This is a genomic window from Sphingobacterium corticibacter (assembly GCF_003076635.1).
Taxonomy (GTDB): Bacteria; Bacteroidota; Bacteroidia; order Sphingobacteriales; family Sphingobacteriaceae; genus Sphingobacterium; species Sphingobacterium corticibacter.
This window is the reverse complement of the sequence record NZ_QDKG01000007.1, coordinates 115,343-167,318: the sequence shown is the minus strand read 5'-3', so window position 1 is coordinate 167,318 and position 51,976 is coordinate 115,343. Positions and strand designations below refer to the sequence as shown.

The 51,976-nt window shown below is 42.3% G+C and carries 48 protein-coding genes (1 of these 48 only partly in view); 28 read left to right on the top strand and 20 right to left on the bottom strand.

Annotated features, from left to right (window positions below):
- Positions 1–210: 210 nt before the first annotated feature.
- Positions 211–1,020, bottom strand: a complete 810-nt coding sequence (locus DC487_RS15960; RefSeq protein ID WP_116776969.1) for an AraC family transcriptional regulator — start codon at positions 1,018–1,020, stop codon at positions 211–213.
- Positions 1,021–1,622: 602 nt separating this feature from the next.
- Between DC487_RS15960 and DC487_RS15955 the strand changes: the two genes are divergently transcribed.
- On the top strand, positions 1,623–4,046 hold the full coding sequence (locus tag DC487_RS15955) for a TonB-dependent receptor (RefSeq protein WP_116776968.1): 2,424 nt from the start codon (positions 1,623–1,625) through the stop codon (positions 4,044–4,046).
- 30 nt (positions 4,047–4,076) lie between these two features.
- Entirely contained in the window at positions 4,077–5,483 is a 1,407-nt protein-coding gene (locus DC487_RS15950; protein WP_116776967.1) for a hypothetical protein, read from the top strand.
- A gap of 106 nt (positions 5,484–5,589) precedes the next feature.
- On the opposite strand, the gene DC487_RS15945 is transcribed toward DC487_RS15950, so the two are convergent.
- On the bottom strand, positions 5,590–5,940 hold the full coding sequence (locus tag DC487_RS15945) for a phage holin family protein (RefSeq protein WP_116776966.1): 351 nt from the start codon (positions 5,938–5,940) through the stop codon (positions 5,590–5,592).
- A gap of 194 nt (positions 5,941–6,134) precedes the next feature.
- Between DC487_RS15945 and DC487_RS15940 the strand changes: the two genes are divergently transcribed.
- Positions 6,135–6,545 carry a DUF2147 domain-containing protein gene (locus DC487_RS15940; RefSeq protein ID WP_116776965.1) on the top strand — a complete coding sequence of 137 codons (411 nt, stop codon included), beginning with the start codon at positions 6,135–6,137 and terminating at the stop codon, positions 6,543–6,545.
- Positions 6,546–6,690: 145 nt separating this feature from the next.
- Positions 6,691–7,881 carry a glycine C-acetyltransferase gene (gene kbl / locus DC487_RS15935; protein ID WP_116776964.1) on the top strand — a complete coding sequence of 397 codons (1,191 nt, stop codon included), beginning with the start codon at positions 6,691–6,693 and terminating at the stop codon, positions 7,879–7,881.
- A 96-nt stretch (positions 7,882–7,977) separates the two neighbouring features.
- On the opposite strand, the gene DC487_RS15930 is transcribed toward kbl, so the two are convergent.
- Positions 7,978–8,637 (bottom strand): SGNH/GDSL hydrolase family protein, encoded by a 660-nt coding sequence (locus tag DC487_RS15930; RefSeq protein ID WP_116776963.1) that lies wholly within the window; start codon positions 8,635–8,637, stop codon positions 7,978–7,980.
- 113 nt (positions 8,638–8,750) lie between these two features.
- Between DC487_RS15930 and typA the strand changes: the two genes are divergently transcribed.
- A complete protein-coding gene (gene typA, locus DC487_RS15925) occupies positions 8,751–10,556 on the top strand; it encodes a translational GTPase TypA (RefSeq protein WP_116776962.1) in 1,806 nt (601 codons plus the stop codon).
- Between the two features lie 233 nt (positions 10,557–10,789).
- On the opposite strand, the gene DC487_RS15920 is transcribed toward typA, so the two are convergent.
- From DC487_RS15920 to DC487_RS15890, 7 genes are all read right to left on the bottom strand, one after another.
- Positions 10,790–11,482: an OmpA family protein gene (locus DC487_RS15920; RefSeq protein WP_116776961.1), complete on the bottom strand. Its 693-nt coding sequence runs from the start codon at positions 11,480–11,482 to the stop codon at positions 10,790–10,792.
- A gap of 104 nt (positions 11,483–11,586) precedes the next feature.
- A complete protein-coding gene (locus tag DC487_RS15915) occupies positions 11,587–12,357 on the bottom strand; it encodes a hypothetical protein (RefSeq protein ID WP_116776960.1) in 771 nt (256 codons plus the stop codon).
- A gap of 58 nt (positions 12,358–12,415) precedes the next feature.
- Positions 12,416–12,814 (bottom strand): hypothetical protein, encoded by a 399-nt coding sequence (locus DC487_RS15910; RefSeq protein ID WP_116776959.1) that lies wholly within the window; start codon positions 12,812–12,814, stop codon positions 12,416–12,418.
- Between the two features lie 4 nt (positions 12,815–12,818).
- Positions 12,819–14,225 (bottom strand): 23S rRNA (uracil(1939)-C(5))-methyltransferase RlmD, encoded by a 1,407-nt coding sequence (rlmD, locus tag DC487_RS15905; RefSeq protein ID WP_116776958.1) that lies wholly within the window; start codon positions 14,223–14,225, stop codon positions 12,819–12,821.
- Between the two features lie 69 nt (positions 14,226–14,294).
- The gene (locus DC487_RS15900) at positions 14,295–14,777 is read right to left on the bottom strand and encodes a thioredoxin family protein (RefSeq protein WP_116776957.1); all 483 of its coding nucleotides are present in this window, start codon (positions 14,775–14,777) and stop codon (positions 14,295–14,297) included.
- Between the two features lie 13 nt (positions 14,778–14,790).
- Positions 14,791–17,151 carry a TonB-dependent receptor gene (locus DC487_RS15895; protein ID WP_116776956.1) on the bottom strand — a complete coding sequence of 787 codons (2,361 nt, stop codon included), beginning with the start codon at positions 17,149–17,151 and terminating at the stop codon, positions 14,791–14,793.
- 155 nt (positions 17,152–17,306) lie between these two features.
- Positions 17,307–17,666: a hypothetical protein gene (locus DC487_RS15890; protein WP_116776955.1), complete on the bottom strand. Its 360-nt coding sequence runs from the start codon at positions 17,664–17,666 to the stop codon at positions 17,307–17,309.
- Between the two features lie 164 nt (positions 17,667–17,830).
- On the opposite strand from DC487_RS15890, the gene DC487_RS15885 reads away from it, so the two are divergent.
- Both DC487_RS15885 and DC487_RS15880 read left to right on the top strand, forming a co-directional pair.
- Positions 17,831–18,367, top strand: a complete 537-nt coding sequence (locus tag DC487_RS15885) for an exonuclease domain-containing protein (protein ID WP_116776954.1) — start codon at positions 17,831–17,833, stop codon at positions 18,365–18,367.
- Between the two features lie 61 nt (positions 18,368–18,428).
- Entirely contained in the window at positions 18,429–19,259 is an 831-nt protein-coding gene (locus DC487_RS15880) for a UDP-2,3-diacylglucosamine diphosphatase (RefSeq protein ID WP_116776953.1), read from the top strand.
- On the opposite strand, the gene DC487_RS15875 is transcribed toward DC487_RS15880, so the two are convergent.
- Positions 19,254–19,775 (bottom strand): NADPH-dependent FMN reductase, encoded by a 522-nt coding sequence (locus tag DC487_RS15875; protein WP_116776952.1) that lies wholly within the window; start codon positions 19,773–19,775, stop codon positions 19,254–19,256. The genes DC487_RS15880 and DC487_RS15875 overlap by 6 nt on opposite strands.
- 220 nt (positions 19,776–19,995) lie before the next feature.
- Between DC487_RS15875 and DC487_RS15870 the strand changes: the two genes are divergently transcribed.
- The 5 genes from DC487_RS15870 to lepB are packed head-to-tail and all read left to right on the top strand — an operon-like array spanning position 19,996 to position 24,722.
- Positions 19,996–20,796, top strand: a complete 801-nt coding sequence (locus DC487_RS15870) for a ParA family protein (protein WP_116776951.1) — start codon at positions 19,996–19,998, stop codon at positions 20,794–20,796.
- 7 nt (positions 20,797–20,803) lie between these two features.
- Positions 20,804–21,745 carry a ParB/RepB/Spo0J family partition protein gene (locus DC487_RS15865; protein ID WP_116776950.1) on the top strand — a complete coding sequence of 314 codons (942 nt, stop codon included), beginning with the start codon at positions 20,804–20,806 and terminating at the stop codon, positions 21,743–21,745.
- 4 nt (positions 21,746–21,749) lie between these two features.
- Positions 21,750–22,499: a DUF5683 domain-containing protein gene (locus tag DC487_RS15860; protein ID WP_116776949.1), complete on the top strand. Its 750-nt coding sequence runs from the start codon at positions 21,750–21,752 to the stop codon at positions 22,497–22,499.
- A gap of 25 nt (positions 22,500–22,524) precedes the next feature.
- Positions 22,525–23,268 carry a 4-hydroxy-tetrahydrodipicolinate reductase gene (gene dapB, locus DC487_RS15855; RefSeq protein WP_116776948.1) on the top strand — a complete coding sequence of 248 codons (744 nt, stop codon included), beginning with the start codon at positions 22,525–22,527 and terminating at the stop codon, positions 23,266–23,268.
- Positions 23,269–23,273: 5 nt separating this feature from the next.
- Positions 23,274–24,722, top strand: coding sequence for a signal peptidase I (gene lepB / locus DC487_RS15850; RefSeq protein WP_165799114.1), 1,449 nt, complete (start codon positions 23,274–23,276; stop codon positions 24,720–24,722).
- A gap of 70 nt (positions 24,723–24,792) precedes the next feature.
- Here lepB and DC487_RS15845 read toward each other — a convergent pair whose 3' ends face one another.
- Positions 24,793–25,512, bottom strand: a complete 720-nt coding sequence (locus DC487_RS15845; protein WP_116776947.1) for a pyridoxine 5'-phosphate synthase — start codon at positions 25,510–25,512, stop codon at positions 24,793–24,795.
- 113 nt (positions 25,513–25,625) lie between these two features.
- Here DC487_RS15845 and cdaA point away from each other — a divergent pair, with 113 nt between their 5' ends.
- Positions 25,626–26,420: a diadenylate cyclase CdaA gene (cdaA, locus tag DC487_RS15840; protein WP_165799113.1), complete on the top strand. Its 795-nt coding sequence runs from the start codon at positions 25,626–25,628 to the stop codon at positions 26,418–26,420.
- A 79-nt stretch (positions 26,421–26,499) separates the two neighbouring features.
- Here the strand turns inward: cdaA and DC487_RS15835 are convergent, their stop codons facing one another.
- Entirely contained in the window at positions 26,500–27,342 is an 843-nt protein-coding gene (locus tag DC487_RS15835) for a DUF2911 domain-containing protein (protein WP_116776946.1), read from the bottom strand.
- 120 nt (positions 27,343–27,462) lie between these two features.
- Between DC487_RS15835 and miaB the strand changes: the two genes are divergently transcribed.
- Genes miaB through secG form a run of 5 tightly spaced genes read left to right on the top strand, consistent with a single transcriptional unit; the run spans position 27,463 to position 32,172 of the window.
- Positions 27,463–28,896, top strand: coding sequence for a tRNA (N6-isopentenyl adenosine(37)-C2)-methylthiotransferase MiaB (gene miaB, locus DC487_RS15830; RefSeq protein ID WP_116776945.1), 1,434 nt, complete (start codon positions 27,463–27,465; stop codon positions 28,894–28,896).
- A 31-nt stretch (positions 28,897–28,927) separates the two neighbouring features.
- Positions 28,928–30,208 (top strand): sigma-54 interaction domain-containing protein, encoded by a 1,281-nt coding sequence (locus tag DC487_RS15825; protein WP_116776976.1) that lies wholly within the window; start codon positions 28,928–28,930, stop codon positions 30,206–30,208.
- Between the two features lie 10 nt (positions 30,209–30,218).
- Entirely contained in the window at positions 30,219–30,746 is a 528-nt protein-coding gene (locus DC487_RS15820) for an LptE family protein (protein ID WP_116776944.1), read from the top strand.
- A gap of 13 nt (positions 30,747–30,759) precedes the next feature.
- Complete coding sequence (locus DC487_RS15815) at positions 30,760–31,800, top strand: hypothetical protein (protein WP_116776943.1); 1,041 nt, start codon at positions 30,760–30,762, stop codon at positions 31,798–31,800.
- A gap of 12 nt (positions 31,801–31,812) precedes the next feature.
- Positions 31,813–32,172, top strand: coding sequence for a preprotein translocase subunit SecG (gene secG / locus DC487_RS15810; protein ID WP_116776942.1), 360 nt, complete (start codon positions 31,813–31,815; stop codon positions 32,170–32,172).
- A gap of 81 nt (positions 32,173–32,253) precedes the next feature.
- Here the strand turns inward: secG and xylA are convergent, their stop codons facing one another.
- Both xylA and DC487_RS15800 read right to left on the bottom strand, forming a co-directional pair.
- Entirely contained in the window at positions 32,254–33,582 is a 1,329-nt protein-coding gene (gene xylA, locus DC487_RS15805) for a xylose isomerase (RefSeq protein ID WP_116776941.1), read from the bottom strand.
- Positions 33,579–35,075, bottom strand: a complete 1,497-nt coding sequence (locus DC487_RS15800) for a xylulokinase (protein WP_116776940.1) — start codon at positions 35,073–35,075, stop codon at positions 33,579–33,581. The genes xylA and DC487_RS15800 overlap by 4 nt, the downstream gene beginning before the upstream one ends.
- A gap of 87 nt (positions 35,076–35,162) precedes the next feature.
- Between DC487_RS15800 and DC487_RS15795 the strand changes: the two genes are divergently transcribed.
- On the top strand, positions 35,163–36,182 hold the full coding sequence (locus DC487_RS15795; RefSeq protein ID WP_116776939.1) for a LacI family DNA-binding transcriptional regulator: 1,020 nt from the start codon (positions 35,163–35,165) through the stop codon (positions 36,180–36,182).
- Here the strand turns inward: DC487_RS15795 and DC487_RS15790 are convergent.
- Both DC487_RS15790 and DC487_RS15785 read right to left on the bottom strand, forming a co-directional pair.
- Positions 36,179–36,688, bottom strand: coding sequence for a TlpA family protein disulfide reductase (locus DC487_RS15790; RefSeq protein ID WP_116776938.1), 510 nt, complete (start codon positions 36,686–36,688; stop codon positions 36,179–36,181). The two genes, DC487_RS15795 and DC487_RS15790, sit on opposite strands and share 4 nt — an antisense overlap.
- 5 nt (positions 36,689–36,693) lie before the next feature.
- Positions 36,694–37,905: an alanine dehydrogenase gene (locus tag DC487_RS15785; RefSeq protein ID WP_116776937.1), complete on the bottom strand. Its 1,212-nt coding sequence runs from the start codon at positions 37,903–37,905 to the stop codon at positions 36,694–36,696.
- Between the two features lie 81 nt (positions 37,906–37,986).
- Between DC487_RS15785 and DC487_RS15780 the strand changes: the two genes are divergently transcribed.
- The 8 genes from DC487_RS15780 (at position 37,987) to DC487_RS15745 (ending at position 47,138) form a co-directional block, all read left to right on the top strand.
- Positions 37,987–39,915, top strand: a complete 1,929-nt coding sequence (locus DC487_RS15780) for a polysaccharide biosynthesis protein (RefSeq protein ID WP_116776936.1) — start codon at positions 37,987–37,989, stop codon at positions 39,913–39,915.
- A gap of 80 nt (positions 39,916–39,995) precedes the next feature.
- A complete protein-coding gene (locus tag DC487_RS15775) occupies positions 39,996–40,667 on the top strand; it encodes a tetratricopeptide repeat protein (RefSeq protein ID WP_116776935.1) in 672 nt (223 codons plus the stop codon).
- A 68-nt stretch (positions 40,668–40,735) separates the two neighbouring features.
- A complete protein-coding gene (gene ribH / locus DC487_RS15770) occupies positions 40,736–41,224 on the top strand; it encodes a 6,7-dimethyl-8-ribityllumazine synthase (protein WP_116776934.1) in 489 nt (162 codons plus the stop codon).
- 358 nt (positions 41,225–41,582) lie between these two features.
- Positions 41,583–43,856, top strand: a complete 2,274-nt coding sequence (locus DC487_RS15765; protein ID WP_239016406.1) for a GH92 family glycosyl hydrolase — start codon at positions 41,583–41,585, stop codon at positions 43,854–43,856.
- Between the two features lie 10 nt (positions 43,857–43,866).
- Positions 43,867–44,817, top strand: coding sequence for an endonuclease/exonuclease/phosphatase family protein (locus DC487_RS15760; protein WP_116776974.1), 951 nt, complete (start codon positions 43,867–43,869; stop codon positions 44,815–44,817).
- A gap of 403 nt (positions 44,818–45,220) precedes the next feature.
- On the top strand, positions 45,221–45,778 hold the full coding sequence (locus DC487_RS15755; protein WP_116776933.1) for a biliverdin-producing heme oxygenase: 558 nt from the start codon (positions 45,221–45,223) through the stop codon (positions 45,776–45,778).
- A gap of 68 nt (positions 45,779–45,846) precedes the next feature.
- Positions 45,847–46,080, top strand: a complete 234-nt coding sequence (locus DC487_RS15750; protein WP_116776932.1) for a 4a-hydroxytetrahydrobiopterin dehydratase — start codon at positions 45,847–45,849, stop codon at positions 46,078–46,080.
- The gene (locus tag DC487_RS15745; protein WP_116776931.1) at positions 46,077–47,138 is read left to right on the top strand and encodes an AI-2E family transporter; all 1,062 of its coding nucleotides are present in this window, start codon (positions 46,077–46,079) and stop codon (positions 47,136–47,138) included. The genes DC487_RS15750 and DC487_RS15745 overlap by 4 nt, the downstream gene beginning before the upstream one ends.
- A 36-nt stretch (positions 47,139–47,174) precedes the next feature.
- Here the strand turns inward: DC487_RS15745 and DC487_RS15740 are convergent, their stop codons facing one another.
- From DC487_RS15740 to dnaK, 3 genes are all read right to left on the bottom strand, one after another.
- Positions 47,175–48,317, bottom strand: coding sequence for a BamA/TamA family outer membrane protein (locus DC487_RS15740; protein ID WP_116776930.1), 1,143 nt, complete (start codon positions 48,315–48,317; stop codon positions 47,175–47,177).
- Between the two features lie 310 nt (positions 48,318–48,627).
- Positions 48,628–49,335 (bottom strand): hypothetical protein, encoded by a 708-nt coding sequence (locus tag DC487_RS15735; RefSeq protein ID WP_116776929.1) that lies wholly within the window; start codon positions 49,333–49,335, stop codon positions 48,628–48,630.
- 171 nt (positions 49,336–49,506) lie between these two features.
- Positions 49,507–51,411 carry a molecular chaperone DnaK gene (gene dnaK, locus DC487_RS15730; protein WP_116776928.1) on the bottom strand — a complete coding sequence of 635 codons (1,905 nt, stop codon included), beginning with the start codon at positions 51,409–51,411 and terminating at the stop codon, positions 49,507–49,509.
- 237 nt (positions 51,412–51,648) lie between these two features.
- Between dnaK and DC487_RS15725 the strand changes: the two genes are divergently transcribed.
- Positions 51,649–51,976, top strand: partial view of a thioredoxin family protein gene (locus DC487_RS15725; protein WP_116776927.1) — the 5' portion only. It continues 224 nt past the right edge of the window; 328 of the gene's 552 nt are visible here — the first part of the coding sequence; its start codon is at positions 51,649–51,651; the stop codon falls past the right edge of the window.

Here is a 51,976-nt window from a genome sequence, read left to right as displayed (position 1 = left end):
TCCGAACAGAGTAGTTAAGCCCGCCAGAGCCGATGGTATTGCCGTAACAGGTGGGAGAGTAGGTCGGTGCCTAATTTTATACTAAAGCCCTTGCAAAAAACTTTGCAAGGGCTTTTTTGTGTTTATAGATTTTGTGATTGGGAACTATTTTGTAATTATCTACAAATACAGAGGATAGTTTTCCCAGTATAAAATGAATGTCAAGTGGAATTATTTAAGCTGAATAGGCTTAAACCCGTAGTATTTCTTAAAAGTAGTTGTAAAATGCGTAGAGTGCTTATAGCCTGTCATTCTAGAAACATCTACAATAAGGTGCTTACCAGAAGATAAAAGTATTCGTGCATGCTCCATCTTAACTTCGGTCGTGTAGCTTGCAATTGTTTTTCCATAATATACCTTAAAGTATTTTTTGAGATACTGTTCGTTAGTTCCTACGATTTTAGCCAACTCTGGGATGGTGATTTTCTTGCTGAGGTCTTCATGGATGATAGACTTCGCCAACTTTACTTTGTCGTAGTGGATAGATAATTGGTGAGTTTCTTCTTGCAAGTTATCAGTTAATTGGTGGTACAGTATTTCGAAAATCTGGGCGTTATATAGCAGTCGGCTTTGTGGCAATCTTGACTGGCTTGCGGCGACTATTTTTTTGATCAGGTAGCTAGTGTGGACCGTGGTCTTTCCAATTTGTTTATCAGTAAGGCATAATGGCATCAAATTATTAAGATCTAAATCTGTTGCGGCATCCATACAAAGGAGCAATAGGATCGCCACGGCGTTATTGGGTGTCGTTATATCTAGTTGGCTATTGCTTTCAAGATAGACTGATTCTGTTTGCCCCGGTGAAACGTTATGCACTACATCATCTGTACGGTAGGTAAACACATCCTTACTGTCGGCACAACAAGCAATTAGAAGTGTAGGTTTTTTCAATCGTACGGATCTACATTCGAGCTGTTCCCATGATTGCCCAAAATTCTGAAAAATGAATGGTACATTTCCTAGTTTTGTATAATCTCCCATAATTACTTTATCTGCCTGATGTAAGATGGCTTATTCAATTTAACCCAATATTAATTTAGACTTTTTCTAAAGGAAGTAAATATAGTAAAGAATTTTGGCTATATGATTGCGTTGAAGCTGGTACGTATTCTTATAGCTTAACTTCATTCATCTAGTCATCTAGCCTTTAAGTTAGAATCAACTAGCTAGTGCCTCATGTAACGAGTACTATAGATTCTTGCTTAGTATAAGTATTTTTAGATTTTTGTACTATGAATGCCATTATTATCACCTATTGTAAAGGATGTTTAGGATAAGGCGATTTATAATAATGTATCTTTTTTTGGTTCTCATTAAGTAGACCATTTGAGAAAAGGCTGAGGCTTGATGTTCAACTGAAATATTAATACATATATCTCTTGTGTGTGAATATTTTTTTACTAAAGGTGAAATAATTGTTCTTATTTTTTTAAATATCAGATTGTGAGCTAGTTGTACATCAATCTAAATTTCTGATAGCGTCATCTAAATTTCGTTTAGCGTCGAAATTAAGTATTTCTAAGATGTATTTTTGTCACGCCAAGTTTATTTAGACTTTGTCTAAATATGAAGTTATTTTTAATATGCTTAAGTACTTTTTTACAATTATTTCGATTTGGGCGCTTTGTGGCGTCAAAGCTCAAGAATTCAGCTCTCTAACAGGGCGACTGACACAGAAGAATGGTAGCGCGGCTAGCCACATCACTATCAGTGTTGAAGGAACAAATCTTGGAGCTGTGACTGATCATAAAGGTAGGTACGAGATAAAAAACGTTCCTTATGGACGTATTTATCTAGTCATTACAGCGATAGACATCAACACACATCGCCAAGAAGTAAATGTAGACAGTCCAACTAAGTCTGTAAACATTGTAGTCACTGGCAAGTCAGAAACAAATATCGAAGAGGTAGCGGTAGAACGCAAAACCGTAAAAAAGGATATGGAGACCAGTGGTTTTGCGGTCGCAGTGATTGAGACCAAAGAAGCTTCGCTTAGAAATTTAACGACGAATGAATTGTTGGATCGTGCTGTAGGTGTGCGTGTACGTCAAAACGGTGGTATCGGCTCCCAAATCGAATATAACCTGAATGGTATGTCAGGTAGTGCGGTGGGTATCTTTTTGGATGGTACACCTATTTCGACCTTTGGTCAATCGTTCAACCTAAATAATATACCTCCAGCCATGATTGAACGCATCGAAGTGTATAAAGGCGTATTGCCATCCCATCTTACGGGTGACTATGTAGGTGGCGCGATTAATGTCATTATGCGTAAAGATGCATCTGCTAATAACATTGCGGCAGCGGTATCATATGGCTCATTTAATACGTTCCAATCTGACGTGGCTGCTCTTTACCGGAATCAAAAATCGGGCTTTACCACGCGTCTCTCCGGCGCTTATATCTATACAGACAACAGCTACGAGATGTGGGGCAAATTTGCCATGATGACTGATGCACAGCAACGTCTCACACGTTACAACAGATTCAAAAGGTTTAATAATACCTACAAATCGATTTCTGGACGTTTTGAATTTGGTTTCACCGATGTGAAATGGGCAGATCAATTCTTCGTAGGATACAACATTTCGGATACCTATCAAGATATTCCGCATGGAATTACCATGGCGCAGCCTTACGTAGGGAGATTCAACGAATACCAGGCACATGTCTTTAGCTTAAATTATATCAAGAATAATTTCTTACTAGCTGGTTTGGCCCTAAATGTAAATGCGGTATATAGCAAACGAAGCACCTATCTACAAGATACGGCCAGAACAATGTATAACTGGGATGGTAATCCGATGACAATTATACGTAATGGCGTGGTCGTTCCTTTGGTACGTCCTGTTGGCCGAGGCCAACAGGGAGCTGCTGTCATTACCAATATTGATCGTGATATTATCAATTCACGCACCAATCTTTCGTATATGGTTGCGCAAGGTCATCGTCTCTCCGTAAATCATAATCTAAACTCTACACGGCGTCAAGATGAGGATTTACTGAATCCGTCCGCTCCAATGAATTCGCAAAATCAGCGAAATACGACGACCAATATTTTTGGATTCAACTACGAAGCACAAACGTTGAATAATAAATTGAAAACAAATGTATTGGCGAAATACACCATCAACCAAAATCATTACGATAATGCTGGTACCACGACCACGCTAACTAACAGAAACCCCGGATATGGTTTTACAGCATCGTATAATGTGATCCCGAAATTATACGTGATTGCTTCTATGGAGAACAGCTTTATCTCACCTCGCGACGAACAAATCTTTGGAAGTCCGGAAACGAATATTGTCGAGAATTTGGAGTTAAAACCGGAGCGTAATGTCAACTACAATGCAGGATTCCGTTATGAAGCCTTATCGGATGATAAGAACAGACTGTCTTTATATGCGAGTGCGTTCTGGCGCAATGGTTATGATAAGATTGCGGCCGAAGCGGTAGATTCTGTAATCGTAGGTCGAGAAAGTGATGCCAACCTACAAACTACGAGATTCATCAATATTGGCCGCACACAATCACGTGGATTCGAGGCGGAGGTGACTTACGTGTATGCCAACAGACTCAACCTATTGGTAAACTTGTCGCGATTCAACACTTTGATGAAAACGGAGTTTGACGAAAATGGAAACCCACACCGCTTCTTCAACCGTCAGTTACCTAATGAGCCTTACTTTATGGTGAATGGGAGTGTACAATATCGCCTCGACAACTTGATCCAAAAAAAGTCGACCGTCAATTTGTTCTACAATACGGGTTACGTGGCACCATTTACCACCGTATGGTTTGATTCAGAAGATTGGTTTAGGACGCCAACGCAATTTTATCACGACGTGGGCGCGAGTTATCGCACTCCGAATGGAAAGCTTATCGTCAGCCTAGATGTCAAGAATATCACGAATGGCGAGGTCTACGACAACTTTGGCGTGCAGAAACCTGGGCGCGGCTACTATCTGAAGCTCAACTATATGCTAAACAACTTTACTAAATAAAATTAAACATTTAACTCATCTATATAAATCATGAACAAAACACTCTTTAAAACGACCTTATTCGGTGCGGTAATCGCATTGAGTACAATGGCATCATGTACTAAAAATGATGGACCTGGTGGTGAAAACCCTAATGCAGGATCTGGCCCAGATACAGAGGCAAGACAATTTATAACGTTGACAGCTGCTTTTCCAGATGCCGAGACAAATAGAGCAGGTGATGGTGGTACATTGGCGCACGCGCTTACATTAGCGGAAGCGAGCGATGCTTCCAAAGAGCTTAATATTTTTGCTAATGGAGTTGGATATGCACTACGTTCCGAAAGAACAGCTCGTGTACAAGGTTCTGTAAATGGAAATTTCCTGTACAACATCCAATATACTGGCGCTAACGGGGGGGTATTTAACAAATACCGGGTAACAGGCACAAACAAGTTTGAAGATACGAATGAAGAACTAAATGTAGCTAGTATCTTGAGTTCTTCACCACGATGGGTGAAAGCTGCTGAAGGTGTAGGTGTTGGGGTTAAGATTGAAGGGGCTTCAGCACCAATCGATGGAGCAAAAGCGACTGCTGGTACACAAACATATGATTATGTGCGCGGTACAGTTGATGTAGCAATCATCGACTTAAATAATCCAAGTGTGCCGAACACGACTGAATTTGTTTTCCCATTTACCGATGCAGAAAAAGCAGAAGGTTATACTGTAGGGCGTGTGGATGTACCAGTGATTAACGGTAATAAACTATATATCGGATGTAATATCAGCAAAGTAGATCCATCTAAAGGGCCGCAGAGATCAGTGAATTCTGAAACGCAGGCAGTAAGCTGGTCGTGGGCTAATGACGCAGCAAACATCAAAGGTACGGTAACACTGGTGTTAGACTACCCTTCGCTGGCTAATCCAAAATTGATCTGGTCAACACAAAGTAAAGCTGCTAACCACAGCTACCGTACAATGACTCAATACGTAGGAAATGATGGCAATGTGTACCAAGCAACAGCGACTTCAGGTTCTCAGATTTTGCGTATTAGCAAATCAACCAGTGATTATGACAATAGCTACAACTTTGATCTTAAAACAGCTTTGAACAAATCAAATAACCTAGCTATCAGAGCTTGGAGATATTTCGGCGAAGGCAAAGGATTGGTCTTGTTTACTGAAACTGGTGTTGCGGGTGGATATTTGGCTTTGATAGATCTGAATGCAAGAACTGCGACGCAATTATCTACAGAAGTTTCCTCTGATGCAGGTCTGTCTACTACTTTCGGACAATTCCAAAACATTGGTGTAGATGGTGACTTGGCTTACGTGCCACTAACACCTAGCGGTAAGGATGGTAACCTGTATATCATTAACTGGAAAACGAACAGTGTTACCAAAGGTATTAGATTGAAAGGTCAAGCAGGAAGTTTCTTTATCGGAGCTTACTAGTCGCGTTTTACATTTATACAAAAAAATAAGACCTTCGCAAGGTCTCAATAAGAGAACAGCAGCAAGGTTACTTGCTGCTGTTCTTGTTTATATGACTAAATAAGTCTTAACGACTTTTCGGTGCTACTAACGCACCTAAGATCATTTCCATCACGGCTACGGCAATCGCAAAAAAGAAAGCCGACCAAAATCCATCTACCTGAAATTTGGTGCCCATAATGCTGCTGCTGAGCATAATCATCAACACCGTAATGATAAAAGAAACTAAGCCAAAGGTCAACCAGTTCAATGGAAAAGTGAATAATCGCAAGATTCCGCCAACAATCCCGTTCACTAAGCCAATGACTAAGCCAGCTACAATAGCCCAACCAAAACCGTCGACCGTTACGCCTGGAATAATATAAGATGCTCCCGCAATGATAAGCCCGGTAAGAAGAAGTGAAAGTATAAAATGCATAATGTATATAGTTAAATAGTGATTTAATAAATCCTAGACAAAACAAATGCCAATTTATACCTTTCAAAAGAACCTTAAGAGTTATCATCTGTTCTAGTATTAGCGGTACTACAGCATACAACTCAAGATTGTATTATGCTTGCATAGTAAAAAAGTTGTATATTTAAGCATAACAATTGTAAACAATAAAAGCTATGAAGAGAATAATTTTAGTTTTAAGCGCGGTAATGATCGCATTTTCATTATTTGCGCAGTCTTCTGACCCGATTGTAGGTAAGTGGGAAAATTCCAGTAAAGAAGGTAGAGTAGAGATTTTTAAACGGGGTGATAAGTATTTCGGAAAATTATATTGGATAAAAGATTCTTCGAAAAAGGATGAGAAAAATCCAGATAAAAGTCTTCGCGATCGTAAAATAGAAGGTCTGGAAATTTTGAAAAACTTCACCAAAAAAGGAAATACCTACGAAGGTGGTGAAATCTATGATCCGAAATCTGGAAAAACCTACAGCTGCAAGATGACTCCAAAAGGAGATAAGTTGGAAGTGCGCGGTTTCGTCGGCGTCAGTTTGTTGGGCCGTACGGAAGTATTCACCCGCATTAAATAAAATAGAACACAGCATTCCTCATACGAAGGACAGCAACAGCTGTCCTTTTTTATAGTACCCGAAAAGCTTCATCACAAAGACCAAACGAGCCGCAAAAATATTGTATCTTTGGATATACACGCAACAATAAAAGGATTTTCGATATATGTACCACAACTTGCAAGCCGCACTACAAAAAGAGTTAGCGGAAATTCAGGAAGCCGGACTTTACAAAAAAGAACGCATCATCACCACGCCTCAAGGAGCAGATATAAAAATAAATACAGGACAAGAAGTGATCAATTTCTGTGCGAATAATTACTTGGGATTATCCTCACATCCCGATGTGATTGCCGCTGCCAAGGCAGCGATTGACTCACATGGATATGGTATGTCATCCGTGCGTTTTATCTGCGGTACGCAAGATACGCACAAGCAATTGGAAGATAAACTGTCACAATTTTTAGGCACAGAAGATACTATCTTGTATGCGGCCGCTTTTGATGCTAATGGAGGCGTTTTCGAACCCTTATTTGGCGCTGAGGACGCGATTATCTCCGACGAACTGAATCATGCTTCGATTATCGATGGCGTTCGCTTGTGTAAAGCACAGCGTTTCCGCTACAAGAATTGCGATATGCAAGATTTGGAAGCGCAATTGCAAGCGGCATCAGGGGCGCGTCATCGTATCATCGTGACCGATGGTGCTTTCTCAATGGATGGATCGGTAGCGCCTTTAGACAAAATCTGTGATCTGGCTGATAAGTATGATGCGCTAGTCATGATCGATGAATCGCACTGTTCGGGTTTTATTGGCAAAACAGGGCGTGGTACGCACGAATTATGTGATGTGATGGGGCGAATTGATATCATTACCGGTACGCTTGGCAAAGCGTTGGGTGGTGCTTCTGGTGGTTTTACCTCTGGTCGCAAAGAGATTATCGATATGTTGCGTCAGCGCTCTAGACCGTATCTTTTTTCTAATACCTTGGCGCCAGCGATTGTTGGTGCTTCCATTGCCGTCTTAGATATGCTGAGCGAAACCACCACATTGCGCGATAAATTGGAAGAAAACACGACTTATTTTAGAGCGCAAATGACTGCTGCTGGATTCGATATCAAACCAGGAGTGCATCCTATTGTACCAGTAATGTTGTATGATGCGAAGTTAGCGCAAGAGTTCGCTGCCAAAATGCTGGAAGAAGGTATCTATGTCATCGGATTCTACTATCCAGTTGTGCCTAAAGATAAAGCGCGTATTCGCGTGCAGATATCAGCTGGCCATGATCGCACGCATCTAGACAAAGCCATTGCGGCATTTACCAAAGTAGGTAAAGAGCTGAACGTAATATCGTAATCGTCAGATCGGTTGTCCGTATAAAAGCAGAACACCCGAACCAATTTGGTTCGGGTGTTCTGCTTTTATAAGCTTGGATTAAATCCTACTTATACATTATTTCAGCTGCTTCTGTAATGTGGCTTCCATGATTTCATAAGCTGCCGCTGTTGGGTGTACACCATCTTTTGCATGCGCTACCGACAATCCGTTTCGCTCATCTTTGAGTGCCGAATGATAATCTACATACGGAATACCCTTGCTTTCGGCATACGAGCGAATAAGTGTGTTCAATTGCACAATCTGATTGGCCACATCTTGGATCTCCTTCCGCCAGCCAAATTCGTAAGCAGGTAGCACCGAACACAAATACACGTTGATATGGTGAAGTTCCGCTAGCTCTACCATCGATTGGATGTTGCCCAAGATATTTTCTTGCGAAATGTAGCCTTGATTCTGCGCAATATCATTGGTGCCAGCCAAAATTACGACCGCTTTCGGCTTTAGATCGATTACATCTTTCCGAAACCGAACCAGCATTTGCGCACTTGTCTGCCCACCAATTCCTCTACCGATGTAGCCATTTTTACTAAAGAATTCAGGACGTTGATTTTTCCAACCTTCGGTAATGGAGTTTCCCATAAATACCACCCGTCCACTTTTTTCCTGCGCGTTGGCCGCTTCATATTTGCCAAAATTCGCCCAGTCGGTCTTATTTTGTGCCGACATGTGATGCGCCATAAATAGGGTTGTTACTACTGTTAAAAGCCATTTCATATTAAGAAATCTTTATTATTCATGTATTCCAAATATATCATTTAAAATTTAGTGATTAGTTGTTTTTATTTTTATACTTTTGCACCTTAGAATTTTACACGACAAGCTGTAGCATGCAGAACATCAGAAACATAGCGATTATCGCTCACGTTGACCACGGTAAAACGACCTTGGTTGACAAGATTCTTTATTTCACGAATCAATTCAGAGAAAATGAAAACGCAGGAGAACTTATCCTAGATAACAACGATTTGGAGCGTGAACGTGGTATCACTATCGTTTCCAAAAACGTATCTGTTACCTATAAGGATGTAAAAATTAATATCATTGATACCCCTGGTCACGCCGATTTTGGTGGTGAGGTAGAGCGCGTATTGAAAATGGCCGATGGGGTTGTTCTTTTGGTAGATGCCTTCGAAGGCCCAATGCCTCAAACGCGTTTCGTAACGGGTAAAGCGTTAGCTTTAGGTATCAAACCTATTGTTGTAGTCAACAAAGTCGACAAAGAAAACTGTCGTCCAGACGAAGTATACGAAAGTGTATTCGACTTGTTCTTCAACTTAGGCGCTACGGAAGATCAATTAGACTTCCCTGTGCTTTATGGTTCTTCTAAACAAGGTTGGATGTCTACCGATTGGAAACAACCAACAACGGACTTTACCGATTTATTAGAAGCCATCTTGGATCATATCCCTGCTCCAAAAGTATCAGAAGGTACATTGCAGATGCAAGTAACTTCTTTAGATTACTCTACATTCGTAGGTCGTATCGCGATCGGTCGTATAGCTCGTGGCACCATCAAAGAGAACCAACCGGTTTCTTTAGTGAAACGTGATGGCAAGATTGTGAAATCCCGCGTGAAAGAGCTTCAAGTTTTTGAAGGCCTTGGTCGTATCAAAGTACCAGAAGTACATGCTGGTGATATCTGTGCCGTAGTAGGTATTGAAGGATTTGATATTGGTGATACGATCGCCGATTTCGAAAATCCAGAGCAATTAGAAGTAATGAGCATTGATGAGCCAACGATGAACATGTTGTTCACCATCAACAACTCACCATTCTTCGGTAAAGAAGGTAAATTAGTAACCTCACGTAATATCTACGATCGTTTGCAAAAAGAATTGGAGAAAAACTTGGCACTACGCGTAGTACCAACCGAATCTCCAGATGCTTGGTTAGTATATGGTCGCGGTATCCTCCATTTATCCGTATTGATCGAGACTATGCGTCGTGAAGGATACGAATTGCAAGTAGGACAGCCACAAGTTATCGTAAAAGAAATTGATGGCGTAAAATGTGAGCCAATTGAAGAATTGGTAGTAGACGTACCTGCTGAAGTTTCTGGTAAAGTAATCGAGCTAGTTACACAACGTAAAGGTGAGCTATTGATTATGGAAGCTAAAGGTGATATGCAGCATTTGGAATTCTCTATTCCTTCTCGCGGAATCATCGGTTTGCGTAACAACGTATTGACCGCTACGGCTGGTGAAGCCGTAATGGCGCACCGTTTGAAAGGTTACGAGCCTTGGAAAGGTACTATTCCTAAGCGTATGGCTGGTGTATTGATCTCTTTGGATACAGGTTCTACAACTGCATATTCTATCGATAAATTGCAAGATCGTGGCCGTTTCTTCGTAGATCCAGGAGTGGATATTTACGAAGGTCAAATCTTAGGTGAGCACATCCGTGATAATGATTTAACGATCAATGTAACCAAAGGTAAACAGTTGACCAACATGCGTGCATCTGGATCAGACGACAATACACGTATTGCGCCAGCCATCAAATTCTCATTGGAAGAATGTATGGAATACATCCAAGCAGATGAATACATCGAAGTAACGCCTCAGAGCATGCGCCTACGTAAGATTTATTTGACGGAGAACGAACGTAAGGTTAACGCCAAAAAGTTCCAGTAAACATAATCTGCTTTACAGCAGATAAAGCTCCTAACGTCAATGTTAGGAGCTTTTTTATTGTTCGCTATGCTGATCTGTTGGAGAGCTGTATTCACCAACGCTAAGATTTTGGCTGGGACGGCTCATTTGCTCTTTTTGCAATTGTATACTTTACCTTGGCATAAATAAATGCCTAAACAAAAAAGCTCCGAGAGATCATCTCCCGGAGCTTTTTCATTACCTATATACTACTTTTAGTTAGTTCCAGCTTCGCGTTTTGCGTCCTGTTGCATTTTCTCACTCGCTACGATTACGATCTCTACACGGCGATTTTCAGCACGTCCAGCATCGGTATCATTGGTAGCGATAGGCTCTGAGAAGTTTTTACCTTCTGTTTTGATTCTGCCACCTAGTAACCCTTGCGATACGGCGTAATCACGCACCGATTTTGCACGACCTTCAGACACTTTCTGATTCGCACTTACAGAACCAACATTGTCTGTATGTCCTATAACCAAGATTTCCGTATCAGGCTCTTTGTTCAACGTCTCTACCAATTTGGCAATATTTGTTTTTGCGTCACCTTTTAGCTGTGTGCTGTTGAAGTCGAAAAGAATACCGCTATCAAATTTCACGATAATACCTTCCTCCGCTTTGATCACTTCTGCACCCGCTACCGCGTTTTCAATTTCTTTCGCTTGGTTATCCATCTTACGACCGATCAATCCACCAGCAGCTCCACCAATCACTGCACCAGCGATTGCACCCACTGCAGTATTACCTGCTTTTCCTCCGATCACTGCGCCTAATACACCACCAGCGGTTGTGCCAATAGCAGCACCTTTAGTAGTGTTACTTGCGTTTTGTATGGTCGAACAGCTAGCGAACAGCATAGCAGATGTCGCTAGCGACAAACCATAAATGGATATTTTTTTGTTAATTGTCATAAGTTAAAAGATAAATGAATGCTTCTTTACGATATATAATCAAAGCGAATGCCAAAATAAAGCTATGGTGTGGAAAATAAATTTTGTTGTAGCCAATTAGTGGTCTACTTCTCTTGTGGCGGTATTTCCAGCTTAGGCAATTTTTGAGATTTCGGGCGACCATTGGCATCCCATGCATCAAAAGATTTATTAATATATACCATCAAATCGTATCTGCCCCATTTCTCTGCGGTAGATAACGATGGGCGATACCAATCCATAAAGGATTGCAAGTCTTCACCCTCCAAGCCAGTTAACTCTGTCACGATCGTTTTGTTGAAAATACGATCGATCTTCGTCTCCTCTAGCTCTTGATCCATAAACTCCTGAAAGCGCCTTGCATTTTTGGGCTCTTTACCAAAAAGATTGTACAATGCCGTTGCGGGACTAGCTAAATAGGTGCCTACAGAATTTTGCCCACCACGATAAACGCCTTTGCGTTCATAATCTTTCATGATGCCGCGCATCTCGGCTTCGCGTGTACCACGCGAAACAACTACCGTTTCGATCTGTAAACCAGATTGCATCTCCAAAATGATATCCTCAATGCGGTTAATCTGTGTTTTTATCGTGCCATAGCCAACTTTCTCTATCGATAGACTATCACCTAGAGCTACAGGCATCGTGAAGATACCCTGCATGGATGTCCGAACTTTCTGTTGCGAGTTTAGGTTGGTTACATTTGCATCCGCAATGCGCGTATTATTGGTGCCCCGCTCTAATACCATACCCGATATATTCTTACGTTCTTCACCAACAGTTTGGGCAGACGTGCGCAAACTCACCGCGAAAAGCGGGCAAGAGGCGAAAAGGATATATAGTAGTAATCGGTTCATGTAATAATCTAAATTAACCAAAGATCGCTATTCAGGATGTTAAATAACGCTAAACCTTTTATTTGAAAGGATAAAATACAAAATTAGCACCTTCTGGAACGACTACGAATAGACACATGTACTGATCGGCAGGTTTAAACTGCTTGACAAAATAGTCTTTTCGATCTTCTTTAATAATGCCGTTCTCCACGAATTCCTCCAAGGTACTTACGTTGATCGTCCATGACGTGTTCAACTCGCCTTTATCCAAGATCACCTCTCCAATCTTCACACTATGTTGGTGCGCTACGAAAATAGGATGCGCAGAATATTCTGCGGCGATCAGGTCGGTAGATACCTCTTTGATCGCATCGCTATAGAAATCTAGATCGATTTTAAGACTTTCCAGCGGGCTGTTGCCCTTTCCTTTTTCAGCGCCATTGCCCGAAGGCTCTGCTAATAATTCTTCTATATTCATCTTCCTACTTTCTGGTCAAAAGAACTACGTTCTCCACGTGTTGCGTATGTGGAAACATATCCACCGGTTTGATGCGATCTACCTGATATTTTCCAGATAGTAGCTCAATATCCCGAGCCTGTGTTGCTGCATTACAGCTTACATACACAATTTTTGGTGCTTCCACGTCCAATAAACATTTAATCACATCGGCGTGCATCCCTGCTCTTGGCGGATCGGTGATGATGATATCGGGCTTACCATGTGCAGTGACAAATGGAATGGTCAATACGTCTTTCATATCACCGGCATAGAACTTCGTGTTGCTGATGTCGTTGAGCTCGGAGTTGATCTTCGCATCCTCAATAGCAGAAGGTACATATTCTATGCCAATCACCTGTTTGGCGTTGCGCGCCACAAAGTTGGCAATCGTGCCAGCGCCCGTGTACAAATCATACACTGTCTCTTCGCCAGTAAGCCCAGCAAAATCACGCGTAATCTTATATAGTTCGTAGGCTTGAGCAGAATTCGTTTGGTAGAATGATTTTGGGCCGACTTTAAATTTCAAGCCTTCCATCTCTTCGTAAATGAAATCACGGCCACGATATACCATGATCTCTTGGTCAAAGATCGTGTCGTTGCCTTTTTGGTTCACGATGTACAATAGCGATGCTAAAGTGGGGAACTTAACCGATATGAACTCCATTAACTGATCGATCTGCTCTTGCGTAGGATATGCAAATACCACAATCACCATTACTTCACCTGTAGAAGCGGTGCGGATAATGACATTGCGGAGCGCACCTTGATGTGCGCGCAAATCGTAAAACGAAATTCCGTGATCAGCTGCGTAAGCACGAATGCTATTCCGGATATCATTCGAAGGATCAGCCTGCAAATAGCAGTGATCTATATCCAAGATCTTATCAAAGCGACCGGGTACGTGAAAGCCCAAGGCATTCATATCCTGATCTTCTGTCTGCTCATCTTTGTTGGTCAACCAGCGTTTATTGGAAAAAGTATATTCCAACTTGTTGCGGTAATACGACGTTTCTTGTGATCCCAGTATCGTTTCCATCGCGGAAGTATCTACTTTGCCAATGCGAGTCAATACATTGTTCACATATTTCTCTTTGAAGTGCAATTGCGCTTCGTAGTTCATGTGTTGCCATTTGCAACCGCCGCATACGCCAAAGTGCTTGCAGAAAGGTTCTACCCGATGTGGAGATGGTGTTTTCACGGCAGTCACTTTCCCTTCTACCAAATTCTTTTTCTTGCGAAGCAGCTCTACGTCAACAATATCTCCCGGTATTGCCTTTTCAATGAACATGACTAGCTCGTCTTGTTTTGCGACGCCTCTTCCTTCTTCGGCGATGTCAATTATCTCTATATCAGAGACAAATTTCTTGTCCTGAGGTATTCTCTTTCCCATTTGGGCACAAAAATACGCTTTTAATTTTATATGTGAATGCGACGAGTTGCCTTGAAGGAAGTTATGCTTTTATGGCTGTAGCAGTTCGAGTAGTTTTTTGCTGTGTAGGTATTCAAATTGACGTTGCGTTACGAAGAATTTTTTATCTAAGATCAGCGTAGTCGGTAATACCAATTGTCCGTTTCTCGCACCCAATAGCATGGCCAGATCGTGGTATCTGCCTCTTCTTTTCTTGGGTGATTTGTTGGTGAATAATTGACCATCAAAGCGAATACTATCCACCGTTTCTACATCGAGCTGTACCGCGTAATAATGGGCATTGATCTCCGCAATGACAGCAGGATTGGTAAATACCTCGTCGGCCATTTTCTTGCAATACATACACCAGTCGGCATGAAAGAAGATCAATGTCTTTTTTGGTTTAGTGGCCAATGAGTCTGACAAGGCCTCGAAAGACAGCCAATTGATTTTCAATCCTTCCTGCGCCATCGTGTACGACGCAGGGAAGATTGAACTAAATAGTAGGAAGATCCAAACAGAGAATCGTACCATCGTTTTTTATTGCTTAATGCGTGAAATTGCCAATCTTCACACCAAAAAAGTAAGTGCGTGGTCTGGCAGGTCCGTAAATGTAGTCTGAATCGCGGCGAGCGCCTTTATCAAAGTCATTTTGGTAACTATTAAAGATGTTTTGTACACCCGCGCTCAACTCCAGAGAAAAACTCGATTTAATATGAATCATGCGCGACAAGCGTACATTCATCTCTAAAAACTCCCGAGATTGTACCAAATCCATAAATCCAGATTCGCGAACCACATGTGGCACGATCATCGACCCGGTATACACACCTGTAATATCTATGCCAAAATCTTCTACAACGCGCCAGTTGGTATTGAAGTAGCCATAGCTGTTGGGGGTACGCACCAAGTTGCGTGTAAACACTGCTGGATCACCATCCACCACATCTTCACCTTCAAATAACTCTTGTTCTTCGCGGTAGCGATTCGTTTGGATTGTACCTCCAAATTGAAACGTCAATCGATCGGATGGCGCAAGCCCTATTTCAATATTGCTACCAGTGACATACAAACCTTCGCCGTTCACCATTTGTTCAAGACGCAAGTTGTCGCCAATCACGCCTTGTGATACGTAGGTGAATGGATTTCTGATGTCGGTGTAGAAACCTTCTAACAAAATGTTGGCTTGGGTAGATCCGATCGCTTTTGTGAAGTTGATCGATGCCGTGTAAGAGTTCGAAAATTCGGTCTTCAAGTCTTCGCCCAATAAAATAAACTGTTGGTCGCCACCAACCGAAGATACGTGCATGTCTTCATCAAAGGCCTGCGGGGCACGGAAACCACGGGCATAACCACCACGAAGTTGGAAAACTTCGTTGATATCATACAACAAAGTCACACGCGGACTAAACGCCGATACCGAAGCATCAGAAGAGCGAGAAATATCGCCCAAAAAGTACGTGCCAGAAACGTTGACATGATCAAATCTTCCGCCCAGCAAAGCCTTGAATCGATCTGTTGGTTTCCATTCGTATTGTGCATAGATTCCGGTGCTGTTTACATTTTGCTCAATCGCTCGGCTGTATCCCGGGATTTCGTCGTCTACATTGCTATGATTGTATTCGATACCGGTGGTGAATACATCTTCATTCTTTAAGGTATGTGCCAATTGTCCACCACCGACAAAGGCAAAATCTTTGGTCGTGCCATAAGCATTTGCCGCCAATAAACTATCAGCAGCGGTGCGTTCGCCACCCAATCCGCCGTAATAGCTATCGCGAATGGTGCGCTGCGCAGAACCATAAACGCTGAATTTGGTGCGCTGATCTTTTGTGTATTGATCGAATGTCAATCCGCCCATGATCGTATTATGATTCAATTGTTCGGTAATATCCGTGAAATGTGGTGCTATATTTAATCGATCACCACCACGACGAAATTCTTTGATCGCACTAAAATCCATCGTCAGTTTATTCAGTTCCGAAAACTTATAAAATGCTTTCGTGCCGAAGGCCGTACTTTCCAATTTCGTAATTTCCGAGAATCCGTCGCCATCTGCGTCGTATGCTTCCCGACTTCTTTTGGCGCCATAAAATGTAGCACCATGCGAAAGATCTTCGCTAACTACCGAGGAGTTGAAGCTAAAGTTGTTGTCCAAACTCTTGCCGCCGATCAGGCTGGTATTGTTATTGATTTCCCAAGAATTGACAATAGGATCTTTGGTAATGACATTGATCGTTCCAGCAATAGCATTAGAGCCATACAATGCCGATCCGCCGCCGCGAACCACTTCGATGCGCTCTACCATACTGGTCGGGATCTGATCCAAACCATATACGCCATTCAGGGCACTGAAAATCGGACGACTATTCATCAATATTTGAGAATAACTGCCATCCAAACCATTCATTCGCACCTGCGTAAACCCACAATTTTGGCAATTCACTTCCAAGCGCACTCCCGGTTGATAGTTCAGCGTTTCGGACATGGCCACACTTTGCGTGGCATTCATGAGTTTCGAGCCAATCACATTCACAATCACGGGCGATTGTTTGCGGTTTACATCGTATCGCGTGGCACTGACCACCACTTCGTTGAGATTGAGCCGATCCGCTTCGAGTGCGATCTGAAGTGCCGGCGTATTGCTCGCAAGTACCGAGACCAATTGGCGAAAGGGCACATAGCCAATTGCATCCACTAATACGCGACGATTTCCTGTCGGAACATTTGTCAACGTAAAATGTCCGTTTTCTTCCGTTGTGGTGGCTAATGTTGTGCCTTCTATACGAACGGTTGCGGTGGTGGCACCTCCTTTTGTGCTCACTGTACCTGTTATAGTACTGGTTGTTTGCGCGTATATAGTAAGAGATAGTAAAGTCAATAGGAAGGTATAGAAATATTTTTCCATCTATAAATAAGTTGCTTTTTGAATAAAATAAAAAAGTGTCATCTATGCGCTAGCGCATAGTCGTTGTTGCGTGCAGAACATGAACACAGGTAGATCAGGTACACACAGCTTGTGCGCACCAAGTGCTCCGTTCTGAGAATTGTTAAAAAGATAGATTAGGAAAAAATGGGCGGCCCGCGAAGGCTGGGCGCGTCATGATATCGGTAGTGCGCGATCTCCTCATTGCGTATCGGCGCTTGATAAGAACGATAAGCAATGGCGAGTACTTCAATGGTACCAGAGAGTGGTTCCATCTGCACGATTCCTTGGTGAGCCAAGAAATCGTAAAACACCATCTCATCATCATCGTGCTCGTGCGTAGCTACATCACCGCGTTCGTCGAGCGCGAAAGGGTGTACGTGCATCACCAAATGACCGTGCGACACGTGGCTGTGCATGAATAACGCATTGCTCGTCAGAATGGCACTTAAAAGTACCAATTGGAAATAGGCGAGTAATGAACGATTTATTTTCATGAGTAGCATGCTGCACTAAAGTGCATTTTCGGCGCTAAGATAATAAATAATACAGTAGGAGAGGTTTTAATAATCGCGGAAAACGAAAAAGAGGCCTCGGTTAGCTGGCCTAAAAGGCATTGTTTCATGTAAAAAGGCCTATCTTTGCAGCAGAACAATTTCATATGTTAAGTTTTACAGCAATCGATTTCGAATTAGCTACGGCAGATTACAATAGTATTTGTGCGGTGGGCGTAGTGCGAGTCGATGATGGCGTGATTACCGAAGAATTCTTTAGTTTGGTGAAACCACCAAATAATAAATACATGTGGCAAACCACACGTGTGCACGGTATTAAGCCCAAAGACACCGCCGAAGCGCCTACTTTCGAAGAGTTGTACAAAGATTTGGCTCCGCTACTGCAAGGTCGTGAAATGGTCGCGCACAATGAAAAATTCGACCGATCGGTCTTAAAGCAAACGATGAAACATTATGGATTGCGCTACGAAGATCTAAATATCAGTGATCAATGGTTGTGTACCAGCGTGCTATACCAATCATTGGGATTTGCACGCACCAAATTAAATGTATGTTGCAAGATTATGGATATTCCGCTAAAACATCATGATCCACTATCGGACGCGCGCGCTACGGCCATGCTCTACCTCCAGCGGGACGATGCGCCCGAAAAATGGCAGCGCAGTCTCATAGATTCTTTATAAAAGCTTAACTCTTTGAAAATGATGGCTTAATAGTGTAGTTGTTACTTTGTAAAAACACTACATGAGAAGAGCCGTAGATATTGCCGTCATATCCGACATTCACTTAGGTACGCATGGTTGCAGAGCAGACGAACTGCTTCAATACCTGCACTCGATTAAGCCCAATTATCTGGTTCTCAACGGAGATATCATCGATATCTGGCAATTTAAGAAGAGTTATTTTCCCGAATCTCATTTCCGAGTATTAAAATGTTTGCTAGATATGGCCTATTCTGGCTGCCAGGTGGTGTACATTACCGGTAATCATGATGAGATGCTCCGTAAATTTGGACCAATGCACTTTGGTAAAATTCAGTTTGCCAACAAGTTGCTGCTGGATATAAACGGTGAAAAAACTTGGATCTTTCATGGCGATGTGTTTGATGCTTCCATTCAACACTCCAAATGGATCGCAAAGTTAGGTGGTTGGGGTTACGATCGTTTGATTCAACTCAATACCTTGATCAATGCCGTTTTAGTTCGGATGGGGCGCGAGAAATATTCGCTTTCCAAGCGCATTAAGAACTCCGTAAAGAAAGCAGTCAAATTTATCTCCGATTTTGAGAAAACAGCATCTGAGCTCGCTATTGAAAATCAGTATGATTACGTGATTTGTGGTCATATTCATCATCCAACGATCCAAACCGTGGAAACCAAAAAAGGTTCCTGTGTCTATATGAATTCGGGCGACTGGATTGAGAATTTATCGGCGCTAGAATACAAAAACAATGCGTGGAGCATCTTCTTATACGAAGAAAATAGTCATCTTCTCAATCAGCAAGTATTTGATGAATACAAATTCAAGCATTCGATCGAGGATCTACTCAGCAGCATTATCAAAGGAGATTTATAGGCGTTCGATATCGGCCAATTGTTCTTGAACGTACTTTTCTGTTAGGGGATCAGAGAAATTGCCCTGTTCGTTGAGTTCATTTTGTATGTGCGCAATGTGGATTTTTAGCGGCATCACATGCATGCGCATATAATGGCACACACCAGTAAAGTGATCCACGCCACGCACATTGCCATACTTCCCTGTAGATATGCCCACAAGAGCCGCTTTTTTGTGGTGAAAAGAAGCTGGGTAAGCACAAGCATCCATAAACACTTTCAGAATACCGGGATAGCTACCATTATACTCTGGCACGATAAATATAAAACGCTTTGCTTCAGAGACAGTTTTTTGAATCGGGGCAAATGCATCACTGCGCTTTCCATACAAATCAGATACAATGAGATCGTTGGGCAGGCTGTCTAACGACAGAATATCCCACTGCTGTCCCTTTCTACTCAATTCCTGCTGATAGTACTGTGCTACACGGGATGAATTATTCCTTGGACGATTCGTTCCCACGATGATTAAATCCATATCTATGTTTGGTCTTATTGCTGGCAAAATGCATGAATCAAATGTCGGACTACAGCTAATTTTTTGCTAACTTAGCGTCCTGAGATTTGAAGCTTTCGCGGCTCTTAAAAGTAGCAAATTTAACATGTTTTAAGTAGGATCAAAATCTTTAGAATGTTATCTTGCTAGCATGTAGCTGCAGAATTAATCGGTTCATACTCAGTTATAGGTTATCATCAATATGGGAAAAATCATTGCCATTGCAAATCAAAAAGGCGGCGTTGGGAAAACAACGACCGCTATTAATCTTGCCGCTAGTCTAGCAGTATTGGAATATAAAACCTTACTGATCGATGCAGACCCGCAGGCAAACTCTACATCCGGAATCGGTTTCGATCCGCGGGAGATAAAGACAAGTGTGTACGAGTGTTTGGTCAATGATTTAGCTCCTCACGATGCGATCAGACAAACGGAAACGCCGCACTTGGATCTTCTACCAGCACATATCGACTTGGTCGGTGCAGAAATTGAGATGATTAATCTCAACGAGCGCGAGTACCGGATGAAAAATGTTCTCGACACGATCAAGAACGATTATGATTTTATCATTATCGATTGTTCTCCATCTTTAGGATTGATTACCATCAATGCACTTACGGCATCGGATTCGGTTATCATCCCAGTGCAGTGTGAATATTTTGCCTTGGAAGGACTGGGCAAATTGCTTAATACCATTAAAATCGTTCAAAATAGATTAAATACCGAGCTGGAAATAGAAGGTATACTACTTACCATGTACGATGTGAGACTTCGATTGTCTAATCAGGTGGTGGAAGAAGTGCGTACGCACTTTACCGATTTGGTGTTTGATACCATCATTCAGCGAAATACACGTCTAAGTGAAGCTCCGAGTTATGGTATCTCGGTTATTATGCACGATGCATCGTGCAAAGGCGCGATCAATTATTTAAATCTGGCGCGCGAAATCTTACAAAAGAACGGTCTTTTGTCGGTAGAAAACAAAGAATCAGCGACAGTATAGAAGAGATATGGCAGCACAACAGCGAAAAATAGGATTGGGTAAGGGTTTAGGTGCATTGCTTCAAGATGAGGATATCAACAGAGGACAATCTGCTACTAAGATAAATACCGAGAACATAGACCGACAGTCGGAAGCGAAGCCCGTTGGTGGGATCAATTTTATAGAAGTCGCTCACGTAGAGATAAATCCATTTCAGCCGCGTACGGAATTTGATGAGGTTGCTTTACAAGAGCTCTCGGACTCTATCAAATTGCAAGGTCTTATTCAGCCGATCACCGTTCGGCAGATGAGTAAGGATTCGTACCAACTCATCAGCGGTGAGCGTAGATTACGCGCCTCCAAATTGGCAGGAATCACAGCTATACCGGCATATGTGCGCACAGCCAATGATCAGCAGATGCTGGAAATGGCGTTGATCGAAAATATTCAGCGCGAAAACCTAAATGCGATGGAAGTGGCGTTGAGCTTTCAGCGCATGATTGAAGAGTGTAATTTGAAACAAGAGGAGCTTGGCGAGCGTGTTTCTAAGAATAGAAGTACAGTGACCAACTACCTTCGTCTTTTGAAATTACCTCCAGTAATACAAGCTTCGATACGCGATGGTCAGCTATCTATGGGACACGCACGCGCACTGATCAATATTGGCGACGAAGAAAAACAGCTTTTTGTATTTCAGCAGATTGTAGAGCAAAGCTTATCTGTTCGTAAAGCCGAAGAGCTGGTGCGTGCTATACAACAAGGACAAGCAGAGGCAGAAACCAATGCGAAAGCAGAAGGGACGAAGAAGACGTTGAATTTTCAATATCAGAAGATACAGGATGATTTGGCCTCTCGATTTGCTGCGAGCGTCAAGCTTAATATGAAAAATAGTAAAGGAAAAGGAGCTATCGAAATCCCATTTGATTCCGAAGATGATCTTGGTCGTATTTTGGAGTTGCTTGACTGGTAATTGTATGCGGTATCTCGGCGTTTTATTGTTTACATTTTTATGCTGGGGAACCCTGCAAGCACAAGATCGCGACAGTATCATCCGTACAGCGGATAGTATGTCCAATAGCATATTAGCCGACTCGGTGCGAGCCAACGTCGAGAAGAAAGAAACACGTGCTGAACGCCGTGCTCGAACTCGAGAGGAGAAGGAACGCGAAAAATACTATTTTAAAGGTGTTCTGAAAGATTCTGCTCGTTTAGAGATTGAGCGTGTATCTCGTGTCGCTTGGCGGCGATCGGCAATCTTGCCGGGTTGGGGTCAATATACCAATGGCGGTTTGTGGTGGGTAAAAGTGCCGGTGATATATGGCGGATTAGTAGCCGGATATCTTACTTTTGATTATTGGAATTACTTTTACCGCGAATATCAGACAGAGCTGCAGTATCGTTATAATAACACAGGCGAGCCGTCGGATGGCCCTTTAGGGAATAGACCAACAGGTTCTGAACCAGCACTTATCCGCCAAAGAGATAACATGCGACGTAATCGCGATTTGGTGATATTGGCCACTTTAGGTTGGTATGGATTAAATATCGTCGAAGCTTACGTAGATTCTATGTTAAGTAATCGCTGGAATATCAGCGATGATTTGTCTTTTAGAGTAACGCCGACAGTGATACCTACCTATCCCAGCGGCATGGCAACGAATTCACGCTTTGGCGCAGCTTCTTTGTTTACTCCAGGCTTGAAACTAACAGTAAACTTAAATTAAAATATCAACCAATTACAGTATAAGAATGAAAATTGGATTATTAGGATATGGCAAGATGGGGCAGCTTATTGAGCGGTATGCCATCAAAAGAGGACATGAGGTTGCATGGGCTATCGGTTCAAGTAGCCGAGAAGATATAACATCTGTGGATCTAAAAAACGCGGACATTGCGATCGATTTTAGTAAACCAGATGCGGCGTTAGATAATATCAGTCTTTGTTTTGAGCATGATCTTCCGATCGTGGTAGGCACCACAGGTTGGTACGATCATTTGGAAGAAGTCAAGGCAACATGTGTAGATGCTAATCAATCCATGCTCTATGGGTCTAATTTTAGTATTGGTGTCAATGTCTTTTTTCATGTAAACAAGTTGTTGGCAAAGGCGATAAGTCCTTACAAACAATATGATACGCAGGTAGAAGAGATCCACCATATTCATAAATTGGATGCACCAAGCGGTACGGCGATTACGATTGCAGAAGGTATTTTGGACGCTTATACGGATAAAGATAATTGGGTGAACCGCTTAGAAGGTTCGGGTGAGGAAATCATTCCGGCAAAGAACGAATTACTCATCGAGAGTTTGCGACTGGAGGAAGTGCCGGGTACGCACACCGTATTATACAGTTCAGAAGTCGATCAGATTGAGTTTAAGCATACGGCGCACAGCCGAGATGGTTTTGCCTTAGGAGCGGTAGTCGCAGCAGAGTGGTTAGTTGGTCGTAAAGGATTCTACCAAGTGACAGAAATGTTTGATTTTAATAAGTAGTATACATGATCTATTATATTTTATTTGCCCTATTTCTCATCGTATCATGGTACGGTCTTTTTCTATTATTCAGAAAAGCAGGAAAACAGGGTTGGGAAGCTTTTATTCCTTTTTATCGTGAGGTAATATTTGCCGATTTAGTGGCGCGACCGCGTTGGTGGGTGCTTTGGTTATTAGTACCGATTGTCAATGTATTTGTATTCTTCGGATTGTATTTTGACCTGTTGAAAAGCTTTGGCAAACGTCGATTTTGGGAAACCGCCGCTGCGGTACTCGTTCCCTTTATTGTATTACCAATTTGGGGTCGGGATGCCACGGTAAAATACTTAGGCCCATCCAATACCGAAGAGTTTAAAAAGAAATATCCGTATAAGAAATCTGCGGTGCGCGAATGGACTGATGCTATTATATTTGCGACTGTGGCTGCATCACTGATCCGTAGCTTTTTGATCGAACCCTATGTGATCCCGACCGGTTCTATGGAGCGGACTTTATTAATTGGTGATTTCTTATTTGTGAGTAAGTTGAATTATGGAGCACGGATTCCAATGACTCCTTTGGCTTTCCCGTTCGCTCATCATACGATGCCAATCACGGGCGGCAAAGCCTATTCGGAGTGGATCAAAATCCCGTACAAGCGCTTACCAGGATTTCAACAAATCAAAAGAAATGATGTAGTCGTATTCAATTATCCGATGGATGCTGATGCGCCATTCGAAAGACCGGTCGATAAACGCGAGAATTATGTGAAGCGCTGTGTAGGTATGCCTGGCGACGTGATCACCATGAAAAGCGCGCAGCTATTTGTTAATGGGGAAGAAGCGTTCGAAAGTCATAATCTTCAACCCAGCTATATCGTGGTCACCGAACAGCCATATGGCCTAGATTTGAATCGATTGGTGGAGAAGCGCTACGAGTTAAGCACGTATCTAAACGATCCGTCCAGAGGAGTATATGTACTGCACATCACACGCGAAGAAGCAGAAGAAGTGCGAAAATGGAATAATGTGAAAGAAGTGATTGAGCAGGTATACGGACCAGATGATAATTCGGAAATGGCACAAGCATTTCCATTCTACAAAGATGGTACGGTCTGGAATTACGACAACTTTGGTCCATTCACTATTCCTAAAAAAGGGTGGACTGTCAAGTTGGATAGCAAAACTTTACCATTATATATCCGTGCTATCACCGTATACGAAGGCAATACCTTAGAAGAGCGTGCCGATGGGCTTTATCTAAATGGTAAATTAGCCGATAGCTACACCTTTAATATGGATTATTACTGGATGATGGGTGATAATAGACATAACTCCTTAGATTCACGTGGCTGGGGTTTTGTTCCTGAAGACCATATTGTTGGTAAAGCAGTATTGACTTTTATGAGTTATGATGAAGACGGAACTTTCTTATCGAAGATCCGTTGGAATAGAATTTTTAGAGGTATCAATTAAGTAAACTATATTAAATCGAAAGGCGCACCAATAGATTGGTGCGCCTTTCGATTTAACAAGTAGGAAGGTTTTACGCTTTGAGCGCAGCCAAATATCTTTTGATCGTTTCTTCCAATCCAAGAAACAACGCATCCGCCACCAAAGCATGGCCGATACTCACCTCCAATAACCCTGGAATACGCTCGTTGAAAAACGCCAGATTATGCAAATCAAGATCATGTCCGGCATTCAGCCCCAAGCCCATTTCACGCGCCTTTAATGCTGCTTTAAAGTAAGGTTCAATGGCTTTTTCTTTGTCGTAGCCAAACTCCGCCGCATAGGCTTCGGTGTACAATTCCACGCGATCTGCGCCAGTTTCTGCGGCTGCTTCTACCATTTCCTCCACAGGATCTACAAAAAGCGAAACACGTATGCCTTCCTGTTGGAAATGGCTTACCATGTCGCGTAAGTAAAGTTTATGTTTTATGGTATCCCAGCCGTGGTTTGACGTGATTTGCTCATTGGCATCCGGTACCAAAGTTACTTGCGTCGGTTTGTTCGCCAACACCAGCTCCACAAACTTATCTTCTTGACAGTTGCCTTCGATATTAAATTCGGTTTGGATTTCTTTCTTTAGATCATACACATCTTGATATCGAATATGGCGTTCATCTGGTCTTGGGTGTACCGTGATTCCTTGTGCACCAAAACGTTCACAAGCGATCGCAGTCGTGAGTACATTGGGAATATTGCCGCCACGTGCGTTGCGCAAGGTGGCGATTTTATTGATATTTACAGATAATTTAGTCATGTGCGGTAGCTTGTTGTCTCACAAATATAATGAATATAAAATGGCTGCAATTGGCTTAAATTATATAAGAGTCATAGTACAGGTTGCAGAATATTCATTAAATTGCAGAGTATATGCAAGGACTGGATTTTAATCTTCTGAGTGGTTTCCGCTGGTTCGATTTTATCGACATTTTGTTGGTGGCCATTATCATTTACTATGTATATAGTTTGATAAAAGGTACTATTGCCGTCAACATCTTGATCGGGGTCGGTTTGTTTTATGGTATTTACCTGGTCGTGAAACAATTGGAGATGCGTCTATTAACTGAGATCTTTGGCGGCTTTATCTCGGTAGGATCCATTGCATTGATTGTAGTATTCCAGCAAGAAATTAGACGTTTTCTGTTGCATATTGGTAAAAACATATCCATGCGTCGCAAGAAGTTTATCTGGTCATTCTTCGGTGCTCGCAAAGCCGTGGAAGGAGATCGATCGGAACTGATCAAGCCTATTGTAGATGCCTGCCGAAGTTTGGCAAAATCACAGACCGGTGCTTTGTTGGTATTCTCGCGTCATTTCGACGAAGAATATTATCAATCCAGTGGAGAATACATTGATGCGCCAATTTCAAAACGATTGTTGGAGTCCATATTTTTTAAGAACTCACCACTGCATGATGGGGCTGTGGTCATTGTTGATTTTCGGATTATGACCGCTAGTTCGGTATTGCCACTGTCGGATAGTGAAGATTTGCCACCGCAGTTTGGTTTGCGGCATCGTGCCGCCATTGGTGTGACGGAAGTTTCCGAGGCCGTTTCCGTTATTGTATCTGAAGAGACGGGAGAGATTTCCTTTGCCAAGGATGGTAATGTAAACATGAACCTTTCGGCCGAGGAGCTGGAAGCTATTCTTAAAGAAGAATTATAATTTTTCATCTACTAAAAAGCCGTCTGTACGACTGCTCCTCCTAAAGGAGCTTATACAGACGGCCTGAATATCTTACTGCTTACTTCGCGGCTTTAAGCGCTTGTGTATTCAATTTGATGTATTCTGAATTGTTTGCTTGTGTAGCCATATCAATTCCTTCTTGCGCAGCTTTAGCAGCACCTGCTTTGTCACCTGCTTTTGTCAGAATTTGAGCCTTCCAATATTTAATGTGTGGCGCTTTGGTATTTCCTTTGTCTGCTTCCTCAATCCACGTTACCGCTTTAGCGATGTCAAGGTTATTTTGGAAATAATATTGCGCTGCTTGGAAATAAGGTTTTTTCTCTCCTTTCATTGCATTATCCAAAGAAGCCATGATTTCTTTAGTCTGATCAACAGATATGGTGAATGGAACTGCTACATTTTCCCAGCTCATCACTACATCGACACTATTTTTGGTCACATTTTCAAAGTTGATGCTGAAAGTTTCTACTTTCTTATTCAGCTTAACTGGTTTTGCGGTAAAACGAAGCAAATCATCTTCTTGTTTATACGTGTAAGCGCCCCACTGTTCCGCAGTTTTATTTAAGATGATTGTCCAATCTCCTTTATTAGGAATGGTAAACAAACCATACGTTCCGGCAGGTACCGTTTTACCTTGAATCGTTACTTCGCTATCGAAAGTAATCGCAGTAGCGTTGTTTGCTCCGGTGCGCCATACTTCACCATAAGGAACTAATCCGCCAAATACAGTTCGTCCATTGCTATTAGGACGCTGATACGTGAGTGAGATCTTGCTAATACCTAATCCTTGCGATACTTGCTGCGTGCTACTTGCAGGTGGCAATTTCGCTTGTGCCTGAGCCGATGATGCTCCAGATAAGATCGCTAATGCCACGATACATGCTGATAGTGTTTTTTTCATAGTTGATATTTTATGCTAAATTATCAAACATTAAACCGATATGCAATAGGCGGATGCAGATGACATCTTGTCACGCATTCTAAGATTTAATTCTTAACTTTGTCTCTTTGAGAAATGGACATGTTAGACTTATTACACACAACCAAAACACACGATGAAACTCGTCAAGGCGAGGCACTTGATATGGTGCCTACAGGAGCTAGCAACGGGCGAAAACTTTATATCGAGAGCTACGGTTGCCAGATGAATTTTTCGGACAGTGAGATTGTAGCATCTATACTGATTGATCGTGGTTTTGAGACCACGAAAGACTTTAAAGATGCGGATGTGGTGTTTATCAATACCTGCTCTATACGCGAAAATGCCGAACAGCGTGTTCGGAATAGATTGAAGGAATTTGAATCTGCCAAAGCGCGTAATCCAGGGATGATCGTAGGCGTATTGGGCTGTATGGCAGAGCGTCTTAAAGCCAAGTTTTTGGAAGAAGAAAAGTTGGTGGATGTAGTCGTCGGGCCAGATGCTTACCGTGATCTTCCTAATCTGATTGAGCAGGTAGATGATGGTGCGAAAGCTGTCAATGTACTATTGTCTCGCGAAGAAACATATGCAGACATTAGCCCGGTGCGATTGAATTCCAACGGCGTAGCCGCATTCATATCCATCATGCGTGGCTGTGATAATATGTGCTCATTCTGCGTCGTTCCTTTCACGCGTGGTCGAGAGCGTAGTCGCGACCCGCAGTCCATCGTACAAGAAGCCAAAAATCTTTTTGAGGCTGGATATAGAGAAGTGACGTTGTTGGGTCAGAATGTGGATTCGTACAAGCACGCTCAGAAAAATGAAGATGGCTCAGAGTCGGCAGCAACGGTCAACTTCGCCACGCTATTAGCTATGGTGGCCGAAGTCAATCCATTGTTGCGCGTTCGATTCTCCACCTCACATCCAAAAGATATTACCGACGAGGTATTGCACACGATTGCTCGTTACGAGAATATTTGTAACTACATCCATTTGCCAGTGCAGTCGGGCAATTCACGGATTTTAGATATCATGAACCGTACTTACGATCGCGAATGGTACATCGATCGTGTCGATGCGATTCGTCGTATTATTCCTGGTTGTGCTATATCTACCGACGTGATTACCGGATTTTGTACCGAGACAGAAGAAGAGCATCAAGATACCATCTCTATGATGGAATACGTAAAATACGATTTTGCCTACATGTTTGCCTATTCAGAAAGACCGGGAACATTGGCCGCCAAGCGTTTCGAAGATGACGTGCCAGAGGAGGTAAAGAAACGTCGCTTGACCGAGATTGTCGCTTTGCAACGTACGCACGGACATGAGCGTATTCAAGATTACGTAGGCAAAGTGCACCGTGTATTGATCGAAGGATTATCCAAGCGTTCGGATCAACATTATTGCGGTCGCAATGACCAGAATGCGATGTTGGTATTCCCGTTAGATGCTCGGTATAAAGCTGGCGATTATGTAGATGTATTGGGAGAAAGTTGTACTTCAGCAACTTTAATTGGAAAAATAATCAATTAAAAAAGGCGCTAAAAGCTAAATTGTACCCATGGTGGATCATCAGGATTTAAAAAGTAGATTTGGAATTATTGGCAATTCGCCTTTATTAAATCGTGCACTCGATATCGCCCGTCAGGTCGCACCGACGGATATCTCTGTATTGATCCAAGGTGAAAGCGGTTCTGGAAAGGAAGTTTTTTCCCATATTATTCACCAGCTGAGCGCGCGCAAGCATGGTCCATTTATCGCCGTCAACTGTGGCGCTATCCCAGAGGGAACGATTGACTCGGAGTTGTTTGGCCACGAGAAAGGCTCTTTCACGGGCGCGACCGAAGCGCGCAAAGGGTATTTTGAAGTCGTCGATGGCGGTACTATCTTTTTAGATGAAGTTGGCGAATTGCCATTAGGCACGCAAGCGCGGCTATTACGCGTACTAGAATCTGGCGAGTACATTCGTGTAGGATCCTCCAAAGTGCAGAAAACAAACGTTCGCGTGGTCGCTGCTACCAATGTAGATATGTACACCGCCGTACAAAAAGGCAAATTTCGGGAAGATCTATATTATCGGTTGAATACCGTACCCTTGAAAATTCCAGCCTTAAGAGAGCGTCCTGAAGATATCTATTTATTGTTTCGGAAGTTCGTGGTTGATTTTGTGGATAAATACCGTACACCGAGCATTCAGTTGTTGCCCGATGCGCAAGATTTATTAGTCAGCTACAATTGGCCGGGAAATGTTCGCCAGCTGAAAAATATCGCAGAGCAAGTGGCTGTTTTAGAAAGAGAACGTAATATCAATGCGGCCATCTTGAGCAACTACATTCCGGCTGACGCGAAGCAATCTAATCTGCCCGTTTTTGTAAACGAACAGAATAAGGATGATTTTTCAGAGCGAGATTTGCTCTACAAAGTCCTGTTTGATATGAAACGCGATATGGTGGATCTGAAGAAATTAGTGGTCGAGCTGCTGCAAAATGGCATCAATGCGGGTACGTATGAACAAAACTCTCCAGTAATCAATCAGCTTTATAAAGACATTGATAATAATAGTGGAAATGTAGCTGCGCGGATGAGTGATGAATATGGCTTACCTTCGCCAGCGACATTAACCATTCACAACCCGAATAGACCGAAACCGGCAAATGGCGAATACCGTTATAACGCGCAAGATGTAGAAGAGATAGAAGAATCCTTGTCGTTGGTAGACAAAGAATCTGACTTAATTAAGCGCGCTTTGAAAAAGCACAAAGGTAAGCGCAAAGCAGCAGCACAAGAATTGGGTATTTCTGAGCGCACCCTTTACCGTAAGATTAAAGATTTGAACCTAGATTAAGACTCCGTTTATGAATCATCATAAATCCATACTTACTGTCATCATCACTGCTGTCATGCTAATTTTTACCACGCAAAGTTGTGGGGTAAAGTATAGCTTGAGTGGCGGCAGTATCCCTGAAAATATGAATACCTATACGGTAGAATTCTTTGAGAATATTGCCCCCATGGTGATTACTTCTTTAGGTCAAGACTTTACGGAGGGATTAAAAGAGCGGATAAGAACACAATCTAGATTGAATCAAGTAGACCAGAATGGAGATGCGATTTTTGAGGGCGTGATCACGAACTATACCATATCTTCTGCCGGTGTAGAAGCGAATACGAATCTTGCCGCATTAAATAGGTTGTCTATCACGGTAAAGGTGAAATACACCAATCGAAAAGATGAATCTGGTGAAAGTGATTATGAAGAAAACTTTACACAATTTAGAGAATTTCGAGGAACAGTTAACACAAATACCGAGCTACAGCTGACGAGAGAAATCATTCAGATGTTGACAGAGGATATCTATAATAGGACATTCAATAACTGGTAAGTCAAGGCCCGTCATGAACCAAGCATCTACATCAAATATCAAAAAATTATTTGCCGAAGCATTGCGAGATCCGAATGCCGTATCCGATGTGGATTTTCAATTGCTTTTTTCCGAATATCCTTTCGCTCAGGCGCTTGTATTTGCCTATCAATGTCGTCGGTCGACTGCTACCGATCCAAGTGTGCACGCCACTGTACAGAAGGCATTACTTCATACCGATAATCGGTATTGGTTGTACGATCTGGTCGAGCAACGTGCCGATAATATTGCGGATGAAAATTGGGTAGAAGAGGAAGAGATTGAGCCAGATGCGATCGAAGAGGAAATTGCGGCAACTGCTATAGAACAAGAGGAGGTTGAAACCGAAAATACAGGCGATGAACTTGCGGACTTGATCTTTGAGCAAGCGCAATCAGCCGACTATTTTGCGTTGGAGAAAACAACGGAAGGAGCTGAACCAAGCACCGATATAGCCGCTGTAACTCCTGTAGAGCCAAGTGTAAAAGATGCTGATAGTGAGGAAGATTTAAGCGTATACGACGACGAGTTGATGCCTTACAGTTTTCGCTGGTGGCTATACAAAATGCGCCTCAAACACGCAGACACCTACCAGCCTTTCATCAATTTACAATCGCTCACGACACGTGCTGATGGTCAGTTTGTGCCGTCAAAATTTGATGAGACAATTTTAGATCATCAGATCAGAGAGAATATCTTCCACTTGCAAGATCCGGAAGATAAGCTAAGTGCAGCGATCCGGCAGAAAACGGTGGAGGTATCCATGCCGAAGAAAACCGATGCGGTGATCGAGCGCTTTATTCGAGAAGAACCTCAAATACAGCCACCTACACCCGATGTCGTCAACAATGAAAACAAAGCTAGAAAGAGCGCGGAAGACCATTTCTCGTTGGTCACGGAGACATTGGCCAATATTTATATCGAGCAAGGATTGTATCCGAAAGCTGCCGACGTTTTTAGGAAATTAATTTCGATTAATCCAGAAAAAAAAGCGTACTTTGCGAGCCGAATTGAAGAATTAGAACAAAAATTTTAATATTTATATAGTATGGTTACCCTAATCATTATTTTAATTGTATTAGCCAGTGTGTTACTTGGTTTGATCGTGTTAATACAAAACCCTAAAGGTGGAGGTTTATCTTCTGGTTTCGCAGGCGGTTCTAACCTTATGGGCGTGCAACGTACCGGAGATTTCTTAGAAAAAGGAACTTGGGCATTGGCTATCGCATTGATGGTTTTTTGTTTAGGTCTTAACATGGTTGGCCCAAGCGGATCTACAGGTTCATCCGATAGATTGAACGACCAATTGGAAGCACCAATGCAAAATAATCCAGGATTGAATATTCCAACAAACGAAGCACCTGCACCTACTGCTGCACCAGCTGCTGGTGATACAAGTGCGAACTAAGCGTAAGTAAATAATTTCTCATTATACAAAAAGATCGGCCTTCATCTAGATGAAGGCCGATCTTTTTGTATAGCACATTTTTTAAATGTAGCGGTTAATCAGGTTTTCTAAGAATTCCTGTTGACCACTTCTCACTTCTGGTTCGCCATTTGCTGCCGCAAAGTCACGCAAAGTTTCTAACGTATGGCCACCTTTTTCGAAAGAGGCACCTTCGCCATCGTCGAATGAGCTGTAGCGATTTTTACGAATTTTTTGATAATCTGAGTTGGTCAAGATACGATCGGCAGTTACCAATGCTCTGGCAAACAGATCCATACCACCTACGTGTGCATGTACTAGATCGGCCAAATCCGTAGAATTACGACGGATTTTAGCATCAAAGTTGACACCGCCACCTTGGAATCCACCAGCTTCTAAAATAATCAACATACATTCTGTCAATTCATTGATATCATTTGGAAACTGATCTGTATCCCAACCATTTTGGTAATCGCCACGGTTTGCATCCATAGATCCTAGCAATCCGGCATCTACAGCCACTTGGAGCTCATGCTGGAAAGTATGTCCAGCTAGCGTCGCGTGATTCACTTCTAAGTTGAGTTTGAAGTCGCACAATAGATCATATTGGCGTAAGAAGCCGGTCACCGTTGCCGCATCATAATCATATTGATGTTTTGATGGCTCACATGGCTTTGGTTCGATGAAAAAAGTACCTTTAAAACCATTTTTGCGGGCGTAATCTTTGGCTAAATGCAGGAATTTGGCTAAGTGCTCCTGCTCACGCTTCATATTCGTATTAAGCAATGACATATAGCCTTCTCTACCACCCCAGAAAACATAGTTTTCGCCACCTAAAGCGATAGTGGCGTCCAAAGCCGCTTTTACTTGCGCTGCACCATGTGCCAATACATGAAAATCTGGATTCGTAGCAGCACCATTCATATAGCGAGGATTGCTGAATAAATTCGCCGTACCCCACAATAGTTTTACCCCACTATCTTGTTGTTTTTGCTTGGCATAAGCAACGATTTGCTGTAAGCGATTCTCATTCTCCACCACATCGTTGGTGAAGTCGACTAAATCTACATCATGAAAACAATAGTAGGGGATTTGTAATTTGGTGATAAATTCAAACGCGGCATCCATCTTGTCTTTAGCACGAGCTAATGGATCGCTTTGCTTATCCCAAGGGAAGATATGCGTAGCGCCACCAAATGGATCTCCGCCATCACCATTAAAGGAATGCCAGTAAGCGCAGGCAAACTTAAAATGTTCGGCCATCGTTTTGCCTGCCACGATCTGATCTGGATTGTACCAGCGGAAAGCGAGTGGATTGTCGCTCTCCAAACCCTCAAACTGGATTTGTTTAATGTCTTTAAAAAATTCTTTTTCGCCTGTTAACACGTTCATATGATATTTGTATTTAATTTCTGAGTTAATTGTTCTTTCCAGTTTTGGTACAATTCCTCGTACCGGTCTGTCAAACCTTTTTCAGGAGCAAAGTCTGCAATCACTTGCAGACCTTTAAGAGCTTCTTTCGCATCGCGATATACGTGAGCACCCATGCCCGCTCCTAATGCTGCACCTACACTGCCATCGTTTTGGTATAATTCTAATGGCGTATTGGTAGTGGACACAAAAGACGATCTAAATACGTCACTTTTGAATAAATTGGCGTGCCCTGCACGGATTACCTTTGGCGTCATGCCATTCTCTCGCATAATATCTAAGCCGTAACGAAAGGCAAATGCTATTCCTTCTTGCGCTGCGCGAAAAAGAGAAGCGCTATCGTGCCGATTGAAGTCGATATCCATAATCGAAGCTTGTATCATACGATCATTGAGCATGCGTTCTGCACCATTACCGAAAGGGAATATGCTTAAACCTTGAGCTCCGACTGGCGCTGTAGCAGCGATCTCATTAATCTTGTCGTAGGAGAGTCCATGCCCCGCAATTTTGCGGATCCAGTTATACAAAATTCCTGTTCCATTGATGCAAAGCAACACGCCAGTGCGCGTTGTCGCTTCGTGATGGTTTACATGGGCAAATGTGTTTACACGAGATTGTTGGTCGTACACCAATTGGTCGCTTACGCCGTAGATAACCCCTGATGTACCAGCCGTAGCAGCTACTTCTCCCGCTTGCATGACATTGAGTGAAAGCGCATTGTTGGGTTGATCTCCGGCTTTGTAAGTAACATGCACATCGTGCGCTAATCCAAGTTCATCTGCGATGGTAGGAAGAATCCGTCCGTGATCTGCAAAAACGGGATGAATAGCGGGAATCACAGTAGCGTCCAACTCGTAGTGATCAAGAATAGTCTTTGATACGCTATTTGTAGAAAAATCCCACAATACACCTTCCGACAATGCGCTATTAGTAGTGCAATATTCTCCGGTAAGTCGGTACGATACAAAATCGCCCGGCAGTAAGAGATGCTTGGTTTTTTGATAGATTTCGGGTTCATTCTCTTTCACCCATTTAAATTTAGATGCGGTGAAATTCCCTGGAGAATTTAAATGTGTGCGCAGTATCGCTTGCTCGCCCAAATCGCGAAAAGCTTGTTGACCGATCGGCACCGCACGGCTATCGCACCAGATAATGGAATTACGTAGGGCATTGCCATCGGCATCCAATAAAACCAAACCATGCATTTGATAGGCAATACCGATACATTTAATATCTGCTGGATTATACGCGCCCGAGGCATGCGCTTTACGAATTCCGATCTGAATATGTTGCCACCACATATTCGGATCTTGTTCTGCCCAGCCCGCTTCTGGGGAATGGATGGGACTTTCTTCTTCCGGATAACTCACCGTAGCCAATGTTTTTTGACTTTCGTGATCTACGACGGAGATTTTGATGGAGGATGTACCCAGGTCTATACCAAGTAAAAGCATATTGTCATCGATTAGGTTTAAGTGCAAGCGCTTGCATAAATCTAGTTAGATTATTTTATATTTACAATTAATTGTAAAAAACCTAACGTGAAAAAAAGAACCACGATTTATGATATTGCAAAAGCGCTAAACACTACCATATCTACCGTTTCTCGCGCATTGAATAATTCAGACCTAATTAGTGATGCTACGAAAGATGCAGTGCGTAAGATGGCTGAAGAAATGAATTACCGCCCGAATAAGGTTGCTTCTTCCTTAAGTTCCGGTAAAACCTATATTATTGGCGTAATTGTGCCTAGTGCACAAATTCATTTTTTCTCTGCTTTTATTTCGACTTTGGAGCTACATTTCAAGCGTGCCGGATATTCCATCATTTTGTATCAAAGCAATGAGTCCTTGCAATCTGAGCAAAATGGTATTGCTACATTGTTGGAGGCGCAGGTAGATGGTATTATTATTTCGCCTTCTCTGGAAACCACGGATTTCAGTCATCTGCAAAAAGTACATGAGGAGCATAAGGCTTTGTTGGTTTTTGACCGAATAGACGACCGCATTCATGCACCAAAGGTGGCCATTGATGATGAACGCGCCGGTTACTTAGCTACTTCGCACCTGATCAAATCAGGGTACAAACGCATTGCTTTCGCATCTACAGCCAGCACGATTAAGATTTTTGAAGATCGTTTCTCTGGTTATACCCGTGCCCTTCGCGAGCATGGATTCTCCATCGATCCTCGTTTTATCGTTCGTGAAGAGATTTCAATAGAAGCAGGCATTCGCGCAGCGCGCCAATTGTTAGATCTACCTACTCGGCCCGATGCCATTATCGGAGGAGATGACTTTACGGCGCTTGGTATATTGAATGTATTGCATGAACGGCAGGTGCAAGCGGGAGAGATTGGTGTGGTAGGCTTCGCCAACCAGACATTCTCAGCGTACATCAATCCTTCGCTTACGACAATAGATCAGCAGGCAGAAAAAATGGGCGAGGAATCGGCTCGATTATTTCTCACGATGTTGCAATCTGCGGATCCGCGTGCATTGTCTGACACGCGAATCATACTCGATCCGATTTTGATTGTGCGAGATTCTACTCGCAAAAACTAGTAAGGTTGATCAAGGTGGAGCTGGATGAGATCGACCATTTTCGCAAATTCCTCCGGCTCGTATCCTATCGATTGGTAAATGATTTTGCCATTGCGATCAATAATCACATTTCTCGGGATCGTATCCGGAGCAAATAAACTATAGACTTTTCTATTCAAGTCTGGATAAAATGGAAAGGTGTAACCGAATTGCGCTACGAAAGGAGTGAGCTTGTCCCAACCTTCTTCTCTGGCCAATACGACAATTTCGAAATCCTCCCGATCCTTGTGCTTATCCCATATTTGCTTTTGCACTTCTGGTAGCTCCTGTCTACACGGCGGGCACCAAGTTGCGAAAAAATTGATCAAGACCACTTTCCCTTCGAGCGTTTCTGTCGATTTCTTCTTACCGTCTTTGGTTTCGATCTCAAAGTACGGCACTTGTTGGCCAACTTTCGTATGCCAGTTTTGCGCGTTGGCATACCAACCATTGATCCATAAAATGCTGATAAAAAGGATATATCTCATGTTTTTTACAGATTAGATACTACGATTAAGTTTAGATCTTTAGATGGCATATTAAACTTGCTGCCGATGTCTTTATTCGTCAGGTTGCCATGATAAAGATAAATGGCACTACGAATGCCGGGATTAGCCCAAATCATATTGTTCATGCCACCACTTTCTCCAATTTCTAACAGAATTGGCGTGAAAATATTAGTCAACGCATACGTAGCCGTTCTCGCTACACGAGATGCGATATTGGGCACGCAGTAGTGAATCACATCGTACTTACGAAAGGTCGGCTGATCGTGTGAGGTCACTTCTGATGTTTCAAAACAACCGCCTTGATCGATGCTTACATCAATAACCACCGAATTAGGCTTCATTCTCGACACCGTTTCCTCCGAGATGAGGCATGGTGCACGGCCATTCTTGGCGCGCATGGCGCCGATCACTACATCACAGGATTGCACCGCTTTGTTCAGCACGACCGGTTGAATAACAGACGTGAATACACGGCTACCCACATTATTTTGTAATCTACGAAGTCGAAATACAGAACTATCAAATACTTTTACCTGTGCGCCAAGGGCAATGGCTGTGCGTGCAGCAAATTCGCCAACGGTGCCGGCACCAATGATTACCATTTCAGTCGGCGGAACGCCGGTAACGCCGCCTAACATCAGGCCTTTACCATCAAAAACATTGCTCAGATATTCCGCTGCAATCAATACAGAAGTGGCTCCAACGATTTCACTCATGGCCCGTACGACCGACAGGTGACAGCCTTCATCCTGTAAATATTCAAAGGATAAAGCGGTAATCTGCTTGCGCATCAAGCTTTTTAACACGTCGAGATCCATCAAAGAAGGCTGATGCGAAGAGAATAACACCTGACGTGGTTTCATCATTTCTACCTCGGCAAGTGTGGGAGGAGAAATCTTGATTAAAATGTCAGACTCATACACGGTACGCGGATCGTGAGTTATCTGTGCACCCTGCTCACTGTAATGATGATCTAAAAAATTGGAAGCATTACCTGCGCCAGATTCTAGAATTATTTCATGGCCATGTTCTACCAATAGCCCGACTGATAGCGGAGTAAGTGCTATCCTATTTTCCTGAAAAGTGATCTCCTTCAGAATCCCAATTTTCAAAGAATTTTTCTGTTTACCCGACAAAGCGGTAGATTCCTTCGTCTGAAAAATAGCTTCATGGGCTATCTTCGCCATACTGCTCATTTTTTTCCCTCATTAATAACATTAAAAATAGGAATAAATAAGTAACTTGGCAATCATTCGTAGACAAGATTAGTAGGGTATATGCCAAGTTTCAATCCGTTTAAGCATTTTAGGATCGTTCCTAGGTGGATTATATTTCTTTTTGATATGGCGGTGGCGGTTATCGCCTTTCTGCTTAGTTATCTGGTGTATAGCGCTTTCCAAGTAGATAAGATGATTCATGTCATCGTATTCTGGGAAGCATTTCTGATGATGGGAGCTACTGCAGTTTCCTTCTCCTATTTCAAATTGTATTCTGGCATTGTGCGCTACACGAGCGCGACCGACTCTATACGCATACTTTCCTCTGTGCTATTTAGTGTGATTGTCATTTTAGTTGCCAAATTTCTTTGGGCGATAGCGTTTGAGCGATTTGCGGTATTGCCCATTACCTTAGTGATTCTCTACGGCTTATTTTTGTTTACCGGACTCACGATCTATCGCGCTTGTATCAAGATATTTTTCCAGTACACTAAGCTTGCTAAACGGAAGGTAAATAATGTCGTGATTTATGGAGCTGGTGATTTAGGATTAGCTGTAAAAAGAACATTTGATCATGATGCTCGTGGTGACAAATTGATCGTAGCTTATATAGATGATGATGACAAAAAAGTAGGAAAATCTATTGATGGTATTAAGATCTACCGGTCGAGCGAATTAAGTAAGATGATTAACAAGTATCAGATTGATGAACTCATATTTGCTTCTCATAAAATTGGTGTCGAAACGAAGCAAGCGACAGTAGATGTTTGTTTGGAACATAGTGTTAACGTGTTGACACTACCACCTCTTGATCGTATTATGAATGGCGATCTGTTAGCAAAACAGATACAAAAAGTGAAAATCGAAGATTTGTTAGAGCGCAAGCCTATACAGATCTCGAACGAGAATATCTTGCATCAGTTAAAAGGTAAGCGCGTGTTGGTAACTGGCGCAGCGGGATCTATCGGTAGTGAGATCGCTAAACAATTGGGCAAGTTCGAGCCGCAGATGATTGTGCTTTGCGACCAAGCCGAGTCTCCGTTGCACAATTTGCAGTTAGATTTGCAAGATGTGTATAAAGATCAGATCTATCACACCTACATTGGTGATGTGCGTGATCAAAGTCGGATGCGCGCGCTATTTGAGCTTTTCAGGCCGCACGTAGTATATCACGCGGCGGCTTATAAACACGTGCCGCTCGTAGAAAGCCATCCTATTGAGGGAGTTCGTACTAATGTAATTGGTACATACAATATCGCCAACTTGTCTGTAGAATACGAGGTACAGAAATTTGTACTGGTTTCTACGGACAAAGCAGTGAACCCGACTAATGTCATGGGCACCACAAAGAGAATTGCAGAGATCTATGTGCAGACTTTGGATAAAAAATTAGCCCAGTCTGAGGACGATCATCGGACGCGTTTTATTACCACAAGATTTGGCAATGTATTGGGCTCAAATGGTTCTGTGATCCCTCGATTTAGAGATCAAATTGAGCGTGGCGGTCCAGTTACGGTGACGCACCCTGATATTACTCGGTATTTCATGACGATTCCGGAAGCTTGTCAACTCGTTATTGAGGCCGGAAATATGGGTATCGGTGGCGAAATTTTCGTTTTTGATATGGGTAAGTCCGTTAAGATTGTCAATCTTGCCGAAAAAATGATTAAGCTATCAGGTCGTGTACCTTACAAAGAGATCGATATTAAATTCACTGGACTACGGCCAGGGGAGAAACTCTACGAAGAATTATTAAATGACCTAGAAAATACCCTGCCGACACATCATAACAAGATCATGATTGCACAAGTTCGCGAAAACGATATTGATATGGTCGAACAATCTTTCCAAGCCCTTTTTGAAAAATTGCATACGCAGAACGAAACCGAAGTCGTACGTCAGATGAAACGTATGGTTCCGGAGTTCATCAGTCAAAACTCTGTATATGAGCAGCTCGATAAGGAGCAACAAGATAACGTGCTGGGTTAAATAAGTTTGCAAATTATAGCCAATTTTGTTGCATGTAATTTTGAAAAGTGTATTTTTGCGTTCCAAAATAGTATGAACTGATGTCAACGAATGAAATTAAGAATACAGAGAAGAGCCCATTGAACAAGGGTTCTTTTATACAAAACAATTCCAAGAGTCTCGTATTTATCGTTGCTGGTATCGCAGCGTTAATTGTACTTTACATTGGTTACCAATTTTTGTATCTCAAACCAAGAGCTGAAAAAGCGGCTAGCCTAATGTTCAAAGCAGAACAATATGCCACAATCGATTCATTACAGCAAAAAGCGATTACAGGCGATGGTTCTCTGGTCGGTTTAAAAGAGATTGCCGATGAGTATTCTAATACAGCTTCTGCTAACATGGCCAATGCGTATCTTGGTGGATTGTATTTGAAGCAAAGAAACTTCAAAGAAGCCATCACTCATTTAGAGAGATATAATGAGACAGGAAGTGAAGTGCTCGATCCATTGATTATCGGATTGTTAGGCGACGCTTATTCGGAGGAGAAAATTTATGATAAAGCGGCTAAATTTTATAAGAAAGCAGCCGATAAGTCGACTAATTCTTATACAACACCATTGTTCTTGAAAAAACTGGCGTTAGTATACGAAGTGCAAAATGATTTTAAGGGAGCAGAATCTGCTTACGTAAGAATTCAAGAGGACTTCCCAGAAAGTAATGAAGCTTCTGGTATTGAAGGACACATCGCACGTGTACAAACAAAAAAATAACGTTTCTTCGTTATAAAAATAAGATAGGAGGGCTACTGAAAAGTAGCCCTTTTTTGTATATTTGTTATATGTCAAGTAGCCTTAAAAATTTATCGGATTTCTCTCATTTAAATGTTCAAAATGCGGCTGGTTTTCGTTTTGCCATTGTGGTTGCGCAATGGAACGCGAGTATAACGGGCGCTTTGCTATCTGGAGCGGTTGATAAATTACTGGCACACGGCGTAGCCGAACAGGATATTGAAGTGATCCAAGTTCCGGGCAGTTTCGAGCTGATCTCTGGTGCAGATATTGCACTGCGGAATAAAGCCTTTGATGCAGTCATCTGTCTTGGCTGTGTGATACAAGGCGAAACAAGACATTTTGATTTCATTTGTAGTGCTGTGGCCGATGGCATCGCTAATGTCGGACTAAAATACAATAAGCCAGCCATTTTTGGGGTGCTAACTACCGATAATGAACAGCAGGCTATTGATAGAGCCGGTGGTAAACACGGCAATAAAGGCGATGAAGCTGCGGTAACGGCCATTCAGATGGCACATATCAGCCGTCGCTACTAAGCAAGCTGTTCTGACCCACATTTATTTACTCACACATTACTATATAGAAGCACCACATCTTTGAGAGTGGTTGTCTTTGGTTATGATAACGAATTCATAATCGGCCATATATTTTCAGATCGACTTCGCCATAGTACTTTTTTTGCTTTAGTCGATTTGCAGTAATGCGTATTGCAATGAATCCCTATCACATCTTCCTGTAAAATCCCTATTACATCTTTATGAATCTTTCTGCGATGAATGCTACTATTGCCTAATATTCTGTATAATTGCTAAAACGTGTTAGCTAATTAGAGTTGACAGCCTAAAATCTACTATGATGAAATGTAACTCCTTGATAAGAAATGGCATGCTGTGTATGTTTGCATTCTTGTCTGTATTTATGGGATTTGCGCAAAGCAAGAAATCAAAATCTTACGAACCGGTTGACTTTGCTGATCCCATCATTGGCACCATGTCCAAGTACGAATTGTCCAATGGAAATACGTATCCTGCGATCGCCAGACCATGGGGAATGAACTTTTGGACGCCGCAAACGGGTGAAATGGGCAATGGTTGGACATATACCTATACAGCCGATAAAATCCGTGGCTTTAAGCAAACGCATCAACCCAGTCCTTGGAACAACGATTATGGTCAATTCTCTTTAATGCCAATTACCGGTCAACCTCGGTTTAATCAAGATGAGCGGGCGAGTTGGTTTTCGCATAAGACAGAGGTAGCCAAACCTTATTATTACAGCGTCTACTTAGCCGATCACGATGTCACAACCGAATTGACACCAACAGAGCGTGCCGCTATTTTTCGGATCACTTACCCAAAGACAGATAGTGCCTATGTGGTGATCGATGCATTTGACAAAGGATCTCACGTAGAGATCTTGCCTGAACAGCGCATGATAAAAGGATATACCACACGTAACAGCGGTGGTGTTGCCGAAAATTTCAAAAACTACTTTGTCATCATATTTGACAAGCCCTTTACCTATTCGCAGATTGTAGAAAATGGACAATTGGTAGCGAACAAAAAGGCGACAACTACTGATCATGCCGGAGCCATCATCGGATTTAAAACCAAGCGTGGCGAAGAAGTCATTGCTAAGGTTGCATCTTCATTCATTAGTTTTGATCAAGCAGAAATCAACCTGAAGGAAGTAAAAGATCATGATTTCGAAACGGTTTCCAAAGCTGGTCGCGATCGCTGGAACGAGGTTTTAGGAAAAGTCGAGATTGAAGACGATCGGAAGGATCTCTTACGTACTTTCTATTCCTGCCTTTACCGCTCCACATTGTTCCCTCGCGATTTCTCAGAATGGGATGCAGCAGGTAAACAATGGCATTATAGCCCATACAATGGACAGGTTTTGCCCGGCCCATTATTCACGGATACGGGTTTTTGGGACACCTTCCGGAGCTTATTTCCACTCCTGAATCTGCTTTATCCTTCGATGAATACGCAGATGCAGGAAGGCTTAGTGAATGCGTATAATGAAAGTGGCTTTTTGCCAGAATGGGCAAGCCCAGGGCACCGCGCATCGATGATTGGGAATAACTCTGCCTCCATTGTAGCGGATGCGTATATGACTGGCTTGAGAGATTATGACTACAATACGTTGTGGGAAGCCGTGAAACATGGTGCCAATAATGTCCATCCGACCAATTCATCAACAGGTAGAGCGGGTTATACATTTTACAACGATTTGGGATATATCCCAACAGATAGCAAGATCACACAAAACGTCGCTCGGACATTAGAATACGCCTTCAATGACTGGTCGATTTATCAATTTGGTAAGGCTTTGGGCAAATCTGCCGATGAATTGCAGGTATACAAAGACCGAGCGATGAATTACAAAAAGCTCTACGATCCATCCACCAAATTGATGCGCGCGCGTAGCAGCGATGGTACTTTCAGATCGCCATTCGATCCGAGTGGATGGTCTAGAGATTATACAGAAGGCAATGCATGGCATTGGAGTTTCTGTGTATTCCATGATCCGCAAGGTTTAATTGACCTGATGGGCGGAAACAAAGAGTTTACCGCTATGCTTGATACGGTATTTGTCATTCCAAGCTATGAAGGGATGAATAGCCGTAGTATGATTCACGAAATGCGTGAAATGCAGATTATGAATATGGGGCAGTATGCCCACGGTAATCAACCGATTCAGCATATGCCATATCTGTACAATTATAGTGCAGCACCTTGGAAAACGCAGTATTGGGTTCGTGAAATCATGGATCGCCTCTATTTGCCTACGCCAGATGGTTATTGTGGAGATGAAGACAATGGGCAGACATCGGCATGGTATGTTTATTCATCCTTAGGATTCTATCCGGTAGCGCCAGGAACCAATCAATACGCATTAGGCTCGCCGCAATTCAAAAAAGTAACGCTGCATCTGGAGAATGGCAAGAAGGTGGTGATCACGGCCGCCAACCAGCAAAAAGAAAATGTATATGTCAATAGCTTGAAAGTAAATGGTAAAAATTACTCCAAGAACTATTTGGATATTCCTACCTTGCAAAAAGGAGCCAAGTTGAGCTTTGACATGGCGCCAACGCCAAATGAACAACGCGGTACAGCATCAGAAGATGCCCCATATTCTTTCACGAATGAACTTAAAAAATAAAAAGAACAGGATGAAAAGTAAACAGTGGTATTCAAACTTTAAGGTAGTAAGTGTTTGGCTGTGCCTAATGATAGCCGGAATGGCTACGCAGGCGCAAGATTCCATCGCTCTGAAGGTAGCGAGCTACAATGTACGTTACGATAATAAAGGCGATCGCGACGCAGGTAATGCCTGGGAAAACAGGTTGCCAGTTATCACATCGTTAATTAAATACAACGATTTTGATATATTAGGTTGTCAAGAAGTATTAGCCCATCAATTTGATGATCTAAAGCAGCAGTTGGCCGCGTATACTTTCATTGGTGTAGGTCGTGATGATGGTAAGTTGGCAGGAGAGTTTGCTCCGATTGTGTTTAAATCAGATCGTTTTTCTTTGTTAGATTCAGGAGTGATGTGGCTTTCAGAGACACCACACATACCATCTAAAGGTTGGGATGCAGCTTTGCCTCGAATCTGCACATGGGCACGTTTAGAAGACAAGGCTAGTGGCAAGCGGTTGTGGTTTTTCAATCTACATTTGGATCACGTAGGCCTGCAAGCTCGAGAAGAAAGTTGTAAGTTGGTGCTGCAACGTATTCGTAATGTAGTAGGGGATGATGATGTGCTTTGGACGGGTGATTTCAATGTTGATCAACGCAATGCTATTTATCAAATTATACAAGGATCTGGTTATGTTGCTGACGCGTATGAGCAGGCGACATTGCGTTATGCACATAATGGTACATTCAATGCTTTCGATCCAAATTTATGGACAGATAGTCGCATTGACCACATTTTTGTGAGCAAAGCTATTTCGGTGAAAAAATATGCGGTATTATTAGACACTTATCGCAGTGCTGCGGGCGAGAAAGAGGTTAAAAAAGGGGATTTTCCGACTGAATTGTCGTTCAAAGATTATGAAGCTAGGTTGCCTTCAGATCATTTTCCGGTAGTAGCAGAACTTACTATTCCGGTTCGTTAAGTTATAATTTCAAAGGATTTACATCCCCGTTGCGGTGACTTACCATAAGTCATCGCAACGGGGATATTTTTTAGTTTACGGTGTACTCCAATACAAAAAGTAGTAGGATGATTAAAGCAAGCATAGATATATTGCCCAATATATCGCGGATTGCCTTTGGTTGTCTACTGATAGAATTTCTGATATTCATAAACCTATTATTTGTTGTACATATCTCCGAAAGGGTATCTACTGCTTCAGCTAAAAAAATAAATTGTCGCAAAACCTTCGGTCGGTACTGTGATGCAAAAAGTAAGCCAAAGTTATAATTATCTATTTCGACGCTATGTACCAGGTGACATTTCCTTCTAAAAAACTAGTATATTGGCGTCAATAGTTTCAAACGATTAATGATAAGCACACTATGTTAAATCAATATATAAAAGAGCATACAAAAGAAGCGCACCAAGCATTGGAAGTAATCGTGGTCAAGCAATTGAAAGCGATTCGAAGTGAGGAGGATTATGCGCATATTTTGAAAAAATTTTACGTCTACTTCTCTTCAATAGAAAAGGCTATAAAACCGTACATCGAAGATGTATTGCAAGATTATTCTGAGCGTCGTAATTCTACACATATTCGTGCCGATATAGAAATGTTAGGTGAGGAAGTAGATATGAGCACAACAGCGATTGTGCCCTCGATCAACAACGTGCGTGAGGCTATGAGTGCGCTATATGTACTAGAAGGTTCGATCATGGGCGGTCCGTATATTGTTCAAATGCTGAAAAAATATGGGATTACGCAAGGCTTTAGTTTTTTCTCTGGATATGGTGATGAATCAGCTAAGATGTGGGAAAAGTTTGTTGACATACTGAATACAGTAGGGAGTGATCCGAGTACATTTGCCGATAGTGCAGCTATGGCAAACCAAACCTTTTCGCGTTTTCAGGATGTTCTTATGGAGCCTACTGGTCGGTAAAGTAGGCTCTATAACAAACAATACGTACATACAGTCTGTTTATCAAACACGATTTAATAATAACTATTATGTGGCAAGAAACGGATCATCAATTGTATCGTAAATTTACGTTTGCTAATTTCTCTGAAGCGTTTGCATTCATGACGCGCGTAGCGCTGATTGCGGAGTCTGCAAATCATCATCCAACGTGGCAAAATACATACAATAAGGTCGAAATTTGGCTAACGACCCATGATAGTGGACACAGGGTTACAGATAAAGATCGTCAAGTAGCAAAAGCAATAGATCAATTGACTGTATGAAAACCAATCCTACAAAAATGACCGTTCTAGGAAGCTTTAATCAAGTTCTAGCTTTCATCGTTCTGTTTTTCCTGATCATGTATTTTGCTAAGGCTTTTCTAGTGCCCATTGCGATTAGCGGGCTTATGGCTATGTTGCTTTTGCCCGTGTGTCGAAAGCTAGAGGGCTGGAACATGGGGCGTGGAATTGCTGCTGTCATTTCAGTTTTGGTTACTTTATTGGTCATTGTGGGTGTCCTCTATGTGCTCGTAAACGAACTTGTCGGCTTGGGAGCTGAAATGGAATCTATAGGCAAGAAGTTTAATGCCATGTTTGCACATGGCCATAGCTTAGTTTCGGAGCATTTCGACGTGTCGATCTCTAAACAAAAAGAATATCTACAGGAGCAGGTGGCTACTTGGTCTAGTTCTGCAGGTAAATTGCTCGGAGGTGTATTGTTCTCAGTCGTTACGATTTTAGGAAATCTACTGATCATCACGGTGTACACGATCTTGATGCTGATATACCGTAGAAGAATTAAGAGCTTCGTACTACAGATCGTAGATAAATATGCTGGTCATAATGAGGTCGGTCATACCCAAGAAATAGTTGATAAGATCACACGGGTATCCAGCCGATATGTTGCTGGTATCTTTTTAGTGGTGTTGATCCTTTCGATCATCTATTTTATTGGATTAACCATTATTGGAATTGAAAATGCCCTGTTCTTCTCCATCATCGCTGCACTTATTAATGTCATTCCGTACATCGGCTCTGTTGCAGGCGGAGGCATAGTAGTCTTGTACACGCTGATCACGCGAGATACGCTTAGTATACCTATAATTGTAGCGGTTTTCTTTACGGTCACTCAGCAATTGGACAGTTACGTACTGACACCAAAAATTACGGGTGGCCAAGTACAGTTGGGACCACTTTTCACGATTATGGTGTTGTTGTTAGGTGGTATGGTCTGGGGAACGGCAGGCATGGTCTTATTCATACCCTTGCTTGGCATTTTCAAAGTGATCTTCGATCAAGTCGAAACGCTCAAGCCTTATGGCTATCTGATCGGAGATTGACGACATCTTGGACGCGTAATTACTCTTAGTTATTTATTAAAAGGCTTCACCATTGAAGATATATATATTCGCGCCTTCTTTAGTAAATGCTAGATCAAAGCGTAAGTAAATATCCTTCTTTGGAAAGAGTAGGAAGCGCAAACCAACGCCGCCTGCTAAACGCGTATTCCGCATTTGGAAAGAACCTAAATCTGGGGCGACATTTCCTACGGAGCCAAATATCGCCGCTCCAAATCGCTTGCTGAAAGAAAAGGGTAGAATACGATATTCTGCTTGTGCAGCTAGCATGGCTCGATCTCGATACCGACCAAGATAATAGCCACGCATCAAACGATCCCCTCCTAAAAGTGCCAATTGATTAAAAGGCACTTCTCCATGTACATATTGCCCAGATGCCTGCCAAGCAAATACAGTATTCTCTTTGACTTTATGGAATGAACGAACATCCAAATTAAATGTGCCAAAATCATGCTCGCTTACAAAGCCCTTGATGGTTTTAAGGTAAGCAATTTCACCAAACAGACCATCGCGTACGTTTAATACATTATGCCGATTATCATATACAAATCCAAATCCTAGTCCCATATTTCTAACGCCCTCACCTCCGCGAGGAATATCAAATGGCTGTCCCTCTTCGGGCTGTTTGAAATTAACGCCAGTAAGTAGTTGAAAATCCACTTCTGGTCCAGCAAAGAAATTATCTGCCAATTTTCGCAGTACGCGTTGCTTGGCCGATATTTGAAAAGCATCTACGGTTGCGGGATTTTCCTTAGATGTACCTGGACCTATGCCGTAATAAGAAAGCGGAAATCGCTGAATCTTTGTTTCACCCAAGAAAAACCATTTATCTTTGTCGCCGTATAGCGCATTTTCTAACTGTAAGCCATACTGACCTTTAAAGGTGAAAAATGTAAAAGCTTGCATTTCACTTAATCGGTTTAATGTATCACCGTTAGCATAATATAGTTTCAACGTCGAAAAACCTAACTCAATGCCTGTTTCTGGAGCATTTGCAAATGTAGGATAGATCGTCAAATTAGCTTTATCGGCCGCCGTGGTATCATTGATAATAGAATTCACATAGCGTCCGACCCAGCCATTGCGAATCCTTTCCGCAAATTGACCGTGTACATAACTACTAAAGAAGAACAATGATAATAAAAGAGTAATCCTAAGCATCGTGCATTTATATCCTTAAATCTCGAAATACCTGCTGCTGTGTGGCGCTTTGCGGCAGTCTCCGTGTGACATCAACTCTTCCTGCAATTTAATTGCCGAAATGATTATTTCTAAAGAAAAAATCAAATAATTTGATTTTTATTCAAAAATGGTCAAATTAAATGAAATCCTATCCTTCGAAAGTAAAGTTGACTTTTGTATTACAAAAAATGCTGTTGGTACATCTATTTTATTAAAAGAAAAGTGGCCAATCGAATACGAAAGGCCACTTTCTAAAAATCTATTTATAAACTACTATGTACGGAAAATTTTAATGATTGTGCTCCGCGTGAATCTCGAATTTTAGTTCCAATACGTTCTCGCCAGCAAAGGTAGCTGCATAGTCGCTTCTGTTCCAATCCAAACGGGTAATGTTTTCTTTGACACCAGTTTGTAGTTTGCGAAGAATGAATGTCACGTCGCGTGTATTGGCTACGTTGCTGTGCCCAATGCCAAAGTAAGATAACACACCAGTAGTACCTCTGCCACCTAAGCCTGTTACCGCTGTACCATCACCATAAAGAGTTTCTCGTGGTTGGAAGATAGCGCCACTTTCGTCCGTGGTGTTCGAGTTTAAAATGTAATCACCACCTATTAGAAAGGCTTTGTAATTTGCGGCTGCTGCCTCTGTTGCTATAAAGTCTGCCGTTACTTCGTGGCCAGTGTGATCCCAAGCTTTTAAGTCAAGGCGATATACTGCTTCGGCATCTAGATGTAAATGACCATTGGCTGTTGCTTCTCCCTGTGCATTGAAAGTAACAACCTGCGCAGCTCCATCCGTTGCATCTGCTAAACCATGGAAGTGATCACCGTGCGGATATACGCCAGCTCCAGTTACCTCCGTAAATGTCAATTCTGCTTTTTGGATTCCTTCTTGCACAATATCTACTGGATCGTCGCTGCTACATGAAGTTATTGTAGCGATAAGTCCGAAAGCGAGAATAGCGGAGAAAAATTTGTTTTGTTTTTGTGAAGTCATATATATGATGTTTAGAATTAAATATCCACAGTCGATCTTAATTATTGCAACAATGTGGCAAATATAAAACATCATTCTTTCAAATGCAATAATGTTGCTAAATAAAAAAGCTCCGGCAGATTTCTCTGTCGGAGCTTTTCAAATTCGCCCAAAGGGCGAGCGGTATGCTTATTATTTTACTTCTTCAAAATCTACGTCTTGAACATCGTCACCACCGCCATTATTGCCAGCCTGACCTGCATCACCCTGAGGTTGTTGTGCAGAACCATCTTGAGACGCTTTGTACATGTCTTCAGAAGCAGCATTCCATGCCGCTTGCAGTTCTTCAGAAGCCGTGTCGATCGCAGCGAAATCACGTGCAGCATGTGCTGCTTTCAATTTCTCTAAACCAGCTTCAATTGCTGATTTTTTCTCTGCAGGGATTTTATCGCCGTATTCAGTCAACTGTTTTTCGGTAGAGAAAACTAGGGCATCAGCCGCATTGATTTTATCTACTTCCTCTTTCAGTTTTTGATCTGCTTCTGCATTTGCTTCCGCCTCTTGCTTCATTTTTTGGATTTCTTCATCGCTTAAGCCAGAAGAAGCTTCGATACGGATGTTCTGTTCCTTGCCAGTTGCTTTATCTTTTGCCGAAACTTTGATGATACCATTGGCATCAATATCAAACACCACTTCGATCTGAGGAACTCCACGTGGCGCAGGAGGAATATCCGTCAATTGGAAACGACCCAATGTACGGTTCTGAGCGGCCATAGGGCGCTCACCTTGCAATACGTGAATCTCTACAGATGGTTGATTATCTGCTGCGGTAGAGAATACTTCTGATTTCTTGGTAGGAATCGTCGTATTTGCTTCGATTAATTTCGTCAATACGCCGCCCATGGTTTCGATACCCAAAGAAAGTGGCGTTACATCTAACAATAAAACGTCTTTCACTTCACCAGTCAATACACCACCTTGGATAGCTGCGCCTAATGCTACTACCTCATCTGGGTTCACACCTTTAGAAGGCTCTTTTCCGAAGAAGTTTTTTACCGCTTCTTGAATAGCAGGGATACGCGTAGAACCACCTACTAAGATAATTTCGTCGATATCCGACGTGCTGTAGCCCGCATTTTTCAACGCTGTTTTACAAGGCTCGATCGTACGTTTGATCAAATCATCTGCCAAGCTCTCGAACTTTGCACGAGACAAGGTGCGCACCAAGTGCTTAGGACCCGTAGCATCAGCCGTGATATATGGCAAGTTGATTTCTGTAGAAGAAGTAGAAGATAATTCAACTTTTGCTTTTTCAGCCGCTTCTTTCAAGCGCTGTAAAGCCATTGCATCTTTCTTCAAGTCAAATCCGTTGTTCTCATTCGCGAACTCAGAAGCCAACCAGTTGATGATTACGTTATCAAAGTCATCACCACCTAAGTGTGTATCACCATCGGTAGATTTTACTTCGAATACACCATCACCTAATTCCAAAACCGAAACGTCATGTGTACCACCACCACAGTCAAATACGACAATTTTCATGTCTTTATTGGCTTTGTCCAAACCGTATGCTAATGCAGCAGCTGTTGGCTCGTTGATGATACGCTCTACTTTAAGACCAGCAACCTCACCTGCTTCTTTCGTCGCTTGGCGTTGTGCGTCGTTGAAGTACGCAGGCACAGTAATTACTGCTCGAGATACTTCTTGTCCTAAGTAATCTTCTGCCGTTTTTTTCATTTTCTGCAAGATCATTGCAGAAATTTCTTGCGGTGTGTATTTACGATCATCAATCTCTACACGTGGCGTGTTATTGTCGCCTTTGACCACATTATATGGTACTTGAGATACTTCTTTTTCGGCTTCGCCGTAAGAAGAACCCATAAAGCGTTTAATGGAATAAATGGTTTTGTGCGGGTTAGTAATGGCCTGACGTTTTGCAGGATCACCTACCTTGCGCTCTCCACCCTCTACAAATGCAACAACAGATGGCGTAGTACGCTTTCCTTCGTTGTTCGCAATAACCACCGGCTCGTTACCTTCCATTACGGCAACACATGAGTTCGTGGTTCCTAAATCTATACCTATTATTTTTGACATATCTTATTTTGTTTTCTCTTGTGCTTAATTTCCTATCCTATATCAACCGTTGTGCCAATGTTCAGAAAGCATTTCTCGCGTCATAATTGAGTACAATGTGTCTTATTGATGTCAATTTTGAGTGACATCCTGTCATTTTTGTAGTGACTTATAGCGATAGCGTGGCAAAATTATGACAGTGAGTGCTCGGTGTCTGCTGGATAAAATTCCGTAATTTAGCGCCAAATATATTGACTTATGACTTTCGACGAGTATCTGGTACATTTTGGTGACATACTTGCACAACCTGAAAAACACGCACCCTACGATAACGAGGAATATTTGCAATACGCAAAAATGAACTGGACACGCATGAGCCGCTGGACAAAGCGTTTCGAGCCAAGCGACGCAATGAGACGGTATGTAGATAGCATTACCGAGGAGCAGCACTGGATCGTGATTACCGAGCCTTGGTGTGGTGATGCGGCGCACTCTGTTCCGCAGATTTATCAGATAGTAAAAAATAACCAAAACATCGACTTCGATATACAACTTCGTGATAGCGAGCCACATTTGATTGATGATT

Coding starts and splice junctions, on each gene's coding strand:
- DC487_RS15960 (WP_116776969.1), bottom strand. CDS start 1,020: ATGGGAGATTATACAAAACTAGGAAATGTACCATTCATTTTTCAGAAT.
- DC487_RS15955 (WP_116776968.1), top strand. CDS start 1,623: ATGCTTAAGTACTTTTTTACAATTATTTCGATTTGGGCGCTTTGTGGC.
- DC487_RS15950 (WP_116776967.1), top strand. CDS start 4,077: ATGAACAAAACACTCTTTAAAACGACCTTATTCGGTGCGGTAATCGCA.
- DC487_RS15945 (WP_116776966.1), bottom strand. CDS start 5,940: ATGCATTTTATACTTTCACTTCTTCTTACCGGGCTTATCATTGCGGGA.
- DC487_RS15940 (WP_116776965.1), top strand. CDS start 6,135: ATGAAGAGAATAATTTTAGTTTTAAGCGCGGTAATGATCGCATTTTCA.
- kbl (WP_116776964.1), top strand. CDS start 6,691: ATGTACCACAACTTGCAAGCCGCACTACAAAAAGAGTTAGCGGAAATT.
- DC487_RS15930 (WP_116776963.1), bottom strand. CDS start 8,637: ATGAAATGGCTTTTAACAGTAGTAACAACCCTATTTATGGCGCATCAC.
- typA (WP_116776962.1), top strand. CDS start 8,751: ATGCAGAACATCAGAAACATAGCGATTATCGCTCACGTTGACCACGGT.
- DC487_RS15920 (WP_116776961.1), bottom strand. CDS start 11,482: ATGACAATTAACAAAAAAATATCCATTTATGGTTTGTCGCTAGCGACA.
- DC487_RS15915 (WP_116776960.1), bottom strand. CDS start 12,357: ATGAACCGATTACTACTATATATCCTTTTCGCCTCTTGCCCGCTTTTC.
- DC487_RS15910 (WP_116776959.1), bottom strand. CDS start 12,814: ATGAATATAGAAGAATTATTAGCAGAGCCTTCGGGCAATGGCGCTGAA.
- rlmD (WP_116776958.1), bottom strand. CDS start 14,225: ATGGGAAAGAGAATACCTCAGGACAAGAAATTTGTCTCTGATATAGAG.
- DC487_RS15900 (WP_116776957.1), bottom strand. CDS start 14,777: ATGGTACGATTCTCTGTTTGGATCTTCCTACTATTTAGTTCAATCTTC.
- DC487_RS15895 (WP_116776956.1), bottom strand. CDS start 17,151: ATGGAAAAATATTTCTATACCTTCCTATTGACTTTACTATCTCTTACT.
- DC487_RS15890 (WP_116776955.1), bottom strand. CDS start 17,666: ATGAAAATAAATCGTTCATTACTCGCCTATTTCCAATTGGTACTTTTA.
- DC487_RS15885 (WP_116776954.1), top strand. CDS start 17,831: ATGTTAAGTTTTACAGCAATCGATTTCGAATTAGCTACGGCAGATTAC.
- DC487_RS15880 (WP_116776953.1), top strand. CDS start 18,429: ATGAGAAGAGCCGTAGATATTGCCGTCATATCCGACATTCACTTAGGT.
- DC487_RS15875 (WP_116776952.1), bottom strand. CDS start 19,775: ATGGATTTAATCATCGTGGGAACGAATCGTCCAAGGAATAATTCATCC.
- DC487_RS15870 (WP_116776951.1), top strand. CDS start 19,996: ATGGGAAAAATCATTGCCATTGCAAATCAAAAAGGCGGCGTTGGGAAA.
- DC487_RS15865 (WP_116776950.1), top strand. CDS start 20,804: ATGGCAGCACAACAGCGAAAAATAGGATTGGGTAAGGGTTTAGGTGCA.
- DC487_RS15860 (WP_116776949.1), top strand. CDS start 21,750: ATGCGGTATCTCGGCGTTTTATTGTTTACATTTTTATGCTGGGGAACC.
- dapB (WP_116776948.1), top strand. CDS start 22,525: ATGAAAATTGGATTATTAGGATATGGCAAGATGGGGCAGCTTATTGAG.
- lepB (WP_165799114.1), top strand. CDS start 23,274: ATGATCTATTATATTTTATTTGCCCTATTTCTCATCGTATCATGGTAC.
- DC487_RS15845 (WP_116776947.1), bottom strand. CDS start 25,512: ATGACTAAATTATCTGTAAATATCAATAAAATCGCCACCTTGCGCAAC.
- cdaA (WP_165799113.1), top strand. CDS start 25,626: ATGCAAGGACTGGATTTTAATCTTCTGAGTGGTTTCCGCTGGTTCGAT.
- DC487_RS15835 (WP_116776946.1), bottom strand. CDS start 27,342: ATGAAAAAAACACTATCAGCATGTATCGTGGCATTAGCGATCTTATCT.
- miaB (WP_116776945.1), top strand. CDS start 27,463: ATGTTAGACTTATTACACACAACCAAAACACACGATGAAACTCGTCAA.
- DC487_RS15820 (WP_116776944.1), top strand. CDS start 30,219: ATGAATCATCATAAATCCATACTTACTGTCATCATCACTGCTGTCATG.
- DC487_RS15815 (WP_116776943.1), top strand. CDS start 30,760: ATGAACCAAGCATCTACATCAAATATCAAAAAATTATTTGCCGAAGCA.
- secG (WP_116776942.1), top strand. CDS start 31,813: ATGGTTACCCTAATCATTATTTTAATTGTATTAGCCAGTGTGTTACTT.
- xylA (WP_116776941.1), bottom strand. CDS start 33,582: ATGAACGTGTTAACAGGCGAAAAAGAATTTTTTAAAGACATTAAACAA.
- DC487_RS15800 (WP_116776940.1), bottom strand. CDS start 35,075: ATGCTTTTACTTGGTATAGACCTGGGTACATCCTCCATCAAAATCTCC.
- DC487_RS15790 (WP_116776938.1), bottom strand. CDS start 36,688: ATGAGATATATCCTTTTTATCAGCATTTTATGGATCAATGGTTGGTAT.
- DC487_RS15785 (WP_116776937.1), bottom strand. CDS start 37,905: ATGAGCAGTATGGCGAAGATAGCCCATGAAGCTATTTTTCAGACGAAG.
- DC487_RS15780 (WP_116776936.1), top strand. CDS start 37,987: ATGCCAAGTTTCAATCCGTTTAAGCATTTTAGGATCGTTCCTAGGTGG.
- DC487_RS15775 (WP_116776935.1), top strand. CDS start 39,996: ATGTCAACGAATGAAATTAAGAATACAGAGAAGAGCCCATTGAACAAG.
- ribH (WP_116776934.1), top strand. CDS start 40,736: ATGTCAAGTAGCCTTAAAAATTTATCGGATTTCTCTCATTTAAATGTT.
- DC487_RS15765 (WP_239016406.1), top strand. CDS start 41,583: ATGTTTGCATTCTTGTCTGTATTTATGGGATTTGCGCAAAGCAAGAAA.
- DC487_RS15760 (WP_116776974.1), top strand. CDS start 43,867: ATGAAAAGTAAACAGTGGTATTCAAACTTTAAGGTAGTAAGTGTTTGG.
- DC487_RS15755 (WP_116776933.1), top strand. CDS start 45,221: ATGTTAAATCAATATATAAAAGAGCATACAAAAGAAGCGCACCAAGCA.
- DC487_RS15750 (WP_116776932.1), top strand. CDS start 45,847: ATGTGGCAAGAAACGGATCATCAATTGTATCGTAAATTTACGTTTGCT.
- DC487_RS15745 (WP_116776931.1), top strand. CDS start 46,077: ATGAAAACCAATCCTACAAAAATGACCGTTCTAGGAAGCTTTAATCAA.
- DC487_RS15740 (WP_116776930.1), bottom strand. CDS start 48,317: ATGCTTAGGATTACTCTTTTATTATCATTGTTCTTCTTTAGTAGTTAT.
- DC487_RS15735 (WP_116776929.1), bottom strand. CDS start 49,335: ATGACTTCACAAAAACAAAACAAATTTTTCTCCGCTATTCTCGCTTTC.
- dnaK (WP_116776928.1), bottom strand. CDS start 51,411: ATGTCAAAAATAATAGGTATAGATTTAGGAACCACGAACTCATGTGTT.